Source organism: Staphylococcus sp. FSL H8-0121, from assembly GCF_038008425.1.
GTDB classification, from domain to species: Bacteria; Bacillota; Bacilli; order Staphylococcales; family Staphylococcaceae; genus Staphylococcus; species Staphylococcus pasteuri.
In genome coordinates, this window is record NZ_JBBOZB010000001.1 from 1,036,398 (window position 1) to 1,079,239 (window position 42,842).

37 protein-coding genes and 1 pseudogene (1 of these 38 only partly in view) are annotated in these 42,842 nt (G+C 30.8%); 13 read left to right on the forward strand and 25 right to left on the reverse strand.

Annotated elements, in window-relative coordinates:
• The 8 genes from LFT63_RS05165 to fakB1 all read right to left on the reverse strand — a co-directional run.
• Nucleotides 1-474: the 5' portion of a YfbR-like 5'-deoxynucleotidase gene (locus LFT63_RS05165; protein ID WP_017638176.1), read on the reverse strand. Its footprint begins 168 nt before the window's first position; 474 of the gene's 642 nt are visible here — the first part of the coding sequence; the start codon lies at nucleotides 472-474; the stop codon falls past the left edge of the window.
• Nucleotides 475-676: 202 nt separating this feature from the next.
• Nucleotides 677-1,474 (reverse strand): COG3942 and LysM peptidoglycan-binding domain-containing protein, encoded by a 798-nt coding sequence (locus LFT63_RS05170; RefSeq protein WP_029056488.1) that lies wholly within the window; start codon nucleotides 1,472-1,474, stop codon nucleotides 677-679.
• A 402-nt stretch (nucleotides 1,475-1,876) separates the two neighbouring features.
• A protein-coding gene (prfB, locus tag LFT63_RS05175; protein WP_096807838.1) for a peptide chain release factor 2 occupies nucleotides 1,877-2,984 on the reverse strand; the annotation gives its coding sequence in 2 pieces (ribosomal slippage) (nucleotides 1,877-2,911 and nucleotides 2,913-2,984; 1,107 coding nt in all).
• A gap of 286 nt (nucleotides 2,985-3,270) precedes the next feature.
• Entirely contained in the window at nucleotides 3,271-5,805 is a 2,535-nt protein-coding gene (gene secA / locus LFT63_RS05180) for a preprotein translocase subunit SecA (RefSeq protein ID WP_029056486.1), read from the reverse strand.
• A gap of 571 nt (nucleotides 5,806-6,376) precedes the next feature.
• Nucleotides 6,377-6,952, reverse strand: a complete 576-nt coding sequence (gene hpf, locus LFT63_RS05185; RefSeq protein ID WP_029056485.1) for a ribosome hibernation-promoting factor, HPF/YfiA family — start codon at nucleotides 6,950-6,952, stop codon at nucleotides 6,377-6,379.
• Nucleotides 6,953-7,014: 62 nt separating this feature from the next.
• On the reverse strand, nucleotides 7,015-7,689 hold the full coding sequence (locus LFT63_RS05190; protein ID WP_340768176.1) for a ComF family protein: 675 nt from the start codon (nucleotides 7,687-7,689) through the stop codon (nucleotides 7,015-7,017).
• Nucleotides 7,690-8,994, reverse strand: coding sequence for a DEAD/DEAH box helicase family protein (locus LFT63_RS05195; RefSeq protein WP_029056483.1), 1,305 nt, complete (start codon nucleotides 8,992-8,994; stop codon nucleotides 7,690-7,692).
• Nucleotides 8,995-9,049: 55 nt separating this feature from the next.
• Nucleotides 9,050-9,916 (reverse strand): fatty acid kinase binding subunit FakB1, encoded by an 867-nt coding sequence (gene fakB1, locus LFT63_RS05200; RefSeq protein ID WP_017638184.1) that lies wholly within the window; start codon nucleotides 9,914-9,916, stop codon nucleotides 9,050-9,052.
• Nucleotides 9,917-10,054: 138 nt separating this feature from the next.
• Between fakB1 and LFT63_RS05205 the strand changes: the two genes are divergently transcribed.
• Nucleotides 10,055-10,696, forward strand: coding sequence for a YigZ family protein (locus LFT63_RS05205; protein WP_017638185.1), 642 nt, complete (start codon nucleotides 10,055-10,057; stop codon nucleotides 10,694-10,696).
• A gap of 77 nt (nucleotides 10,697-10,773) precedes the next feature.
• Here LFT63_RS05205 and LFT63_RS05210 read toward each other — a convergent pair whose 3' ends face one another.
• The gene (locus LFT63_RS05210; protein ID WP_017638186.1) at nucleotides 10,774-11,853 is read right to left on the reverse strand and encodes a glycosyltransferase family 4 protein; all 1,080 of its coding nucleotides are present in this window, start codon (nucleotides 11,851-11,853) and stop codon (nucleotides 10,774-10,776) included.
• 454 nt (nucleotides 11,854-12,307) lie between these two features.
• Here LFT63_RS05210 and gdpS point away from each other — a divergent pair, with 454 nt between their 5' ends.
• The 4 genes from gdpS (at nucleotide 12,308) to pepT (ending at nucleotide 16,119) form a co-directional block, all read left to right on the forward strand.
• Nucleotides 12,308-13,378 carry a GGDEF domain-containing protein GdpS gene (gdpS, locus tag LFT63_RS05215; protein ID WP_029056481.1) on the forward strand — a complete coding sequence of 357 codons (1,071 nt, stop codon included), beginning with the start codon at nucleotides 12,308-12,310 and terminating at the stop codon, nucleotides 13,376-13,378.
• Between the two features lie 226 nt (nucleotides 13,379-13,604).
• The gene (locus tag LFT63_RS05220) at nucleotides 13,605-14,366 is read left to right on the forward strand and encodes a threonine/serine exporter family protein (protein ID WP_017636809.1); all 762 of its coding nucleotides are present in this window, start codon (nucleotides 13,605-13,607) and stop codon (nucleotides 14,364-14,366) included.
• A gap of 15 nt (nucleotides 14,367-14,381) precedes the next feature.
• Entirely contained in the window at nucleotides 14,382-14,876 is a 495-nt protein-coding gene (locus tag LFT63_RS05225) for a threonine/serine exporter family protein (RefSeq protein ID WP_017636808.1), read from the forward strand.
• A gap of 13 nt (nucleotides 14,877-14,889) precedes the next feature.
• Nucleotides 14,890-16,119 (forward strand): peptidase T, encoded by a 1,230-nt coding sequence (pepT, locus tag LFT63_RS05230; RefSeq protein WP_117239091.1) that lies wholly within the window; start codon nucleotides 14,890-14,892, stop codon nucleotides 16,117-16,119.
• Nucleotides 16,120-16,187: 68 nt separating this feature from the next.
• On the opposite strand, the gene LFT63_RS05235 is transcribed toward pepT, so the two are convergent.
• The 3 genes from LFT63_RS05235 to LFT63_RS05245 all read right to left on the reverse strand — a co-directional run bounded on the left by LFT63_RS05235 (nucleotide 16,188) and on the right by LFT63_RS05245 (nucleotide 19,039).
• Nucleotides 16,188-17,312, reverse strand: a complete 1,125-nt coding sequence (locus LFT63_RS05235; protein ID WP_029056479.1) for a glycerate kinase — start codon at nucleotides 17,310-17,312, stop codon at nucleotides 16,188-16,190.
• Nucleotides 17,313-17,680: 368 nt separating this feature from the next.
• Nucleotides 17,681-18,001, reverse strand: coding sequence for a bacillithiol system redox-active protein YtxJ (gene ytxJ / locus LFT63_RS05240; RefSeq protein ID WP_017636805.1), 321 nt, complete (start codon nucleotides 17,999-18,001; stop codon nucleotides 17,681-17,683).
• A gap of 147 nt (nucleotides 18,002-18,148) precedes the next feature.
• Nucleotides 18,149-19,039 (reverse strand): EMYY motif lipoprotein, encoded by an 891-nt coding sequence (locus LFT63_RS05245; protein ID WP_029056478.1) that lies wholly within the window; start codon nucleotides 19,037-19,039, stop codon nucleotides 18,149-18,151.
• Nucleotides 19,040-19,153: 114 nt separating this feature from the next.
• On the opposite strand from LFT63_RS05245, the gene LFT63_RS05250 reads away from it, so the two are divergent.
• The 3 genes from LFT63_RS05250 to LFT63_RS05260 all read left to right on the forward strand — a co-directional run bounded on the left by LFT63_RS05250 (nucleotide 19,154) and on the right by LFT63_RS05260 (nucleotide 21,179).
• A complete protein-coding gene (locus LFT63_RS05250) occupies nucleotides 19,154-19,681 on the forward strand; it encodes a GrpB family protein (RefSeq protein WP_029056477.1) in 528 nt (175 codons plus the stop codon).
• Between the two features lie 233 nt (nucleotides 19,682-19,914).
• The gene (murB, locus tag LFT63_RS05255; protein ID WP_340768218.1) at nucleotides 19,915-20,841 is read left to right on the forward strand and encodes a UDP-N-acetylmuramate dehydrogenase; all 927 of its coding nucleotides are present in this window, start codon (nucleotides 19,915-19,917) and stop codon (nucleotides 20,839-20,841) included.
• Nucleotides 20,842-20,864: 23 nt separating this feature from the next.
• A complete protein-coding gene (locus tag LFT63_RS05260; protein ID WP_017637108.1) occupies nucleotides 20,865-21,179 on the forward strand; it encodes a CHY zinc finger protein in 315 nt (104 codons plus the stop codon).
• A gap of 62 nt (nucleotides 21,180-21,241) precedes the next feature.
• Here the strand turns inward: LFT63_RS05260 and LFT63_RS05265 are convergent, their stop codons facing one another.
• From LFT63_RS05265 to nrdI, 7 genes are all read right to left on the reverse strand, one after another.
• The gene (locus LFT63_RS05265) at nucleotides 21,242-22,276 is read right to left on the reverse strand and encodes a ferrated catecholamine ABC transporter substrate-binding lipoprotein SstD (RefSeq protein WP_119622726.1); all 1,035 of its coding nucleotides are present in this window, start codon (nucleotides 22,274-22,276) and stop codon (nucleotides 21,242-21,244) included.
• Between the two features lie 114 nt (nucleotides 22,277-22,390).
• The gene (locus tag LFT63_RS05270; protein ID WP_017637110.1) at nucleotides 22,391-23,164 is read right to left on the reverse strand and encodes an iron ABC transporter ATP-binding protein; all 774 of its coding nucleotides are present in this window, start codon (nucleotides 23,162-23,164) and stop codon (nucleotides 22,391-22,393) included.
• A complete protein-coding gene (locus tag LFT63_RS05275) occupies nucleotides 23,161-24,120 on the reverse strand; it encodes an iron chelate uptake ABC transporter family permease subunit (RefSeq protein WP_017637111.1) in 960 nt (319 codons plus the stop codon). The genes LFT63_RS05270 and LFT63_RS05275 overlap by 4 nt, the downstream gene beginning before the upstream one ends.
• Complete coding sequence (locus LFT63_RS05280; RefSeq protein WP_340768184.1) at nucleotides 24,110-25,078, reverse strand: ABC transporter permease; 969 nt, start codon at nucleotides 25,076-25,078, stop codon at nucleotides 24,110-24,112. Before LFT63_RS05280 ends, LFT63_RS05275 begins: the two co-directional genes overlap by 11 nt.
• Before the next feature lie 209 nt (nucleotides 25,079-25,287).
• A complete protein-coding gene (gene nrdF, locus LFT63_RS05285; protein WP_002450939.1) occupies nucleotides 25,288-26,262 on the reverse strand; it encodes a class 1b ribonucleoside-diphosphate reductase subunit beta in 975 nt (324 codons plus the stop codon).
• 390 nt (nucleotides 26,263-26,652) lie between these two features.
• Nucleotides 26,653-28,758, reverse strand: a complete 2,106-nt coding sequence (gene nrdE / locus LFT63_RS05290; protein WP_029056474.1) for a class 1b ribonucleoside-diphosphate reductase subunit alpha — start codon at nucleotides 28,756-28,758, stop codon at nucleotides 26,653-26,655.
• The gene (gene nrdI / locus LFT63_RS05295) at nucleotides 28,721-29,119 is read right to left on the reverse strand and encodes a class Ib ribonucleoside-diphosphate reductase assembly flavoprotein NrdI (protein WP_026083473.1); all 399 of its coding nucleotides are present in this window, start codon (nucleotides 29,117-29,119) and stop codon (nucleotides 28,721-28,723) included. Before nrdI ends, nrdE begins: the two co-directional genes overlap by 38 nt.
• 800 nt (nucleotides 29,120-29,919) lie before the next feature.
• Here nrdI and LFT63_RS05300 point away from each other — a divergent pair.
• From LFT63_RS05300 to LFT63_RS05315, 4 genes are all read left to right on the forward strand, one after another.
• On the forward strand, nucleotides 29,920-30,798 hold the full coding sequence (locus LFT63_RS05300; protein ID WP_340768187.1) for a DMT family transporter: 879 nt from the start codon (nucleotides 29,920-29,922) through the stop codon (nucleotides 30,796-30,798).
• A gap of 17 nt (nucleotides 30,799-30,815) precedes the next feature.
• On the forward strand, nucleotides 30,816-31,316 hold the full coding sequence (gene queF, locus LFT63_RS05305; RefSeq protein ID WP_029056472.1) for a preQ(1) synthase: 501 nt from the start codon (nucleotides 30,816-30,818) through the stop codon (nucleotides 31,314-31,316).
• Nucleotides 31,317-31,647: 331 nt separating this feature from the next.
• Nucleotides 31,648-33,153 (forward strand): peptide MFS transporter, encoded by a 1,506-nt coding sequence (locus tag LFT63_RS05310; RefSeq protein ID WP_029056471.1) that lies wholly within the window; start codon nucleotides 31,648-31,650, stop codon nucleotides 33,151-33,153.
• 148 nt (nucleotides 33,154-33,301) lie between these two features.
• Entirely contained in the window at nucleotides 33,302-34,231 is a 930-nt protein-coding gene (locus LFT63_RS05315) for a diacylglycerol/lipid kinase family protein (protein ID WP_017636672.1), read from the forward strand.
• Between the two features lie 78 nt (nucleotides 34,232-34,309).
• Here the strand turns inward: LFT63_RS05315 and LFT63_RS05320 are convergent, their stop codons facing one another.
• From LFT63_RS05320 to LFT63_RS05345, 6 genes are all read right to left on the reverse strand, one after another.
• On the reverse strand, nucleotides 34,310-34,846 hold the full coding sequence (locus LFT63_RS05320) for a 5' nucleotidase, NT5C type (protein WP_029056470.1): 537 nt from the start codon (nucleotides 34,844-34,846) through the stop codon (nucleotides 34,310-34,312).
• A gap of 90 nt (nucleotides 34,847-34,936) precedes the next feature.
• The gene (hisC, locus tag LFT63_RS05325) at nucleotides 34,937-35,992 is read right to left on the reverse strand and encodes a histidinol-phosphate transaminase (RefSeq protein ID WP_029056469.1); all 1,056 of its coding nucleotides are present in this window, start codon (nucleotides 35,990-35,992) and stop codon (nucleotides 34,937-34,939) included.
• Nucleotides 35,993-36,187: 195 nt separating this feature from the next.
• Nucleotides 36,188-37,705 (reverse strand): ABC transporter permease/substrate-binding protein, encoded by a 1,518-nt coding sequence (locus LFT63_RS05330; RefSeq protein ID WP_154895373.1) that lies wholly within the window; start codon nucleotides 37,703-37,705, stop codon nucleotides 36,188-36,190.
• Complete coding sequence (locus tag LFT63_RS05335; protein ID WP_017636668.1) at nucleotides 37,698-38,663, reverse strand: ABC transporter ATP-binding protein; 966 nt, start codon at nucleotides 38,661-38,663, stop codon at nucleotides 37,698-37,700. The genes LFT63_RS05330 and LFT63_RS05335 overlap by 8 nt, the downstream gene beginning before the upstream one ends.
• Before the next feature lie 241 nt (nucleotides 38,664-38,904).
• On the reverse strand, nucleotides 38,905-40,686 hold the full coding sequence (gene recQ, locus LFT63_RS05340; RefSeq protein ID WP_029056466.1) for a DNA helicase RecQ: 1,782 nt from the start codon (nucleotides 40,684-40,686) through the stop codon (nucleotides 38,905-38,907).
• A 10-nt stretch (nucleotides 40,687-40,696) separates the two neighbouring features.
• Nucleotides 40,697-42,586 carry an ABC-F family ATP-binding cassette domain-containing protein gene (locus LFT63_RS05345; RefSeq protein WP_176745286.1) on the reverse strand — a complete coding sequence of 630 codons (1,890 nt, stop codon included), beginning with the start codon at nucleotides 42,584-42,586 and terminating at the stop codon, nucleotides 40,697-40,699.
• Between the two features lie 102 nt (nucleotides 42,587-42,688).
• Here LFT63_RS05345 and LFT63_RS05350 point away from each other — a divergent pair.
• A pseudogene (locus LFT63_RS05350) lies at nucleotides 42,689-42,842 on the forward strand (ZIP family metal transporter); the annotation flags it as partial.

Below are 42,842 nucleotides of genomic sequence, written 5' to 3' on the forward strand. Positions count from 1 at the left end.
AAATAATGGTTCGGGATTACGTTTTTGTATTTCTCCAAACGTTTCATAAAGTAAATCAATTTTATCTGCTACAGCTAGTATTTGACCTTCTATAGAGTCATCTTTACCTTCTTGTAGTCTCAATCTATAAATATCACGATATTGAGAAGGAATTTCCTCTTCGATAAAATTCTCTACCATTTCTTCTTCAACTTGAGAAAAAAGCATTTTCAACTCTCTACTAGCATATTTTACAGGGGTCTTGATATCTCCAGTAAACACTTCTGCAAAATCATGGTTCAAAGCTTTTTCATACAAACTTTTCCAGTCAATGACATTACCATTATATTCTTCTACAGTACCTAAATATTGTGCTATTTTAGTTACTTTAAATGAATGCGCAGCTACGTTATGTTCAAAATATTTAAATTTGCCAGGCAACCTAATAAGCTTTTCCAAATCAGATAATCTTTTATAATATTGATGAATGCCCATTGTGTGATGCCTCCTTTATATTTAATCATAGATGAAGACTTATTTTTTATTATACCAATCATCGTTATGATTAAAAGCAATATCCTAATATCGTTTTCAAAACCTTCACTTAGTACACAAAATATCGATAAAAAATGAGCAGCAATACAATAATTTTAAATCATTGTATTACTGCTATTTTAATCCTATTAAATGTTAAAGATTAGTGTATATAATTATAACTTCCTGGATTTGTGATTGTTCTATATGATTTAACATTAAATCCACCGTTCCAGTTCATTTCAGAAACTGTAAGTGTACCATTACTATTTACCTTTTCAACAACACCTACATGCCCATATCCTCCAGCACCATTAGTACCTGGATTAGATTGGAATACTGCTCCTGCAACTGGAGTATTGTTTACTGTGAAACCTGCATTTCTAGCGCTAGTAGCCCAGTCAGCAGCATTACCCCAAAGGCTACCAATTGGTTTGCCTAATTCAGCACGTCTATTAAATGCATAATAAGTACAATTACCAAATGCATATAAGTTCCCAGAATTACTTATTGAATGTAAACCATTTGAACCTTCATACGATGGTTCTGCTGTATATTGTACTTGAGGTGCTGATACTTGTGGCACATTATTATATTGTGTACTTGCTGATGGAATTGGTTCTTCAGCTTCGAATTGATTAGAGCTATATGATGTATTTTGAACTTGGTTTGCTAATCCTGTTGGCGATACTACAATAATATCTCCAGGGAAAATTAATGGTGTTACTCCAGGATTAAGTTTATACAATTCGTCTAAAGTAATATCATGATCTAAAGCGATTTGATACAACGTATCACCTGATTTGACGATATATTGGCTCGCACTGTCAGTTTCCACTGCTGCTACATTCTGAGATGCATTAACATTAGATATAGATGTTTGTTCTTGAGCGTCTGCAACATTACTTAATGCAATAAATGCAGCTGCTGATGATAATGATACTAAAAACGTCTTCTTCATTAATATGTCATTCCTTTGTTGTAAATTCTAATTTGATGAATTTAATATACCACAATATTATTTTAAAATGAGTAATGTTAAATTGATGTAATATAATATTTATACACAATAATATAAACTTGCCATATATATTTCATTACAAATTCATTAGTATCAGTCATCCCATTAATTTTTTAGGCTATTTTTACACCTAGCCAAAATATTACTGAGTAATATTACAAACTACTAATTGCATAGAGTTATTTAGTTATAGGCTTTTTCAAATATACGTATTTGCGTTATTAAAATGGATTTCAAAACATTTAACTACTACATACTTAAAAAATTATAAATTAAAAAGGCGCTTATCACGTAAGCACCTTTCAAAATATTATTCCAATTATTGCCTATTTAACTTATAACTTATTTATCCATTTGCCATCTTAAATACGATTCAATAAATGGACCAATATCTCCATCCATTACAGCATCTACTTTACCAGTTTCTTCATTGGTACGATGATCTTTTACCATTGAATAAGGATGGAATACATATGAACGAATTTGACTTCCCCATCCTATTTCTTTTTGTTCTCCACGAATTTCTGCCATTTCTTGTGCTTGTTCCTCTAATTTAAGTTGATATAATTTTGATTTCAACATTTTCATAGCTGCTTCACGGTTTTTAATTTGTGAACGTTCATTTTGGTTATTAACAACAATACCAGTAGGATGGTGGGTAATTCTAATTGCTGATTCTGTTTTATTAATATGTTGTCCACCTGCACCAGATGCTCTAAATGTATCAACTGTAATGTCATCAGAATTAATTTCGATTTCAATTTCATCGTTATCAAAGTCTGGAATAACGTCACAAGATGCGAATGATGTATGACGTCGACCTGACGAATCAAAAGGTGAAATTCTAACTAACCTATGCACACCTTTTTCAGCTTTTAAATAACCATAAGCGTTATGACCTTTAATTAATAATGTCACACTTTTCACTCCTGCTTCATCACCAGGTAAATAGTCAACTGTTTCTACTTTGAAACCACTCTGTTCACAATAGCGTTGGTACATTCTTAATAACATACTCACCCAATCTTGTGATTCAGTGCCACCTGCGCCAGGATGTAGCTCTAAAATAGCATTATTCGCATCATATGGACCGTCTAACAGTAATTGTAATTCGAAACGATCAATATCTTCTTTAAATGCAACGACGTCATTTTCTAATTCTTGTTTCAAGTCTTCGTCATAATCTTCTTGTAAAAGTTCAACAGTTGCTGACATATCTTCAACAGCTTCGTCTAATTTATAATAACCATTAACGATAGATTTCAAAGCGTTATTTTTATCTATAATATCTTGTGCTTTATTTTGATTGTCCCAAAAATTAGGTTCAGTCATCATTTCTTCATATTCCTGTATATTAGTCTCTTTATTTTCTAAGTCAAAGAGACCCCCTAATTTGACTTAAATTGTCTTGATACGAATCTATATTTCGTTTGATTTCTGATAATTCCATAATGTCTCTCCTATTTCACTTGTAGTTTGATTTATTGTTTTAACATAAATATTATTTTTAATTAATCTTAAATAAACAGATACATCATTTTTATACATTTATATTCTATCATATTCAAGATTAAGTGCAGTGTATGATAAATAAACGTGTCATCAAAGAGATGAATGCTTGCTAACAGCATTTAACTCTTCTTTAAACTCCGTTTTTTTAAATTCTACAAAAAGTGAAAGCCTGAGACAATTATGCCCCAGGCTATCAAATATTATTGTCATTGTTTTACACAAAATTATGCTTGACCATGGCAATTTTTATATTTCTTGCCACTTCCACAAGGACAAGGGTCATTACGACCTATTTCTTCACCTTTAACTATAGGTTTTTGTTTAACTTTTTCTTTACCATCTTCAGCTGATGCATGTTTTGCTTCACCAAAATCAGTTGTTTTATCACGTTCAATGTCATCTTCAACTTGTACTACTGATTTCAAAATAAATTTACATGTATCTTCTTCGATATTTTGCATCATTATATCGAATAATTCATGTCCTTCATTTTGATAATCACGTAATGGATTTTGTTGTGCATATGAACGTAAATGAATACCTTGACGTAATTGATCCATTGTATCAATGTGATCTGTCCAATGACTGTCAATTGAACGTAATAAAATCATTCGTTCGAATTCGTTCATTTGATCGCCAAGTGTTTCTTTTTGTTCAGCATAAGCTTTTTCAATTTTAGCCCATACCACTTCGAAAATATCTTCAGAATCTTTACCTTTAATTTCTGATTCTTTTAATTCGCCTTCTTGTAAGAAAACATCATTTATATAGTTAATAAATGGTTGATAATCTAAGTTTTCTTCTTCTTCGTTAATATGATAGTTAATGCCTCGTTGTAATGTTGAACGTAACATTGCATCTACAACTTGTGAGCTATCTTCGTTATCAATGATATCGTTTCTTTCTTTATAAATAATCTCACGTTGTTTACGTAACACTTCATCATATTCTAGGATACGTTTACGTGCATCAAAGTTATTACCTTCAACACGTTTTTGTGCGGATTCTACAGCTCTTGAAACCATTTTAGATTCAATAGGTGTAGAATCATCCATACCTAGTCGGTTCATCATTTTTTGTAAACGTTCTGAACCAAAACGTACCATTAGTTCATCTTGTAGTGAAAGATAGAATCGGCTATCACCATTATCACCTTGACGACCAGAACGACCACGTAATTGGTCATCAATACGTCGTGATTCATGACGTTCTGTACCTATAACCGCTAAACCACCGATTTCTTCAACGCCGTCACCTAGTTTAATATCTGTACCACGACCTGCCATGTTTGTGGCAATAGTTACAGCGCCTTTTTGACCTGCTCCTGCTACGATTTCTGCTTCACGTTCATGGTTTTTAGCGTTTAAAACGTCGTGTCGAACGCCTCGTTTTTTCAATAAGTTTGAAATATATTCTGACGTTTCAACAGCTACAGTACCTAATAGAACTGGTTGACCTTTTTTGTGTTTTTCAACTACATCTTCTACAACTGCATCAAATTTACCTTTTTGACTAATATAAATTAAGTCTGATTTATCGACACGTTGAACTGGTTTATTAGTAGGAATTTGAGTTACTGTCATATTATATATATTTCTGAACTCTTCTTCTTCTGTTTTAGCTGTACCAGTCATACCAGCTAATTTATTGTACATTCTGAAATAGTTTTGGAATGTGATAGATGCCATTGTCTTAGATTCATTTTGAATTTGAACGCCTTCTTTAGCTTCTATCGCTTGGTGTAAACCTTCAGAGAAACGTCTACCAGGCATTGTACGACCTGTGAATTGGTCTACGATAAGTACTTCTCCATCAACAACCATATAGTCAACGTCACGTTGTAACGTAACATGAGCTCTTAATGCTGTTGTAATGTGACTAATAATATCTACGTTTTGTACATCATATAGATTATCAATTTTGAACATACGTTCAGCTTTGTCGGCACCCTGTTCTGTTAAGTTTACAGATTTAGTTTTTTCATCATATTTATAATCTTCATCCGCTTTAAGCATTTTAGCGAATACATTTGCTTGAGTATATAAAGATGTTGATTTTTCAGCTTCTCCAGAAATAATTAATGGTGTTCTTGCTTCATCAATTAAAATAGAATCGACCTCATCGATGATAGCAAAATGAAGTGGTCGCATTACACGTTCTTCAGCATAATTTACCATGTTATCTCTTAAATAATCAAAACCTAATTCATTATTAGTACTATATGTGATGTCTTGAGCGTATGCTTCACGTTTTTCTGTCGTTGTTTTACTGTTTAAGTTTAAACCAACTGTTAAACCTAGGAACTCATACAATTCAGCCATTTCTTGACTTTGGAAACTAGATAAGTATTCATTGACAGTGATAACATGCACACCACGACCTGCTAATGCATTTAAATATGTAGGCATTGTTGCAGTTAATGTTTTACCTTCCCCAGTTCTCATTTCGGCAATATCACCATTATGAATCGCAATACCACCCATTACCTGAACCTTGTAAGGAATCATATTAAATACACGTTTTGAACCTTCTCTTACAAGCGCATATGCTTCAGGTAATATTTTATCTAAATAATCATTTTGTTTTTTTACATCTTCAATTTTAGAAAGTTCTTCTTGAAATTCTTTCGTTTTATTACGTATCTCTTCATCAGTTAAAATAGCTGTATCTTCTTCTAATGCGAGTACTTTGTCAGCTAATTTCCCTAGTTTTTTCGTTTCTTTTTTATTGCCGTCAACAATTTTTGATAAAAATCCCATTCTGTTCGCTCCTTTAGCTAAAAAACTGTTTGGCTTTCAACAATTTATCTTACCATTTATACATTTAGAATTATACTTAAATACTCATTCGGATATCTAATTATCCTTTATCAATGACGTAAATATTTTTTGTCTTTAAGGCTTACATACTTTACGCTATTTTCTTCATAAATTCAAACATCTAAATTTAAGTTAGCATGATGCTATGTTTATGTTGAATCTAATGAATTGTCAACAAGTTAATTCTAACATGTTACTATGTATTATTTCTCGTCTCAAATAAATAAACTTCGCATAAATTACGAAATTTATTATACGGTATATGAAATTCGTTATTTTCAATAATGGTTAACGTTGTATGATATGTGAGACTATATATAAATAAGCATTATTTACCCTCTATTAAACCATAAATTTTCATTCATTAATCTATCAAGTAGCTTTAAATATAAAAAGGAAGTGAGAAGGAATTCCTATATGAATCCCTAATCTCACTCCCCCATATCTATCTGTCCATTTAATTATAAAAACATATTTGCTTATTTCAATTAAGATAAGCTTTATCTAAGTTTTATTGTTCAGATGTTTCGATTAAACCGTATTTTCCATCTTTTCTACGATATACAATACTAGTGCCATCTGTTTCACGATCAGTAAAGATATAGAAATCATGACCTAGTAAGTTCATTTGTAAAACTGCTTCTTCAGAATCCATTGGTTTTAAACTAAATTGTTTAGAACGGATGATTTCAATATCATTGTCTGTACTTTCTTCTGCGCCACTAATTTCTTCAGGTGGTGCTTCTTGAACTTCAGCAACAAATACTTCTTGATCACCACGATCACGGTACTTACGATTTACACGAGTTTTATATTTTCTAACTTGACGTTCAAGTTTATTCGTAATTAAATCAACACCTGCATATAAATCATCGTGTCTTTCTTCAGCTCTTAAAGTAACATCTTTAAGAGGGATTGTTACTTCAACTTTAGTAGTTGAATTTGAATAAGTTTTAACTTTAACGTGTGCAACTGCATTTGGCACATTATTAAAGTAACGCTCTAACTTACCAATTTTTTCCTCAATATAGTTGCGAATTGCATCTGTGATAGTGAGGTTATCTCCATGAATTTCAAATCTAATCATAGTCAATCTCTCCTTTAACCTCTTATATTGGTAATGCTTAATTATATTTTACCACGTCGCACTTATCTTGCAAACGCAAACACATTGAATTTTCTGACATTTAATTCGGATAATTTACACATTACATGGTTGATAGTTAATCCTGTTGTATAAATATCATCTATGAGTAATATTGCTTTATTAGTTAAATCAACTTCTTCATTAATATAAAATGGATTACTTTCCTTTATGTGTAATCTTTTATTTAAGTTTGCTTGTTTAGGTCTTAATTTCATTGACAATATATTATCGTAAGTCACATTTTTAGCTTTTAATACTTCTACAACTGGATTAAAAGTTCTCATTATATTACGTTCATGGGGAGATGGTATAGGAATGATATAATCATAATCCACTTTTGGTACGTTAATCATTTCAGCAATGACCTTACTTAAATATTGATCTTTCAAGAATTTATATTGATGTATCATATCTTTCATAATTCCTTCGTATTTATAATCACATATTAATTGGTAATCAATATTAAAATGTTGTTTTAAAAATAAGCAATCCTCACAATTTTGTTCATCTTTATCTAAAGCTTTTAAACAGCGGGTACACCTTTTAAATTCGTCTTTTAAACTTATTCTCTGCCACAATTCAGAACACTTTTCACATATAACACTTGGAGGTTTATAAAAATTAATAATCGTTATAGCTTCGTTGATTGGATTTAAACATTGTAAACATCGTTGCATTTATATATCTAGCCAGCCTTTCCTAATAGCTAATTTATTCATGTCTTTAATATCCTTCTTTGCTAAAATCATTGCCATTGATACACCATTATGCAAATAAATTACTTTTCCTGTTGGCGCTTGTTTCTTTCTTCCTACACGACCTGCTATTTGAATCAATGCCTCCTTTGAAAATTGATCCGCTTCTGTAACGACTACATCTAATTTTTCCATGGTGAACCCTCTTTCGAGAATGGTTGTTGTGAAAACTATTGGATGTTTACCTTCTCTTAGGGAATTAACCTTTTCAAACCGCTCATCATCTTCGCTATGAATATAGATTAAATTTTGAATATGTGATTGATAATTTTCATAGGCTTCAATCATGCTATTAATATGATTGAAAAATACTAATGTATAACGTTGGCATTGTTTTTGTTCTATCAAAATATTTAATAACTTAAATTGAATTTTTCGAGAGTTGAATTTTAAATATTGGAAAATTGGAACTGGTAAAGGTTGTCTATGAAATCTTGCAGGCAGTTTAATTACATTGTCTTTTTCTATGGAAGATAATAGTTTTCTCGGTGGTGTTGCTGTCATGAAAATTTGACATGCTGAATGTTTAGAGGCTGAATGAATCACACTAATTAGATCATCATCCATAGAAAGCGGAAAAGCATCTACTTCATCAATAATAATGGTGTCAAAATGATTTTTAAATCTATATAATTGATGCACGGTTGAAATGATAAAATGTCCATCAAATTGTTGTGGTGAATTTTGGTGTAACACATCTATGTTTTCTTGAGAAAAAGCATCTTTAATACGTTGACTTATTTCTACGACTACATCAACTCGTGGTGATATAATGGCTATGTTATCACCTTTATTTCTAGCTACTTTTATACCTTCGAAAATCATTTCTGTCTTTCCTGCTCCGGTTACTGCATAAAGCAGTATCTTTCTTTTCTCTTTTATAGCATCTACAATTTGTTTTGAAGCATAGTTTTGTTGTTCAGAAAGATTGAAGTCTAATTGATAATTACATTCTGAAACCTTTTGTTTACTCTGCAATATTCTATAATCAGTCTGACTATCCATACGACCTAATTGAATACATTTTCTACAATAAACAATTTCCTTCTCATTATAATCAGAATAGTAACTATGAAAATATATTTGTTTATTCGTTTCACATTGAACACAATGCCATCGATTATTTTTCAATATGACGCCTTTACTTATATTTGCGATCTGTTCATTAGTTAATGTCACATCTGGTTGAATGATTTTTCCATATTGTAATATTTTATTTTCCTCCAAAATAAAAAGACATACTAGATTGTTGATGTACAATCCAATATGCCCTCTATAAATATTAATCAAGTCTTACTTTACGGGCAGTGTAACCTAAACCTAATCCACCTGAACCTAAATGGGCAGCGATTACCGGTCCGAATTCTGAATAAGCAACTTGACTATGTGATGGTGCATTTTCTTTAACAGAGTCTAGTAATGCTTTACCATCTTCAGTCTTATCACCATTAATCACAAATATCGTTACTTCATCAAAGTCCTTAACTTGGTTTAACACTTTTTCTTCTAATGCTTTAAGTGCTCTTTTTTTCGTACGTACCTTCTCTTCAGGGACTATCTTACCGTCATCAAATTTAAGTACTGGTTTCATTTTTAACAATGTACCTACCCAAGCTTGTGCACCTGTGATTCGTCCGCTTTTTTGTAGATTTTTTAAATCATCTACTATTAAATAAGCGCCTGTATGTTCTCTCATATCTGTTAATTCTGCTATGATATCATTTGGCTTATAACCTTGTTCCACCATTTCAATTGCACGTAATACGTAACAACCTTCCATCATAGCCGCAAGCTTACTATCAAATGCATATACATTAATGCCTTCTACTATTTCACCAGCTTGCTTACCAGATTGATAGCTCCCACTAATTCCACTAGATAAGAATACAACTATTACATCTGTATAGCCTTTATCTCTTAAGTTTTCATATCGTTGAATCCATTCACCTACAGCAGGTTGACTTGTAGTAGGTATTGTCGCAGACGTTGCCATTTTTTCATAAAAACGATCAATATCTACATCTGTACTTTCTGTATAGCTTACACCATCATCAAACGTCACACTTAATGGTGCAACTGGAATATCATATTTATCGATTAAATTTTGAGATAGATAGCTAGTAGAATCAGTCATTACAGCAATCTTCATAGTAGTCCTCCTCAATTATACTCATAGTAATAATACAATATTTTATCAAAAAAAGAAATTGCCATTTAAACATTTTATTTTAAGTATTTACAGAGTGTATAATACTAATATGAAAATTATAGATTTGGAAGTGAAACGATGTCAAAACCAATCATCACTGTAAAAAAAGAACATACATTTGAAAATGTTATTAATAAATCACGTTTTATTGCTCATATTAAACCGGTGACTTCTGAAGAAGAAGCTAAATCATTTATCAATGAAGTTAAAACTCAACATAAAGATGCAACGCATAATTGTTCAGCCTATACAGTAGGTCCTGAAATGAATATTCAAAAAGCAAACGACGACGGTGAACCAAGTGGCACAGCAGGTGTACCGATGTTAGAAATATTAAAAAAACTAGATATTCATGATGCTTGTGTTGTTGTCACTCGTTACTTTGGTGGAATTAAACTCGGTGGTGGCGGACTTATTAGAGCATATAGTGGTGCTGTCCGAGATGTGATTTACGACATTGGCCGTGTAGAATTGAGATCAGCTATACCAGTGACAGTCACTTTAAGTTACGATCAAACTGGCAAATTTGAATACGAATTAGAATCAACTACTTTTATGCTTAGAAATCAAAGCTATACTGACAAAGTAAGTTATGAAATAGATGTAGTTCAAACAGAGTACGATAAGTTTATCGAGTTCTTAAATAAAACAACCGCTGGGAATTATGAAATCCAAACTGAAGATAGCAAAATGCTACCTTTCGATATCTCTACAGACTAAAAAAAGCTATCAAAAAAACGACATGCATTTATTAATAGTAAATGCTCATATGTCATTTTTTGATAGCTTTATCTCGTTTAGTGATCATGTTTTTCTTCGTATTGATGTTGCGGACGATTATCTCTTTTAGTAATGAGTTTTAATATTGGTTTATAATTATCATCAATTAAACCAGTAAATTCAACAATAAGTTCAATAGTTAATAGAATTAAAATAAACATCATTAAAGCACCGAGTGGTTGTGATAGATAAAGTATAATACTTGATAAACTAAATAATATCGCAATTGAATAAATTAATAGTACAGTTTGGCGATGAGTATAACCAAGTTCTAATAATTTATGATGCAAATGGGATTTATCTGCTTGCATAATATGTTGACCTTTTTTCATTCGGCGTATCATAGCAAAAATTGTGTCTATAAACGGTACCGCTAAAATAACGATTGGGAAAAATAAAGCTATAAATGTAATATTTTTAAAACCTAACAATGATACAAATCCAATTATAAATCCTATCATCAGTGCCCCACTGTCACCTAAAAATATTTTAGCTGGGTGAGAATTATAGAATAAGAAACCTAATAATGATCCGATTAATACACAACAAATCATTATAATAAAAACATTCGCCTGTAAAATTGCAATAAATGCTATTGTCATCAAAGCAATCGCTGACACGCCAGATGCTAATCCGTCTAAACCATCGATTAAATTAATCGCATTAGTTATAGCTACAATCCAAATCACTGTTATAGGAATACTTAAAATACCGAAATGAATCGTTGGTCCCATTGGTAGTGAAATAAAATCGACTGTGACTCCATAAAACGCAACAACTAAAGCTGCTATGATTTGGCCAGCTAATTTTAAGTATGGTTTTAAATCATAAATATCATCAATTAATCCAACAACGTACATTAAAATAGCGCCAATGACTAATGGTTTTACTTCTCTTTCAATTGGATGTCCGAGCCACATTCCAACTAAAAATGAAAATAAAATAACCGTACCACCCATTACTGAAATTGGCTTTGTATGTACTTTACGAAAGTTGGGTTTATCTACTAAATTTAATTTTTTAGATATCGCAATAATAATGGGGGTTATTATTAAACTGACTATCATAGTAAATGCAATAAGTAATAATGTATACATCAGTTCACCTTCATCAAATTTAAGTTAGTTTCTATCATTAAAGAAAAATATTAAGAAATCCAACCATTTTACTTCCTTTATTTATTATAAATTAAAATATCCTTCGTATTTCTACATTTTCATTAAACGTTACCTTTTATACTTAAAAGCGCTTATTTCTAATTATATATTATACACGTATTGTTGGAATCAGTATTCCATATAAACAATTCCCTTGTAAAAATAGTTATTAGACTTACAAAACATCCCATATAATAACAATATTAATACTATGTATTATCTACAATGAAACAAAAAATCTCTTACGACGAAACTCATTTTTTTCATCATATCACTTAAATTTATATTTTAACATTAATCTCTATTATGTATAGGAAAATTTTAGTCTGACTAATGACAAATTGTAAGTTTTCACTTACAATAACTATTGGTCAATAAAGGAGTCGGTAAAACTATGTTTGAAGCAATTATATATAATATTTCAGTCATGGTTGCAGGTATTTATTTATTTCATAGACTGCAATACTCTGAAAATAAAAGAATGGTCTTTTCAAAAGAATATGTCACTGTTTTAATGACGCTTGTAGCACTATTATTAGCTGCTTATCCTATACCATTCCGTTTAGAATACTTAGTACATTTAACATTTGTTCCTTTATTATTTTTAGGGCGTTATACCAATATGATTTATACACTTACTTCTGCTATTATTGTAGCACTAGTAGATGTGCTTATTTTCGATAATTCAATTATCTATGGTATTACTCTAATTGTTATTGCTGGTGTCGTTAGTGCTGTAGGTCCATTTTTGAAACAAAACGACATCGTATCTTTACTTATTTTAAATACGATTAGTATTATCATCTTATTTATTTTAGCTTTATTTAGTCCGATATATGATTTGATTGAGATTGCTATCTTAATTCCTATTTCATTTATCATTACAATTGCCTCTGCAATTACTTTCGTAGACATATGGCATTTCTTCTCATTAGTTAATCGTTATGAAAACGAAGATAAATATGATTATTTAACTGGACTTGGAAATGTTAAAGAATTTGATAGACATTTAAATCAATTATCAAAATATACTGAAGAACATAAAGAAAGTTTAGGTTTATTACTTATTGATATTGATGGTTTTAAAGATGTTAATGATACATATACTCACCAAGCAGGTGACGCTGTATTAAAACAAATGTCTCAATTACTAAAAAATTATGTTCCCAAACAATTTTCAATTTTTAGAAATGGTGGAGAAGAATTTTCAGTTGTCATTAATGATTACACATTAGATCAAAGTGTAAAACTCGCTGAAAACATTAGACAAGGTGTAGAAAAATCGTCATTCCATTTACCTAATAAGGAAGTCATCAAACTTTCAGTCTCTATCGGTGTAGGATATTTAACGAGAGATGATCGTAAATCTCAAAGACGCGTATTTAAAGATGCAGATGACATGGTCCATGTCGCGAAAAGCGAAGGTAGAAATAAGGTAATGTTTAATCCAATTATCAAATTATAATGACCTATTTTTAAACGGTAGTCATAACCTAGGAAATAAATTCCAACCTTAGAAGCAAAAAGAAGACAACTAAATTAAGTCTTCTTTTTGCTTTTATTTTTATTCTCCCCTTCTACTTTCTTCATTACATAATCTTTTCAATCTGCCTTCCTCTATTGAAAGTTGTTAGCGCAAGTTGTACACTTCAATTATTCATATCAATAAATTAACTAGGAGGTGGTTGTTCATGTCTGACTCAATCACTATCATTGATGAAAATAAAGTGATTGATGTTGTATTGATTGCTGGAAGAATATTACTTGAAGCGGGTGCTGAAACATACCGAGTTGAAGATACAATGAATAGAATTGCACATAGCTATGGCTTATATGATACATATAGTTTTGTAACTTCTACCGCTATCATTTTTTCATTAAATGATCGAACAAGTACAAGACTGATACGAATCAGAGAGAGAACGACAGATTTGGAAAAAATAGCTTTAACAAATAGCTTATCTCGTAAAATTTCTAACAATCAACTTACAATAGATGAAGCTAAGTCTGAATTAATCCACCTTAGAAGTGCTTCGTTGCAATATTCTTTTTTAATTAATTTATTTGCAGCAGCCATTGCATGCGGATTTTTCTTATTTATGTTTGGTGGTGTCGCATCAGATTGTTGGATAGCTGCGATAGCTGGAGGCGCTGCATTTTTAACCTTTAGTCTAGTTCAACGTTATATCCAAATTAAATTTTTCTCAGAATTTGTTGCTGCTTCAGTCGTTATATCAATAGCAGTTGCGAGTTCTAAAATTGGCTTAGCGACCAATCAAAATATTATTACTATTGCTAGTGTAATGCCTCTTGTGCCTGGTATTCTAATTACCAATGCGATTCGAGATTTGCTTGCAGGAGAACTATTAGCAGGTATGTCTAGAGGTGTTGAAGCAGCGTTAACTGCATTTGCTATTGGTGCCGGTGTTGCAATTGTATTACTAATTTTTTAAGAGAGGCTGTTCATATTGTTATTTTATTTATTTCACTTTACAATCAGTTTCATTTCCACAGTCCTATTCTCCATCATTTTTAATGCGCCTCGTCGACTATTGTTAGCTTGTGGGTTTGTCGGTGCGGTAGCGTGGACTATTTATCAATTCACTGTAGACATGCAATTTGGTAAAGTAGGTGCTTCCTTTTTAGGTAGCTTAATATTAGGATTATTAAGTCATACGATGAGTAGACGTTACAAAAGACCTGTTATCATTTTCATTGTTCCTGGAATTATCCCACTTGTACCTGGTGGCGCAGCTTATGAAGCTACACGTTATTTAGTTTCAAATAATTATACAAATGCAGTAAATACCTTTTTAGAAGTTACACTAATATCTGGTGCGATTTCGTTTGGTATTCTTGTTGCAGAAATTATCTATTATATCTACACACGTATCAAACAGTATTATGGTAAGATTAAAGGTAAATCTTATAAGAAATCTTATAATATGAATAACAGAGTTTAAGGGGATGTCTAACATGAAAGAACAAATAATTGATAGATTAACAAGATATGTAAAAATTGATACACAATCAGATCCAAATTCTAATGTTACGCCTTCTACAACTAAACAATGGGATTTACTAAATCTATTGGAGAAAGAATTAAAAGATTTGGGCCTTGAAACAGATATGGATGATCATGGTTATCTGTTTGCTACATTAGAAAGCAACATAGATGCGGACGTACCAACTGTTGGATTTTTAGCACATGTTGATACATCACCTGACTTTAATGCGACTGGTATTAATCCGCAAATCATTGAAAAATATGATGGAAAACCAATTCAACTAGGACAAACAAATCGAATTTTAGATACTAAAGTCTTCCCTGAACTTAAACATGTCATCGGTGATACGCTAATGATTACTGATGGTACATCATTATTAGGTGCTGACGATAAAGCCGGTGTAGTTGAAATTATGGAAGGTCTAATATACCTTATTGAACATCCCGAAATTAAACATGGTAAAATCCGTGTTGGCTTTACTCCAGATGAAGAAATTGGTCGCGGTCCTCATCAATTTGATGTTGAACGTTTTAATGCTGATTTCGCATATACAATGGATGGTAGTCAACTTGGTGAACTACAATACGAGAGCTTTAATGCTGCAGCAGCTACTATTACTTGTCATGGTGTGAACGTACATCCTGGTTCTGCCAAAAATGCTATGATTAATGCCATTTCACTTGGACAACAATTTAATAGTTTGTTACCTCCAAATGAAGTTCCTGAACGTACTGAAGGTTATCAAGGTTTCTATCATTTAATGAACTTTGAAGGTAACGTTGAAAAAGCAACATTACAATATATTATTCGAGATCATGATAAAAAGAAATTCGATTTACGTAAAAAACGACTTATGGAAATTCGTGACGATATTAACTCACATTTCGAAAATTATCCTGTTAAAGTCGATGTTGAAGATCAATACTATAATATGGCTGAAAAAATAAAACCACATCAACATATTATTGATATTCCAACTAAAGTATTCAATCAATTAGATATTAAACCAAATACCGATCCAATTCGCGGTGGTACAGATGGTTCACAACTTTCATTTATGGGCTTACCAACACCAAATATTTTTACAGGTTGTGGCAATTTCCATGGTCCTTATGAATATGCTTCTATTAATGTAATGGAAAAAGCTATCCACGTTATGGTAGGTATAGCTGAAGAAGTAGCCAATTCAAATAAATAAATACAATAATAAACACGCCTTGATTGTCTTATACAAAATGACAACCAAGGCGTGTTATTTAGTTTGTTTTATTGATTAACATCAAACTGTGTTTTTAATAGTTTTAATGCTTGAACAGTATAATGTCTAATTTGAATACCCATTTTAAAATCAGTGTAAGTTTCAGGCATGTCGATAAATGTATTAAACATTGCTGTCACACCTTTACCTTCGAATAAATCAAATTTATCGTCAGTAGCACAAATAGCAATTGATGTTTTATTATGCTTTTCGGTTAAATCTGCAATACGTAATGTCGTAGTTTCCAACAATTGGTCTCGTTCATTTAACCCTTCACCGAAAATAATTAAATCTGCTTGTTGTACCAAATCTTCTAAATGTGTAATTTGATCTACTAGCTCATGACTAGTTAAAATTTCTGCCTGATATAATCCTTTTAATACCGCAGCAATACCGCCACCAGCACCACCACGCTCGATAGGTCCAATCGTCACTTTTAACTCACTTTTAAATAATTCACTAAAATACCATACTAAATTATCTATTTCTGCTGCTTCATTTTGAGTCATTCCTAGCGTAGAATACATTTGCATAATTTCACTTTGCTTACCATATAATCTACTAGAAAAATCTGACATCACTTGAATATTAGCTTCAGCTAATTTCGGATGAATTTCTGAAAAATCTAAACGTCTAATATATTTAATGACATGGGCACCTTTTGTCACATCAACAATATTTGCTTCATCATCATAGAATTTGGCACCTAAGGCTTGTAACATCCCTGCTCCACCATCGAAACTGCCAATTCCACCTAATGAAATAATAATATGTTTAGCATCGTTGTCTAGTGCTGCGTTTAATATTTCTCCTAAACCATAACTAGTTCTTTGTTGAATTGGTTTTTGACCTTTTAAAAATAAATTACCTTCTATAATTGTCATTCCACTATCAGTTTGACCATATATTGCCTCTACTTCATTCATATCTGCATCGTGAGCGGCAACTCGATATTTACTACCAGACTGCCATAAAAAGACAGAATCCATTAATTCATGGCGGCCATTAAATAATGGCACTTGCACTATATCTGCCTTTTCAATTTGACTAGCAACCGCTTCTTCTACATATCTATTTGCTTGATAACTAGAAATAATACCATTAAATTCATCCATGGCTACTAAAACTTTCATCGCCTTAACCACCTTGTTTTATATATAGTGTTACTTATTAAAATCATTTATATGATGTTTTAAATATAATTTATAGATTCATCGTATAATTAATATTTTACACTAACATATTATACATATGAATGCTGCGTATTTCACAATAAAAGCTATTACAAATTATATTAAAACAATTACATTTTGAATATTGATTTATTATATCCTATTCACTAGCAAACCATAAATGATAAACCATATTTCGTTTTAATAACTAAAAAAGCCATTTCACTACTACATCATAGTAATAAAATGACTTTTACCTTTTAAATGAACACAAAGTTAATTAAAATTTACGTTCATTACTCAATTATTTGTTCACTTATCTGAAAAAATTATTCTTCTGCTTGAGCTAATGATGAAACATTGATATCACTATGTGAAGCATTCCATTTCATTTCACCATTGACGAAGTAAAATGCTTGTGGTGATTCATGTTTTACATTTGTTTTTTCAGCAATATAGTCCGATAACTTACGCTCCTGCTGTACTATTAAATAGTAACCATCCATATCGCGTTCATATAAAAATTTATTAAACTGATCATACGCATTTGCAGAAATTGGACAAGTTTCGCTATGTTTTAAAACAAATAAATATTTATTTTCATTTAGCACTTGTTCAAACTGGTCAATTGAACTCAGCTTTATAGCCATTCTATTCACCTCTAAAAGTATTTATCACATTTTCTGAGCATATGCGTGATATTCATATCCCGAAAATAATATCAGTGGGTACAATTATACACATTTTACTTAGCAATGTTAACCATGGTTATTTAATTTATTTAATTCTAATCAAAATTAATTGTTTTTTTGTTTTACCTTTTTTAATTTCGAATTAAATTCCTTATCTTGCTTATCTATATCTTTACCCTCTTTTGGCAACTTATCGACATCTATTTTAGATATTTTTTCACCAACTTCTATAGTATCAATACGAGTATCATAATAATTCTCTAAACTGTAGTACATTTCAATCGCGTTCTTACGGGCATTATCGACATTTGTATCAGAAATATTAGTTTGATTTATATCTTTAATTTGTTTCTCAATTAAAGGAGAAATATGATTTTCAATTGCTTTTTTGGCTGTTTTTGCATCACTTGTAGACGTATCTAAATATTTTTTGGCAGTTTGTTTTAAATCTTTATTATTACTTTCTAATTTTGATGTTAATTGATTTGCATCTTCTTTATTAGAAGCATTATTTATTTTCTTTTCAACTTGAGAGCGGTTCTTCTCAAATAATTTAGTATAATCTAAAATATCTTCATTATCTTTGATTGAATCGTTACACAAGTCTACAAAATCTTTCAAATCATATATTGAACTTTTTTTATCTTTAACAGTTTTAAGATACTCAGATTTTAACTCTTTAACCTCTTTTGTTTCAGCAGGCAATTGTTTTGCAGATTTTTCGTATTCTTTGAATGCAGGTATTAATTGTTGATCAATATCATCTTGAAGTTTAATAAACTCTTTTCTGTTTTTATCAGTAGTGTCTGTTTTACTTAAGTGATCTAATTCTTTAAGATTTATTTTTTTCATAACTTTTTTTAATTTATCTTGTTTATGATTCACTTCATCTAATTTACTTTCAAAATGATTTAAATCTGAATTAGTTTTATTACTACATGCTGTTAACGAGATAATAATGAGGAAAATCACTGGGATAAGTATTATTTTTTTCATATTTGCACCCCTTACCATAGAACATTATACAGAAACGTATTTATTAAGAAAATAAATTATGTTATAGTATCTCAGACTTTATAGCTTACCAATTTATAACAAAGGAGTAAAACCATGTACGGGCATGTTCAACCTCTCATTAAATATCAAACAGATGACCATTACAACCATTTATATCAAGAAACAAGCGCTCTATTGTATAATTTACTAGATTCACCAATTAAATATACACAGCATATTGGTGGAACGAAGCATTTTAATTATGAGACTGAACCCATACTTGATTTGCTTATCGGTGTAGATAATTTACATGATATTACATCATTAGATGAAAAGCGTCTCAATTATGCTGGATTTTATCGATTACATCACGCTTATAAAAAGAAAGTAATGATGGCAAAGTTTAATAATCTTAGAGAATTAAAGCAAGAAATTCGTTTACACATCGTTCAATTAAACACTCAATTATTTGAACAATATCAAACTGTCGATCACATATTAAATAATAATATAGATATCGCAAATGAATTCGCTCAAAAAAAGAAACAATTATTAAACAATGTTGAATCAATAAGAACGTATGAAAACCAAAAGCAATCTATATTTGAAAATATATACAAACAATATGGTCCCTTAAAATAAAGAGAAACATATAATCTACAATCATTATATAAATTTATATTTACGATATTAAAAATCTCATTATAAATGTTCAACATATCATAATTATATAGCATATAAATCAAAATAAAATAATAATGTATTATGCACATCTTAGTCGATTTACTTTGCGTATAATATCTTCTTATTTCGCAAATAGCAAATAAAATTGATATAATAATAATATTAGTATTGAATAAAGAAAGGACGTACGGATAGTGAATAAAAACGATATATTAAAAGGTTTGCAAGAAATTATTCCAAACGACATTATTGAAGTAGATGAACCTTTAAAAAAATACACTTACACTGAAACTGGCGGTAAAGCTGATTTTTATCTTTCACCTACTAAAAATGAGGAAGTACAAGCGATTGTTAAATATGCAAACCAAAATAATATTCCAGTCACTTATTTAGGAAATGGTTCGAATATTATTATCCGAGAAGGCGGCATTAGAGGTATTGTATTGAGCCTATTATCATTAAAGCATATTGATGTATCAGATGATGCAATTATCGCGGGTAGCGGTGTAGCCATTATTGATGTTTCACGTGTAGCAAGAGACTACGCACTAACTGGTTTAGAATTTGCATGCGGCATACCAGGATCAATTGGCGGTGCAGTATTTATGAATGCTGGCGCTTATGGTGGCGAAGTGAAAGATTGTATTGACTATGCACTATGTGTTAATGAAAATGGTGATTTACTTAAATTAACAACTCAAGAATTAGAACTAGACTACAGAAATAGTATCGTACAGAAAAAACATCTCGTAGTTTTAGAAGCTGCATTTACATTAGAACCTGGTAACTTAAAAGAAATTCAAGCCAAAATGGACGACTTAACTGAACGCCGTGAAACTAAACAACCACTCGAATATCCATCATGTGGAAGTGTCTTCCAAAGACCACCAGGCCATTTTGCTGGTAAATTAATTCAAGATTCTAATCTACAAGGTCATCGTATTGGTGGTGTTGAAGTTTCAACTAAACATGCTGGTTTTATGGTTAATGTAGATAAAGGTACGGCGACAGATTATGAAGATTTAATCCATCATGTTCAAAAAACAGTTAAAGATAAATTTGATGTTGAATTAAATACAGAGGTACGTATTATAGGAGAACATCCGGACGCAGATTAATTGGTTATAGGAGGTTTGTTTCTTTGCCGAAAGTTTACGGTTCAATTGTTGATAATGAAACAAGATGCATACATTATCAGTCATTTTTGGATATTATAGCAATTAAATTCAAATGCTGTAATAAATATTATCCTTGTTATCAATGTCACAACGACCATGAGACACATCCTATCAAACGCTGGAGTGAAGATGAATTTAACGAGTATGCCATTATGTGTGGTGTCTGTAAAAATGAAATGACAATCAACGAATACATGATGGTTGAATCTTGTCCGAAATGTCAATCTCACTTTAATCATAGATGTAAATTCCATTACCATCTTTATTTCGAAGTTTAATAATTTAAAATGATAAAAGCGCTAATGGCTCTCACAATGAGGCTATTAGCGCTTATTATTTATTATTTTACAACTTCTTCTAATTCATCAATTTGTTTCATAGTAGTTGTTGTTGAACCAGAAGCAAAATACCATAATTTAGGATCAAGTTCATAAATTTTATGATCTTTAACGGCTTTTACGTTTTTCAATACATCATTATTTAATGTTTTCTTAGCAGTCGCATTATTAGAAACAACTTGTCCTCTATCCATTGCTAAAATCACATCTGGATTTTCTTTATTAATATATTCGTTATTAACATTTTGACCATGTGGTCCTTTAGTTACATGTTTATCGACTGGTTTAAATCCAAGTGTATCAAATACTAAACCACCAAAACGAGATCCTGGACCAAATGTAGATAATTCACCTTCATTGACTAATAAATACATTACTTTTTTATCAAATTTAGATGTTTTATCTTTCATTGCATCAACTTTTTTATCTAGTTTCTTAGTTAATGATTTCGCTTTATCTTCTTTATCGTAAATTTTACCTAATTTTTCTGTATTTTCTTTCATAGATTTTAGATAATGTTTATCATCTGTACCCATGTAAACAATTTTAGCTTTAGGTGCTGCTTTTTTAAATTCATCTAAATTTTTCTGATTAGCTGTTCTACCTGAAATAAAAATCACTTCTGGTTTTGCTTCTGCAACTTTATCGAAATTAACTTGTTTTAGGTTACCAGTATTTAAATATTTATCAGATTTAAAATCATCTAAGAAATCTGGTAATGATTTACCGCCTTCACCTTTAGGTAAAGCTTTTACTTTACTAGAAAGACCCATTTCTTTTAAATCGTTTAAAGCACCGTAATCTAATACGACAGCATTTTTAGGATTTTTAGGTACTTCCACTGTTTCTTTTACCTTTTTAGCATCGCTACCGTCTTTTTCTTTTCCTTGTGCTTCATAATTATTTTCGATTTTAACAGTGTCTTTTGAACCACTTTTTTCAGATTTAGAATCTGAATCATCGTTGTTAGAGTTGTTACCACACGCTGCTAAAACTAATACTAAAGATAATAATAAGACTAAAATAGATTTTTTCATTATGTAATAACTCCTTTTTAATTTTATCGATTGGCTGAGAGGAACGTGTTTGAATAGATTGATTTATCCATATACTATAAGCATCACTCCTTTAAAGGTCTAATAAAACTAGTGTTAATTCAATATCAATTCATCATAATATAGACAAATACGTTGACCATTTACATTTTCAACTTTGACATCCATTTCATATAATTCTCTTAATACATTGCTTTGAATAACAGTTTGATTACTACCAGAACGAACAAGTTCACCATTTTTTAAAGCAATAATATTATCTGAATAACAGGATGCAAAATTAATATCATGTAATACAATAACGATTGTTTTATTTAATGTTTTTGCTAATGTACGCAAAGTTTGCATAATTTGTACTGAATGTTTCATATCTAGATTATTTAGTGGTTCATCTAATAAAATGTATTCAGTATTTTGTGCGATCGTCATCGCTATATAAGCGCGTTGACGTTGTCCTCCTGACAGTGTTTTGATATTTCTATCCTTTATTTCATTTAACTGTAATAAATCTAAGGCATATTGTACTTGTTCTTTATCTTCTTGTTTTAAGTGTCCTTTGCAATAAGGAAATCTTCCAAAATTAACTAATTGTTCAACAGTAATATTCATTTCAGTATGATTAGTTTGTTTTAATATTGAAATTTTTTTAGCTAATTCATCTGTTTTGTAATCATCCATACACTTATCTTCAATTTTGACAGTGCCACTATCAATCTGAATCAACTTTGTGATTGTTGATAATAAAGTACTTTTTCCTGCACCGTTTGGACCAATAAGTGATGTGATTTTTCCTTTTTCAATATCAACATTAATATCTTTTAAAATTTTCTTCTTCTGAATGGATTTATTTAAACTTTGAATTTGGATCAATTGGCATTTCTCCCTCTAACTAATAAGTATATAAAGTAACTTCCACCTATAAGGTCAATAATTATACTTACTTCAGTAGTCGCTTCAAAAAGATGTTCAACAACCCATTGCGCTATAAATAAACTTATCCAACTAAAACATAATGTAGCAGGTAGTATATATTTATGCTCATAAGTCTTGATAAATTCATGTGCTAAATTGACAGTTAATAGTCCTAAAAATGTAATTGGACCTACTAAAGCTGTTGAAACAGATACTAAAATAGCAACAACAATGAGAAATAATCTTGTTACTTTTTCATAATTGACGCCTAAATTAATTGCTTGTTCTCTACCGAGCAATAAGACATCTAAATATGGAAGCGAGATAATAGTAATGACGATTAACACGGCTAATACGATAGCTGAAAATCCAACAAGTTTTGAATTAGAAGCGTCAAAGTTAGCAAACATTGTACTTTGAACAGCTAAAAATGATTCTGGATCCATAACTAATTGGATAAAACCTGTAATACTTCTAAAAAATGTTCCAAGTACGACGCCAACTAAAAGTATGAAATAAACAGAAAAATGGCCTATTTTAAATAAAACTTGGAATAAGAAAAGCGCAAATAATACCATTGCTAATAATGTAATGACAAAATTAATATAAACATTAGTAACTAATGTGGATTGAGTTCCTAATATAAACACAGGTAAAATTTTCACAAATAAGTATACGGAATCAAGACCAATGATTGATGGTGTCAGTAACCGATTTGTCGTAATAGCTTGGAAAATAACAACGGAAGTACCTATAGCACCGCCAACTAAAATAATTAATATGAATTTTCTTAAACGACTTTGGATTTGATAATCAAATATTTCAAAATCAATACCTAACAATAAATATAAAACACCTATAATTAGTGTGATTAAGGTTAGTAACAATACTTTCTTATTGTGTTTAGTTAGCATAATTACCCCTACCTTTCATCAATAAGATAAGGAATATAATAGTTCCAAACACACCTATAGTTAAACCGATGTTAATTTCGTATGGGTACACGATTAGTCGACCTATAATGTCTGAAAACAGCACAAAGACCGCACCTAACATCATTGTATGAGGTAAAGCATGTTTTAAATGGTCTCCTCTATAAATTGAAATGATATTAGGAACAATTAACCCTAGAAATGGTAATGTACCAACAGTGACAACAACAAGCGCAGTAATTGTTGCAGTTATAAATAAAGCGATGTTAATTATTTTTTCATAGTTAACTCCTAAGTTATGGCTGAAGTCTTTGCCCATACCCGCAATCGTAAAATGGTTCGCAAATATATATGTAATTATTAAAAACGGAATACTTAAATATAATACTTCGTAACGACCACTAGTAATAATGGCAAAATTACCATTCAACCAATTACCTATGCTTTGAACTGCATTTGTACGTAACGCAATAAATGTCGTAAAACTAGAAACTATGCCACCAAGCATAATACCTAACAACGGAATAAAGATGACATCTTTTACCTTAATAAGTTGAACTAATTTAACAAAGAAATAAGTTCCAACTACACTGCATATAACAGCAAAAATTAATTTGATAAGTATATGTCCTTTAGGAAAGAAAATTAAAGATAATAAAATACCTAATTTTGCCCATTCCATCGTACCTGCTGTCGTTGGACTTACAAATTTATTTTGCATCATTTGTTGCATAATTAAACCAGCGATACCCAATGTACTACCTGATATGAGAATACTAACTGTTCGAGGAATACGACTCGATAAAATAATATTTAATTGGTCGCTGTTAAGATGGAAAATATCAGTAATCGATATTTGGCTAACACCAAGAAATAAAGAAAGAACCGTAAACGCAACGAGAAAGATGAGTAAAACATATCCCTTAAGTAAAAACTTCATAACACTTTCTCCTTGAATAGTAATTCTTATTATTTCTGACGATAATGATAATCGTTATCATTTAAAATGTTACAGAATTTATTGGTAATATTCAATAGGTTTTCGAAAAATATTGCTGTAAATTTGATTAATTTTAATATTTAAGTTAAAAACATAAAAAAAGTCTTAATTTTAATCTCATAGCGATTAAAATTAAGACTGTTTATTATTTATTTCTCGTCATCGAATATAAAATCTTCATCTCTTAAAGCTTCAACATTTAGAGCCAGTGTATAACCGTCACCTTTTACAGAGAAGAAATCATGATTTTTAGTTGTAGTGTCTAAGGCATTTTCAATAATAGGGTTGAATTCACGTTCTTCAAAATAAGGTTCAAAACCAAGATTTGATAATGCTTTATTACCATTATATTTAACGTAATTCAGTACATCTTCTGCTAATCCAATGTCATCATATAACAGATGTGTATATGATACTTCATTATCATATAACTCTTTTAATAATTTATACATTTCTTGATCAGCTCGTTGCTTTTCACTTTCAGATAGTTCATTTCTTAAGCTTTGTGCATCTAATCCAGTAAAGACACCATGAATAGATTCATCCAATAATATTTTACGAATAATTTCTCCAGATGTTGTCATCTTTCCTTGACCAGCTAGATATAGTGGATAGTAAAAACCTGAATAGAATAAAAATGTTTCTAAGAAAACACTTGATACTCTAGCAATGTACTGGTCGAAAATGGAAGCTTCTTTACCCCATAATTTATGATAGTTTTCGATGATTTTATCTGATTTATATTTTAAATGAGGTTCTTCAATAACCCACGTATCTAATAAATAGTTTGTTTCACTAGAAGGTAATAATGTAGTGAAAATATGAGAATAACTTTTAGCATGAATTTGTTCCATCATTGCCATAAATGAATATACTGCTTTTTTTCTTAAATCAGTAGTATGAAGCATTATTAATGGCATACCATCGTCTGCTTGGTGTGTGTCTAAACCTGTTAAACCTGCTAACGCTTTTTTAAATGTATTCTTTTCAGCTTCAGATAACGTTTTCCAACTTGCGATATCCTTTGATACTTTAAATTCTGTTTCTACCCACATTTGAGATATATTTTGACGCCAAAACATATTAGTCATATCTTCTTGGGTATTCCAATTGACGGCCTTCATGAATAATAATCCTCCTATCCTTTAATTAAGGTGACAGATAACCACTAACTTTCAATTAAACTACCTAATCCCTTATTAAGGTTATGTATTAACAGAGGTCGGGACAAAAGCGCTTAGGATTTGAGCAGAACCGGACGATGAGCAAAATTGTTTCTCAAATTTTGTCGAATCGTGTGAGTTTGCCCAACTTGCATTACTTGTAGAATTTCTTTGTGAAATTCTCTGTGTTGGGTCCCTTCTGCCGAAAATCCTGCTTTTGGGACGCCGTTAATCAGTTTCCCAGAGCACAAAGACTTTATGTCTCAACCACTTTTCTTTATTCTTTTAGATACTCTAAATCATAAATTCAATTAGATTAAGCTTAATGTTCTATTATGTTTGTTTATGATTTTAGATAGCGCAACTTGTACATTCTTCTACACTTAATAATTTATTACGAGTATAGTATAGAGATTTCAAACCTTTATGATGAGCATATACATATAATCTAGAAAGTTCTCGAGTAGAAATTTCTGAGTTAACATATAGTATTGTTGAAATACCTTGGTCAACATGAGTTTGAATTGTTGATACCAAATCAATTAATTTCATTTGATCAGTGTTAAATGCTGATTTGTAATACCACATTGTTTCTGGTGATAAAAATGGCATTGGATAAAACGTTTCTGCATTACCATAAGTACGTCTTTCAATTTGATCAACAATAGGCATCACTGAACTTGTAGCATTTTGCACATATGAAATACTTTGAGTTGGTGCAATAGCTAATCGATATGCGTGATATAAACCATATTGTTCAACGTCTTTTTGTAGTACTTTCCAATCTTCAGCAGTTGGGATATCTAATCCTTCGAATAATTCACGTACCTTTTCAAATTGTGGTTCAAATTCTTGAGATGTGTAGAATTCGAAATATTTTCCATTTGCATAGTCAGATTTCTCAAAATCAAGATATTTTTCTCCACGTTCTTTAGCAATTTGCATAGAACGTTCAATAGAATAATAATTCATCATCATAAAGAAGATATTAGCAAAATCTTTAGCTTCTTCTGATTCATAACCTATTTTATTTTTAGCTAAGTAACCGTGTAAATTCATAACTCCTAGACCAACAGAATGTAACTCACTGTTTGCTTTTTTAACACCAGGTGCGTTTTGAATATTAGCTTCATCACTAACCACAGTCAATGCATCCATACCAGTATGAACTGAGTCTCTGAATTTTCCAGATTCCATTACATTAACAATATTTAATGATCCTAGGTTACATGAAATATCTCTTTTAATGTCATCTTCAGTGCCGTAATCATTTATTACAGATGTTTCTTGTAATTGGAAAATTTCAGTACATAAGTTACTCATTTTAATTTGACCAATATTAGAATTAGCATGTACTTTATTCGCATTATCTTTAAACATTAAGTAAGGATAACCTGATTGTAATTGTGTTTGTGCAATCGTATTTAACATTTCACGAGCATCTTTTTTCTTTTTCTCAACGTTTGGATTTGCAACCATGTCGTCATAATATTTATCTAAATCGATGTCATCTAAAGTCACACCATATTCCTGTTTTACAGTATGTGGCGCAAACATATAGAAGTCTTTACCTTCTTTAGCTAAATCAAAGAATTTAGAAGGGACAATTAAACCAGTTGAAATAGTAGATAAGCGTAAATCTTCATCAGCATTTACCTTTTTAGTATCTAAAAATTCTTCAACATCATAATGGAAGATGTTTAAATAAACTGCGCCTGCACCAGGTCTTTGTCCTAATTGGTCAGCATAACTAAATCCACCTTCTAAAGATTTAGCAACAGGTAATACACCTTTAGCTACACCTTTAATACCTTTGATTGCTTCACCACGTGCACGTAATTTTGATAAATTGATAGCAACGCCGCCACCAATTTTACTTAGTTGTTTCGCAGTTGAATCAATAAAGTTAATAGAATTTAAACTATCATCTACTTCTAATAAGAAACATGACACTAATTCTCCACGTCGTGCTCTACCAGCATTTAAAAACGTTGGTGTTGCTGGTTGGTAACGTTGTTCAACCATGGATGAAATAAATTGTTTCGCTTGGTTTTTATCACCATTAGCTAAGTACATTGATACGATAGCAACGTGTTGATTATAATCTTCTAAAAATTGTTGTTTATCATTGGTTTTAAGTGCATAGTCTTTATAAAATTTACTTGCTGACATATAACTTGCGAATTGGAAATTAATTGATTTCGCATATTCTGTAATTTCAATTAAATCTGCCTCATTATATTTTTCAAAGACATTGAAATAAAAGTTATTGTCTACAAGATAATGTAATCTTTCGATTTCGCTATCGAAATAAATTGTTTTATCGTGGATTTCTTCCAAGTATACTTTAAGTGCCTCTTGGTCTTTTTCTAAATTAAAAAAACCATTATCTTTTCTTTTTGTAACTTCGTTATTTAATTCAATATGATTGTACTTCTTCTCGTCCATAGTTTTCATTAAAATTACCCACCTTGTTTTTAAATTCGATAACGTCTTTGTTTGTTCCCTGCACTTCAAACTTCATTAACAACGGAATATCATATTTTTCAGATATAGTACGCCCTGCTTTAGCAAAGTTCTGACCCCAGTTTCTATTTCCACTTGCAGCCACGGCCTTAATATTTGAATGATTAACATCTAAAAAAGCCTGAACCTGTTGAGGAACCTCACCAAACCCTATGGTTCCTGTAACTAAAATGTAGGGTTCATTAATAGTTTCTGTACAGTTGTCAGATGTAATTTCCATCGCATTTTCGATTTCAGCACGTTTAATGAATCGACGTACATTGCCTGAAAATGAAAAATATACTACTTTCATTGGATCGCCTTCTTTCACCAATTTAAAAAAATTAAAAAAGAAGTTCTCCTTTATTGTTAAGGAAAGCTTCCTACAAAACATTGTGTTGTAGAATGAAATGAGTCACTAAACGAAACGTTTATAAAAACTATATGACCTTATATTAATATGTGATTTTATTTTTCAAACCACAAGATATAGTGGTTAGTTTCGAATTTAGATCTATATAGTATAATTAAACATTTTGTGCCTAAACACTGTTAATAAGAGTTTTTTCTTAAATTATCAGTGTCATTTTGCATTTATAATAAGATTATTCATTTTATTAGTACCGTTTCAAAACACAATATATTGTGTCTGTTTATTAATATCGGTACTATATTCTGTGTTTCATTATACATAATAGCTATACTTATTTAAAGTTAAAGTTTTATGTCTAATGTTCGTCTTTTCTTTTGAACATGCACCACTACACCATTAGTCTTACCTCAATAAAAATAAAAAAATTTTTCAGTTAAAATCACTTGCTTTTTTAAAGAAAATATACATAACCATCATTCCAATACATTAACGAAAATCCTATCATTACAACGTATACAACCTATAAAGCAATAGAATTGAATTGCAATCGTTTTCAGTTATATACAATTTTTTAGGGATATTAAAAATGTTTAATGCCATCAATCAAAGCAAACTTTATAGAACGTATGTTCGTATTGTTATTGTATAATCTTTGTTCCAAAATATCAAGTCTTTTATGCATAACCCTATCATTTATGCTACTATAGTAACGTTAAATTTTTATAAATGAGGCGATAGTATTGAATCCTAAAATTAAAGGTATTATTGCAATCCTAATTTCTGCAGTAGGCTTTAGCTTTATGTCTGTATTTTTCAGATTAGCAGGTGATTTACCTGTTTTTCAAAAGTCTTTAGCCAGAAATTTAGTTGCTATGTTTATACCATTATTCTTCATATATAAATATAAGCAGCCTATGTTCGGAAAGTTAAGTAGTCAACCATTACTTATTTCAAGATCCGCACTTGGATTGATTGGCGTATTGTTCAATATATACGCAATTGACCATATGGTGCTCAGTGATGCTGATACTTTAATGAAGCTCAATCCTTTTTGGACAATCTTATTCAGTTTGATTTTCTTAAATGAAAAAATTCGTAAATATCAAATTACAGCGATGGTTGTAGCAATATTAGGAATGCTATTAATAGTAAAACCAGAATTTTCTTCTTCAATCATACCATCACTAGTTGGACTATTCTCAGGTATCTTTGCCGCTTCAGCCTACACTTGTGTACGTGCTTTAAGTACTAGAGAAGCACCTTATACTATTGTTTTTTACTTTTCTTTATTTTCTGTAATAGTACTTATACCATTTACAATATTTACTTATGAGCCTATGAGTAATTTACAATTACTATATTTATTTGGAGCTGGATTATCAGCTGCAGTAGGTCAAATTGGTATCACATTAGCTTATAGTTTCGCAGCAGCTAAAGATATTTCTATATTTACTTATGCTTCTATTATATTTACGGCATTGTTCGGATTCATATTATTCGGAGAATCACCTGATTTATTAGCTACACTTGGATATGTCGTAATTATTGGCGCAAGTTATTATATGTTTGAAAAAGCTAGACGAGAATCAAACGCAACTCAACAACAATCTAAATCTTAATTAAAGGAGTGATTCTTTTGGCACAAGGACGTCAAAAAGATGAATTACAAGATATTACATTACTAGGCAATCAAAATAATACTTACGATTTTGATTATAGACCTGATGTTTTAGAAACTTTTGAGAATAAACACCAAGGCAGAGATTACTTTGTTAAATTTAATTGTCCAGAATTCACATCTCTTTGCCCTATTACTGGTCAACCTGACTTTGCTACAATTTATATTTCATATATTCCTAACGTTAAAATGGTAGAATCTAAATCATTAAAATTATATTTATTTAGTTTTAGAAACCACGGAGACTTTCATGAGGATTGTATGAATATCATTATGAATGATTTAATTGATTTGATGGATCCCCATTACATTGAAGTATGGGGTAAATTCACACCTCGTGGCGGTATTTCAATTGATCCATATACAAATTATGGTCGTCCAAATTCAAAATATGAACAAATGGCTGAACATAGAATGATGAACCATGATATGTATCCAGAAAATGTAGACAATCGTTAATACCTTAATTATTTTATTGTTAAAACTTTAGTACTTTGAAATGTCGTCGCAAGATGTTTCATTTAGTGCTAAAGTTTTTTATTTAATTTTCAAAAAACTCTTGCACTTTATTGAGTTAAAGCGTATTTTATATAGTACTAGTACTAAATCTTAAGAAGTTAATGATTAATTACTTTGTATGAATTATACATAAAATAATCACAAGTAAATTGACTGAATTTTCTTTTTTATAATTTTTTGAATATTATTGCAACTTCTTAATTTCAATAGTACAATTTTTAAAAACGACTTAACGTTAGCGTTACGGGAAAAGAAAGGATGGGATAAATATATGAAAGCCAATAATTCCCATGAACAAGCAATACAAGAAATACCACAAACAGGATTCTTCGGGCATCCAAGAGGATTGGGTGTATTATTTTTCGTAGAATTTTGGGAGAGATTTAGTTATTACGGCATGCGTGCAATGCTCTTATTCTATATGTACTACTCAGTTGCTAATCATGGATTAGGAATTGATAGAACGACCGCGATGTCTATTATGTCTGTTTACGGTGCTTTAATTTACATGTCTTGTATTCCAGGTGGTTGGATTGCTGACAGAATTACAGGTACTAGAGGTGCCACACTAATTGGTGCTGTGCTCATTATTATCGGACACATTTGCTTAAGCTTACCATTTTCAATGGTTGGTTTATTCGCATCAATGTTCTTCATCATTATAGGTTCAGGTGTGATGAAACCAAATATCTCTAATATTGTTGGTAGATTATATACCAAAGATGACACTCGTATGGATGCTGGGTTTGTAATTTTCTATATGTCAGTTAACTTCGGTGCTTTAATTTCACCAATTATCTTGCAACAATTTTTAGATGTTAAAAACTTCCACGGTGGTTTCTTAATTGCAGCTATCGGTATGGCACTTGGATTAGTATGGTATATATTATTTAATCGCAAAAATTTAGGTCGTGTTGGTATGTCTCCAACAAACCCACTTTCACCTTCAGAAAAGAAAAAATATTCAGCTATTGTTGGTGCTATCGTAGCAATTATCATCATTGTATTAATCGTTACATATATGACTAATACATTATCATTCGATTTAGTAAGTAATACTGTTTTAGTATTAGGTATTGTATTACCAATTTCTTATTTCACAGTTATGATTCGTAGTAAAGATGTCACTGAGGTCGAACGTTCAAGAACTAAAGCATTTATACCATTATTTATTTTAGGTATGGTGTTCTGGGCAATCCAAGAACAAGGATCAAACGTATTAAATATTTATGGTATTGAACATTCAGATATGAAATTGAATCTTTTAGGATGGAAAACAAACTTTGGAGAAACTATTTTCCAATCTATTAATCCATTATTCATCTTATTATTTGCACCAGTCATTTCAATGATTTGGCAAAAATTAGGTAAACGTCAACCAAGTCTACCTATTAAATTTGTCATTGGTGCTGGATTAGCTGGTTTTTCATATATCTTAATGGGATTAATCGGTAACTTATATGGAAGTGCGCATTTCTCAGTAAACTGGGTTATTCTGTCTTACATCATTTGTGTAATCGGTGAATTATGTTTATCACCAACTGGTAACAGTGCGGCAGTTAAGTTAGCACCAAAAGCATTCAATGCTCAAATGATGAGTTTATGGTTATTAACTAATGCTTCTGCTCAAGCATTTAATGGTACTTTGGTAAAACTCATTGATCCATTAGGTCAAACGAACTACTTCATTTTCCTAGGTACTTCAGCTATAGTCATTACTTTAATTATTTTAGCCTTCTCACCAAAAATTGTTAAAGCAATGAGAGGTATTAGATAATTTAAACAATATTTGCTATAAGTCGAAATAATTCGGCTTATAGCTTTTTTAGTTTATAATGAAAAATGCTATAAATTTACCATTATTGCCCATCAATTTAGGGTATTGAAATATATTAATAAGAACTTAAGGAAAGTAGGTATGTATAATGACAAATAAATATAATCATGGTGTGTTATTTTATCATGAACATAGCGGCTTAAAAGATATCTACCAAGGTTTAGGTGAAGTAACAAAGTCTTTAAGTTCTATGTGTAAACATTTTTCAATTCAATTAAGCGAAAATGAAGGTGACATTAAACGTTACTGCCAATCAATTAAAGATGGTCATTATGGAAACCAAATAGATGTACTGTTTATTTTAGGTGGCGATGGTACTGTAAATGAATTAATCAATGGTGTTATGGAAAATGATTTAGATTTACCTATTGGTATCATCCCTGGAGGAACATTCAATGATTTCACTAAAACACTAAATCTTAACCCAAATCATACGCTAGCTAGTCAACAGTTGTTATCTTCACATATTCAAACTTACGATGTTATTAAAGTAAATGATATGTATGCTCTAAATTTTGTTGGTTTAGGCTTAATTGTTCAAAATGCTGAAAATGTTCAAGATGGTTCTAAAGATATCTTCGGAAAACTAAGTTATATTGGTTCAACAGTAAAAACTTTAATGGATCCTAGCAAATTTGATTTTAATTTAAATATAGATGGCAAAGAAAAAACTGGAAATACATCAATGATTTTAGTAGCAAATGGTCCAAATATTGGTGGTAGTAGAATTCCTTTAACTGACCTATCTCCTCAAGATGGCAAACTCAATACATTTATCTTTGATGATCAAAGTTTTAGCATACTTAATGATATTTTCAAAAAACGTGACAGTATGAACTGGAATGAAATTACACAAGGGATCGATCATATTTCAGGTCAGAAAATCAAACTATCAACTGAACCTACTATGAAAATTGATATCGATGGTGAAATTGCCTTAGAAACACCTATTGAACTTGAAGTATTACCTGATGCAATCAAATTACTCACATTCCCTAACCAAAATAATAATCAATAATATGCTTTCTAATATAAAATAAAACAGGAAATGGCTCCCATTCATTAAAAAAAATGAATATATGCCACTTCCTGTTTTTTATTTTTCATTTAAGAATAAATCTTCTACTTCTTTCCAACCATTTACACGACGATAATCATCATTATTAACATTGTGAACTGCAGTATACATAATTGATTCACCTTCGAATATAGCAAGTTGTCTAGGATTGTCATCGATTAAATAATCTGCATTTATAATATTTTTACGTCCACAAAATACAAAATGTTGAGGGTCTAAGAATGGAAAATGTTCTAATAACCATTCATATTTATCATGAAATGATGTCGGTACATCCATAGCTGCAGTTGCTATATAAACATCATATTGTTGGTTTAATTTTTCAACTACTTCTTGTGCATTTGGCATCACTTTTAAATGTCGGAAGAATCCTGGTTCTCTAAGTATTTCAGTCACTAAACCATCATGCTCTGGAATAACATGTTTTAATTTTTGACCATTTAAAGATTCTACAGTAATACCTAGGTTAGCTCTTTCATTAACTGCATCAATAATCGCACCTAACGTATCAGCCAACACTTCATCCATATCTATTGCAATTTTCTTACGAGACATTAAATCTACTCCTCAAATATAATGTATTTCTAAAGTATAGCAAATGCATGTTCCAGACAAAAGGTTTTACTGTTATGACATTACGTCTTTTTAGTAATCAAATTGCTGTAAAACTTCAATCATTTTATCATTTTGTTCTGGGAACCCTATCGTAATTCTGACACCGTTAGGAAACAGTCTGGTAATACAACCAACATTTAATAAAGCTTCATATAGTTCTTTACTTTTAGATGTTTTAACAAACACAAAGTTAGTTTGACTCGGTAAAAAATGTTCACTTTGAGGTATTTGATAGAACTTTTGACGTTCAAAGGCATTTTTTTGAGTTATATCTTTTAAATAAGCTTGATCATTTAAAGCCGCTACAGCTGCATATTCAGATAAACGTGTCACATTAAATGGTGGTCTAATTATATTCCATTTTTCAATAGCTTCATTAGTGGCTACTACGTAACCTACGCGTAATCCTGCTAAACCATATGCTTTTGAAAATGTTCTTAATAAAAATGCATTATCAAACGTTTCCTGTAATTTTAGCGTATCAGGAAAATCATCCGCAGTGACAAATTCAAAATAAGCTTCATCAATAAGTACTGGTACATGGCTAGGTACTCTTGCTAAAAAGCTATAAAGTTCATCGTGAGTGAAATATGTTCCTGTGGGGTTATTAGGATTACATAGCCATACAAGTGATGTATCATCGTCTACTTCATCTAAAATACCTTCTAAATCAAACGTGCCATTTTTTAAAGGTACTTGTACTACTGATGCAGCTTCTACAATTGCATTGTGATAGTATTGACCAAATGTTGCTTCACTAGTAACAATGTTATCTCCTGGTGTTAGGATTGCTCTTGAAATCATTAATATCACTTCGTCTAAACCAGCACCAAATAATACTCGTGATTCATCTACACCAAGATGCTTACTAATTGCTTCCCTATGTAATGGTGAACCTGTTTCAGGATAATAATGCAATTCATCTAAATGTTTGGTTATAGCATCTTTAACTCTCGGGGAAGGACCATATAAACTTTCATTTGAGGCTAATTTAAATAGATCTCCTTTAATTCCATAGGTTTCTTTAAGTGCCCTAGGAGATAAACCTGGTTGGTATGCAGATAGTTGATCAAGTTGTTTTTTCATAATCTCGTTGCCTCCTTGAATTGACTGAAATTTCAAAATCTTAATGTTAATTATAAACAAATCGAATGTCATAAATCAAACTAGGTACGATTGTTTGCCCTTTTCAATTCAAAAAACGTATCTTGATCATTAATTAAAAAACCTTAACGTCAACATGCATTACATGTTAGCGTTAAGGTTATACTTAAGTTATGCTTATTTTTTCAAAAGCCCTTCTTTTTCTAAATAATCTTTTGCTACTTGATAAGGATCTTTTTTCTTCACTGTTACTTTATAGTTCATTTCTTGCATATCTTCATCAGAAATTTTTCCAGCTAGTTTGTTAAGTGGTTTTTTCACTTCTGGATGGTCTTTTAAGAATTTCTCTTTAAACATTGGTGCACCTTGGTATGGTGGGAATACATGTTTATCATCTTTTAACACGACCATATCATATTGTTTTAATTCGGCATCTGTAGAATATGCATCAATTAAATTGATGTCTCCTTTATTCACTGCTGTATAACGTAGTTTAGGTTCCATTGTTTTTACATTAGATATGTTTAGTCCATAAGATTTTTTAACAGCTTTAAAACCATCTGGTCTATCATTAAATTCTAAAGTAAATCCTGGCTTCAATTGATCTTCTACTTTAGATAAGTCACCAATTGTTTTAATGTTATGTTTCTTAGCAAAATCACGTTTGACTGCTAAGGCATAAGTATTATTATATTTCATTGGTTTCAGCATAGTCATATCAAATTTTTTCTCAAGACTTTGCTTAGCTTGTTGATATACTTGTGATTCTTTTTTAGATTTTAAATCCTCTTTTGTCAATTCACCTAAAACAGTACCTGTAAATTCTAAATAACCATCGATATCATCTGATTTCAAAGCATTAAATAAGAAGGCTGTCTTGCCCATGCCGTCTTTTACTTCAACTGTATCATCCGTATCTTGTTCAATTAAAATTTTATACATGTTTGTAATAACAGAAGGTTCTGAACCTAATTTTCCTGCAAGGGTAATTTTATCGCCTTTTTGAGCAAATAGCGGTACTATAATTGCAATCATAATAATAACAACCATTGTACCTAAAACAATCATTAGCTTTTTGTACGATAACTTTTCCATAAATCTTAATACAACATCAAATAAAATGGCTAATAATGCTGCCGGAATCGCACCTATTAAAATTAATGACGCATCATTACGGTCTATCCCTAGTAAAATTAAGTCACCTAGGCCACCAGCACCTATTAATGCTGCTAACGTTGCTGTACCGATAATTAATACCATAGCTGTTCTAATCCCTGCCATAATCACTGGCATTGCAATGGGAAGTTCCACCTTCGTTAAGCGTCTTATAGGTTTCATACCAATACCTTTAGCCGCTTCAACTAATGATGGGTCTACTTCATTTATACCAGTATATGTATTACGTAAAATTGGTAGAAGCGCATATACAACAAGTGCGATAATAGCTGGTACTCTTCCTATTCCGAATAATGGAATCATTAAACCTAATAATGCGAGTGAAGGAATAGTTTGCAATACAGCAGCAATATTCATTACTATCTCTGATGTCTTTTTAGTTTTAGTTAATAAAATACCTAATGGTACTGCTATAATAGTAGCAATTAATAATGCAATAAACGAAATTTGAATATGTTCAATAATCGTTGAGAGTAACTGTCCTTTACGTTCACCTAAAGTTTGCCAAAATTCATGCATTATCGTTACCCTCCTTTGTTACAGACAAATACTCAAACACGTCTTCTCTCTTTAACAAGTTTTTTTGTTGTGATTGTTCATCAACAACTATAACAGCTTCATTAGCTATCAATGTTTGATAAATATCCTCTAAATATTGCTGATTACTTATTTCAGGATAATTATTCATTACTGAAACTTCATCTAGTGGACGATCAATACTCAATTCTTTTAATTGCACTTTGGATTTATGTCTATTTAAATGGTTACCCATAAATTGTTTTACAAATTCACTTTGTGGTTGTTGCTGAAAACCTAAAGGTGTATCAATTTGTTCAACATGACCATCATTTAGTAAGCAAATACGATCTCCCAATTTCATTGCTTCTTGAATGTCATGTGTTACAAATACAATCGTCTTTTTGATTTTTGTTTGTAGCTCAATTAAGTCATCTTGGAGCTTTTCTCTACTAATTGGATCTAACGCACTAAATGGTTCATCCATAATAATAACCGGTGGATCTGCTGCTAATGCACGTACTACACCAACACGTTGTCGTTGTCCACCTGACAGTTCATCTGGCATTCTATTTTTATAAGTTTCCGGTTCTAATCCAACCATTTTTAATAATTCATCAACTCTTGCATCGATATCTTTATCTTTCCATTTCTTCATTTGAGGTACTTGAGCTATATTCTCTTTAATAGTCATATGTGGAAATAATGCAATCTGTTGTAACACATACCCAATATCCCATCTCATTTCATATACAGGATAATCACTGATGGGTTTATTATTAAAATAAATATATCCTTCACTTAACGGTATTAATCGGTTAATCATTTTTAAAGTCGTCGTTTTCCCACAACCTGAAGGTCCAATTAATACGAAAAATTCTCCTTCTTTTATATTAAAACTCACATCATCTACAGCTACATGATTGCCGTATCGTTTCGTTACGTTCTTAAATTCAATCACAACTTCACCTTCTTTAATCTAACCTAATAGACATTTTCGTTTACTATACCCTTTTTCTATACTTAAACACAATTAAAAATAATTAACTTTTTTGTATTTTGTAAATCAAATAAATCTATAACATAAATTCTTATTTCGTTAGTTTTTTAAATAAATATAAAAACTCGATAAATTTTATGTATGTTCCTTAAAATTCATCGAGTGGATTGATTATATTCAATTTTATTCAGTATATATTCTGTTAAATACTTGTTTTATAAGACTGTATTCTTTCCAAAAATTGAGGACAATAATGTTTTAGTTTATAACTTCCTACTCCATCAATATTAATCATATCTTGTTTTGATTCTGGCTTTCGTTTAGCAAATTCTTCTAATGTATAGTCTGAGAAAATACTTACCGGCGCTATACCTAGTTTATCACTTAATTGCTTTCTAACTTTAACTAATTCACTAAATAATGCTCTATCTACACCCTCTACTGTATTGATATAAACTTTTTCTTTAGATTTTTGTTTAAACGGTGTAGTAAAGACTTTTGTATCATTATTTAATAACTTTTTAACTGATTTATCGCAAATAAGTATTTCATCATTTTCATTTAAAAATCCTTTAAATCTTAATTCATCAATTAAATGACTTAATTCAGATGTTGTGTACGATTTCATGATACCGTGAGTTGTTAATTGATTATAATCATTATATTTAATGTAATCTGTTATTTCCCCACGTAGGACTTGGATAATAACACTATAACTTTCTTGTTGTCGCATACGTGCCACACAACTAATAATCATCTTTGCTTCTCTTGTCATATCATATGTTTTATTTTCTTGAATACAATTACTACATTGTTTGCATTCTTCTAACTTTTCATTAGGTTCAAAATAATGCACAATTGTTGCTTCTAAACATTTTTTCGTTTTGGTATATTGGATCATTTTAGTTAATTTTTCGCCCATTTTTTCTTTATAATCATCATCTGCTTGAGATACTGTTATAAAGTATTCATGTAGCCCTCTATCGCGTTCACTGAATAATAAAATACATTCACTTTTCAATCCATCACGTCCAGCACGACCTGCTTCTTGATAATATGATTCCAAATCTCCTGGCATATTATAGTGAATGACGAACCTAACGTTAGATTTATCAATACCCATACCAAATGCATTTGTAGCAATAACAACATTTACACGATCGTATAGAAAGTCATTTTGTGCCGCTTCTCTCTCCTTATTCGTTAAACCAGCATGATAAATAGTACATTTTACTTTATGACTATCAAGCACCTCTTGTAATTCTTCTACTTGTTTTCGTGTTGAACAATAAATAATACCCGCTTCTTCATCGTGATCTGTTACATAATCTACGACAAATTTTTGGCGTTGATAAGTTGGATTAACTTTGAAAATTAAATTACGACGTTTCGTACTTGTTTTGACTTCATCTTGACTGTTAATGTTTAACTTTTCCATGATGTCTTGTTGTACTTCTGCTGTTGCTGTAGCTGTTAATGCAACAATTGCAAAATCTTGAGGGAGAGTGAACACTTTCTGAATAACGCTTTGGTAACTAGGTCTAAAATCATGTCCCCACTTAGAGATACAGTGTGCTTCATCAAAAGCTACTAAATGAATATTTACTTTTCGTAATTGACTCAAGAAATATTGATTTTCAAAACGTTCTGGTGCTACATATAAAAATTGAATTTGCCCATTGATTAACTTTTGTTCAATTTCTTTTTGCTGCTTTTGAGTCAAACTACTGTTAATAAATGCTGCATTAATCCCCATTGCTTTTAATTGGTCTACTTGGTCTTTCATTAAAGATATTAATGGACTAATAACAATTGTAGTCCCACCTAACATCAATCCAGGCACTTGATAACATATAGATTTACCACCACCTGTTGGTAATACACCTAATACATTTCTATGATCCATAATTTTCGATATAATTTCTTCTTGTCCGGGTCGAAATGTATCGTAGCCAAAATAATGCGATAAAGTTTCTTGCATGATTAAATTCCCCTTATTGTTCTTTTAATTCTTCGAGTTCACTCCATCTATTGATGTCAGCATCATACGTTGTTTCTAATTGTTCTTTTTCTTCGTTTAATTCTTTAATTTTTGCATAATCAGCACTAGCTTCTACCATTTCTTCATCAATTTCAACTAACCTAGTTTCAGTTTGATCAATTCGTTTCAACAGTGCTTCATATTCACGTTGTTCTTTATATGATAGACCAGATTTTTTACGTGTTTGTGGCTTAGTCTTTGATTGATTTGTAGCTTGTTTCTCGATTGCTACTTGTTTATCTTGAGATTTTTTATAGGCTTCGTAGTCTTCAAATGAGCCAATTATTTTTTCCATTATTCCATCATGGATATACCAATATTCCTGCGCGACTTTATTAAGGAAATATCTATCATGGCTAACAGTTATAACTGATCCACCAAATTCATCTATATAATCTTCTAATATTGTTAATGTCTCAGTATCTAAATCATTAGTAGGTTCGTCTAATAATAAAACATTAGGCTTATGTACTAGTAATCGTAATAGATAAAGACGCTTTTGTTCTCCACCTGATAATTTATATACTTTTTTACCATGTGTTGAACTAGGGAAAAGAAATCGTTCGAGTAATTGTGTTACCGAAACGGAAGTGCCATCTTTTTCCATTGCAACTTCACTTTCTTCTCGAAGATAATCAATCATTCTAATATCTCTGTCTAAAGTTTCTTCAGTTTGTTTAAAATAGGCAACTTTAACTGTTTGCCCTACCTTTAAAGTACCTTCGAACGATTGTTCTTCAGAAGCTAGAATATTTAATAGTGTCGTTTTACCTGCACCATTAGGTCCTACAATTCCAATTTTCTGCCCATTTTGTATTATTTCAGTAATATCTTTGAATAGCATCTTGCCATTGATAGATTTAGACACATGCTCTAATTCATAAACCTGTTTACCAAGTCTAGAGTAAGCCAAATTTAACTGTGCTTTATCTTGTTTAGTTTGTTGTTTTACTTCAGATTCTAAATCGCTAAATCGATTAATACGAGCTTGTTGTTTCGTTGTTCTTGCTTTAGCCCCTGCTCTCATCCATGCTAACTCTTGTTTATATAGTGCCTTTTGCTTTGCTTGTTGTTTTTGTTCAATTTCTTCATTTTCAGCTCGCATTGCGATGTAATCTTCATAATTACCTGGATAAGTTTTTAATTTACCTCTGTCTAATTCAATAATTCTAGATGATACTTCATTTAAAAAGTATCTATCATGAGTTACGAATAATACTGTATAGGGATATTGTTTCACGTAATTGATAAGCCAATTAATTGATTCAAAATCCAAATGGTTTGTAGGTTCATCTAACAATAATAAATCAGGTTGTTCAATTAAAGTCTTAGCTAATACAACACGTTTTTGTTGACCACCTGATAATTCTTTAACGAGTTTATTCGTCTCATTGATTCCTAGTTTAGATAGGATGGTTTTAATTTCTGCATTATAATCCCATGCATCTTTGCGATCCATCATTTCTTGTGCATTCATCATGACTTGAAATTGTTTGTCAGTTTGATCTTTTGAATATTGATTTACAGCTTGTTCATACTCTTTAATAATTTTTAAAGTTGGTGTATCAGAACTTAGTACTGCTTCAAAAACAGTCATTTCACCATCTAAATCTTGTTTTTGAGATGAATAGCGAATTCGATAATTATTAGGATGAGTGATATCGGCTGTAAAATCTTCGTCTAGATTACCTATAACTTTTAGCAAAGTACTTTTACCTGTACCATTAATCCCAACGAGACCAATCTTTTCATGCTCAGATATTGATAAATTTAAATCATCGAATATCACTTTATCTGCATAGGATTTATTTAAATGTTCAATTTTATATGCTTCCATGCTTATCTTCCTTTTACTATCGAATTTTCAATATAAATTTGTTAAGATTAAATCAGTTCTATATATTATACACCTTTTTAAGCTTAAATGATATAAGGAGACCTAGTTATGGCAGAATTCTTCGAAAATTTGCCTCCTCATTTTCAAGCTTTAATTGCAGGAATCATTACATGGTTATTAACAGCACTTGGTGCAGCTTCTGTTTTTATTTTTAAATCTGTAAATGACAAAGTGTTGAACTCTATGCAAGGGTTCGCCGCAG

Excerpts from the sequence above, each read along its gene's own strand:
- LFT63_RS05170 (WP_029056488.1), bottom strand. The coding sequence starts at position 1,474 with ATGAAGAAGACGTTTTTAGTATCATTATCATCAGCAGCTGCATTTATT.
- secA (WP_029056486.1), bottom strand. The coding sequence starts at position 5,805 with ATGGGATTTTTATCAAAAATTGTTGACGGCAATAAAAAAGAAACGAAA.
- hpf (WP_029056485.1), bottom strand. The coding sequence starts at position 6,952 with ATGATTAGATTTGAAATTCATGGAGATAACCTCACTATCACAGATGCA.
- LFT63_RS05190 (WP_340768176.1), bottom strand. The coding sequence starts at position 7,689 with ATGCAACGATGTTTACAATGTTTAAATCCAATCAACGAAGCTATAACG.
- fakB1 (WP_017638184.1), bottom strand. The coding sequence starts at position 9,916 with ATGAAGATTGCTGTAATGACTGATTCTACTAGCTATCTATCTCAAAAT.
- LFT63_RS05205 (WP_017638185.1), top strand. The coding sequence starts at position 10,055 with ATGTCAAAACCAATCATCACTGTAAAAAAAGAACATACATTTGAAAAT.
- LFT63_RS05210 (WP_017638186.1), bottom strand. The coding sequence starts at position 11,853 with ATGTATACATTATTACTTATTGCATTTACTATGATAGTCAGTTTAATA.
- gdpS (WP_029056481.1), top strand. The coding sequence starts at position 12,308 with ATGTTTGAAGCAATTATATATAATATTTCAGTCATGGTTGCAGGTATT.
- LFT63_RS05220 (WP_017636809.1), top strand. The coding sequence starts at position 13,605 with ATGTCTGACTCAATCACTATCATTGATGAAAATAAAGTGATTGATGTT.
- pepT (WP_117239091.1), top strand. The coding sequence starts at position 14,890 with ATGAAAGAACAAATAATTGATAGATTAACAAGATATGTAAAAATTGAT.
- LFT63_RS05235 (WP_029056479.1), bottom strand. The coding sequence starts at position 17,312 with ATGAAAGTTTTAGTAGCCATGGATGAATTTAATGGTATTATTTCTAGT.
- ytxJ (WP_017636805.1), bottom strand. The coding sequence starts at position 18,001 with ATGGCTATAAAGCTGAGTTCAATTGACCAGTTTGAACAAGTGCTAAAT.
- LFT63_RS05245 (WP_029056478.1), bottom strand. The coding sequence starts at position 19,039 with ATGAAAAAAATAATACTTATCCCAGTGATTTTCCTCATTATTATCTCG.
- LFT63_RS05250 (WP_029056477.1), top strand. The coding sequence starts at position 19,154 with ATGTACGGGCATGTTCAACCTCTCATTAAATATCAAACAGATGACCAT.
- LFT63_RS05265 (WP_119622726.1), bottom strand. The coding sequence starts at position 22,276 with ATGAAAAAATCTATTTTAGTCTTATTATTATCTTTAGTATTAGTTTTA.
- LFT63_RS05275 (WP_017637111.1), bottom strand. The coding sequence starts at position 24,120 with ATGCTAACTAAACACAATAAGAAAGTATTGTTACTAACCTTAATCACA.
- LFT63_RS05280 (WP_340768184.1), bottom strand. The coding sequence starts at position 25,078 with ATGAAGTTTTTACTTAAGGGATATGTTTTACTCATCTTTCTCGTTGCG.
- nrdF (WP_002450939.1), bottom strand. The coding sequence starts at position 26,262 with ATGAAGGCCGTCAATTGGAATACCCAAGAAGATATGACTAATATGTTT.
- nrdE (WP_029056474.1), bottom strand. The coding sequence starts at position 28,758 with ATGAAAACTATGGACGAGAAGAAGTACAATCATATTGAATTAAATAAC.
- nrdI (WP_026083473.1), bottom strand. The coding sequence starts at position 29,119 with ATGAAAGTAGTATATTTTTCATTTTCAGGCAATGTACGTCGATTCATT.
- LFT63_RS05310 (WP_029056471.1), top strand. The coding sequence starts at position 31,648 with ATGAAAGCCAATAATTCCCATGAACAAGCAATACAAGAAATACCACAA.
- LFT63_RS05315 (WP_017636672.1), top strand. The coding sequence starts at position 33,302 with ATGACAAATAAATATAATCATGGTGTGTTATTTTATCATGAACATAGC.
- LFT63_RS05320 (WP_029056470.1), bottom strand. The coding sequence starts at position 34,846 with ATGTCTCGTAAGAAAATTGCAATAGATATGGATGAAGTGTTGGCTGAT.
- hisC (WP_029056469.1), bottom strand. The coding sequence starts at position 35,992 with ATGAAAAAACAACTTGATCAACTATCTGCATACCAACCAGGTTTATCT.
- LFT63_RS05330 (WP_154895373.1), bottom strand. The coding sequence starts at position 37,705 with ATGCATGAATTTTGGCAAACTTTAGGTGAACGTAAAGGACAGTTACTC.